The 42,925-nt window shown below is 67.0% G+C and carries 40 protein-coding genes, 4 tRNA genes and 3 pseudogenes; 33 read left to right on the top strand and 14 right to left on the bottom strand.

The window, feature by feature from the left end; genetic code table 11:
* The 7 genes and pseudogenes from JHN63_RS52540 to JHN63_RS52535 form a co-directional block, all read left to right on the top strand.
* A pseudogene (locus JHN63_RS52540) lies at positions 1-501 on the top strand (NADH-quinone oxidoreductase subunit J); the annotation flags it as partial.
* Positions 502-725: 224 nt separating this feature from the next.
* Complete coding sequence (gene nuoK, locus JHN63_RS10860; protein ID WP_200679162.1) at positions 726-1,130, top strand: NADH-quinone oxidoreductase subunit NuoK; 405 nt, start codon at positions 726-728, stop codon at positions 1,128-1,130.
* Positions 1,127-3,121 carry an NADH-quinone oxidoreductase subunit L gene (locus JHN63_RS10855; protein ID WP_200679160.1) on the top strand — a complete coding sequence of 665 codons (1,995 nt, stop codon included), beginning with the start codon at positions 1,127-1,129 and terminating at the stop codon, positions 3,119-3,121. Before nuoK ends, JHN63_RS10855 begins: the two co-directional genes overlap by 4 nt.
* 6 nt (positions 3,122-3,127) lie before the next feature.
* Positions 3,128-4,702 carry a NuoM family protein gene (locus tag JHN63_RS10850; protein ID WP_200679158.1) on the top strand — a complete coding sequence of 525 codons (1,575 nt, stop codon included), beginning with the start codon at positions 3,128-3,130 and terminating at the stop codon, positions 4,700-4,702.
* Positions 4,699-6,222, top strand: coding sequence for an NADH-quinone oxidoreductase subunit N (locus tag JHN63_RS10845; RefSeq protein ID WP_200679156.1), 1,524 nt, complete (start codon positions 4,699-4,701; stop codon positions 6,220-6,222). The genes JHN63_RS10850 and JHN63_RS10845 overlap by 4 nt, the downstream gene beginning before the upstream one ends.
* A 189-nt stretch (positions 6,223-6,411) precedes the next feature.
* Positions 6,412-7,275: a zinc metalloprotease HtpX gene (gene htpX, locus JHN63_RS10840; RefSeq protein ID WP_200679154.1), complete on the top strand. Its 864-nt coding sequence runs from the start codon at positions 6,412-6,414 to the stop codon at positions 7,273-7,275.
* A pseudogene (locus tag JHN63_RS52535) lies at positions 7,272-7,400 on the top strand (YccF domain-containing protein); the annotation flags it as partial. The gene htpX and the pseudogene JHN63_RS52535, both read left to right, overlap by 4 nt.
* Here JHN63_RS52535 and JHN63_RS10830 read toward each other — a convergent pair.
* From JHN63_RS10830 to JHN63_RS10810, 5 genes are all read right to left on the bottom strand, one after another.
* Complete coding sequence (locus JHN63_RS10830) at positions 7,366-9,333, bottom strand: recombinase family protein (protein WP_200679152.1); 1,968 nt, start codon at positions 9,331-9,333, stop codon at positions 7,366-7,368. The pseudogene JHN63_RS52535 and the gene JHN63_RS10830 sit on opposite strands and share 35 nt — an antisense overlap.
* A 215-nt stretch (positions 9,334-9,548) precedes the next feature.
* A complete protein-coding gene (locus tag JHN63_RS10825) occupies positions 9,549-10,904 on the bottom strand; it encodes a replication initiator (protein WP_200679169.1) in 1,356 nt (451 codons plus the stop codon).
* Positions 10,905-11,199: 295 nt separating this feature from the next.
* Positions 11,200-11,397 (bottom strand): hypothetical protein, encoded by a 198-nt coding sequence (locus JHN63_RS10820; protein WP_200679167.1) that lies wholly within the window; start codon positions 11,395-11,397, stop codon positions 11,200-11,202.
* An 8-nt stretch (positions 11,398-11,405) separates the two neighbouring features.
* Complete coding sequence (locus JHN63_RS10815) at positions 11,406-12,707, bottom strand: FtsK/SpoIIIE domain-containing protein (protein WP_200679165.1); 1,302 nt, start codon at positions 12,705-12,707, stop codon at positions 11,406-11,408.
* Positions 12,707-13,057, bottom strand: coding sequence for a hypothetical protein (locus tag JHN63_RS10810; protein WP_200679151.1), 351 nt, complete (start codon positions 13,055-13,057; stop codon positions 12,707-12,709). Before JHN63_RS10810 ends, JHN63_RS10815 begins: the two co-directional genes overlap by 1 nt.
* A 165-nt stretch (positions 13,058-13,222) precedes the next feature.
* On the opposite strand from JHN63_RS10810, the gene JHN63_RS10805 reads away from it, so the two are divergent.
* Positions 13,223-14,002, top strand: coding sequence for a GntR family transcriptional regulator (locus tag JHN63_RS10805; RefSeq protein ID WP_200679150.1), 780 nt, complete (start codon positions 13,223-13,225; stop codon positions 14,000-14,002).
* A 410-nt stretch (positions 14,003-14,412) separates the two neighbouring features.
* On the opposite strand, the gene JHN63_RS10800 is transcribed toward JHN63_RS10805, so the two are convergent.
* Both JHN63_RS10800 and JHN63_RS10795 read right to left on the bottom strand, forming a co-directional pair.
* Entirely contained in the window at positions 14,413-14,703 is a 291-nt protein-coding gene (locus tag JHN63_RS10800) for a hypothetical protein (protein WP_200679149.1), read from the bottom strand.
* 328 nt (positions 14,704-15,031) lie between these two features.
* On the bottom strand, positions 15,032-15,586 hold the full coding sequence (locus tag JHN63_RS10795) for an ATP-binding protein (protein ID WP_200679148.1): 555 nt from the start codon (positions 15,584-15,586) through the stop codon (positions 15,032-15,034).
* A 206-nt stretch (positions 15,587-15,792) separates the two neighbouring features.
* On the opposite strand from JHN63_RS10795, the gene JHN63_RS10790 reads away from it, so the two are divergent.
* Entirely contained in the window at positions 15,793-17,169 is a 1,377-nt protein-coding gene (locus JHN63_RS10790; protein ID WP_200679147.1) for a sporulation protein, read from the top strand.
* Between the two features lie 3 nt (positions 17,170-17,172).
* Here JHN63_RS10790 and JHN63_RS10785 read toward each other — a convergent pair whose 3' ends face one another.
* Positions 17,173-18,087 carry an aminoglycoside phosphotransferase family protein gene (locus tag JHN63_RS10785; protein WP_200679146.1) on the bottom strand — a complete coding sequence of 305 codons (915 nt, stop codon included), beginning with the start codon at positions 18,085-18,087 and terminating at the stop codon, positions 17,173-17,175.
* A gap of 549 nt (positions 18,088-18,636) precedes the next feature.
* On the opposite strand from JHN63_RS10785, the gene JHN63_RS10780 reads away from it, so the two are divergent.
* The 3 genes and pseudogenes from JHN63_RS10780 to JHN63_RS10775 all read left to right on the top strand — a co-directional run bounded on the left by JHN63_RS10780 (position 18,637) and on the right by JHN63_RS10775 (position 22,937).
* Entirely contained in the window at positions 18,637-18,963 is a 327-nt protein-coding gene (locus JHN63_RS10780) for a CU044_2847 family protein (protein ID WP_200679145.1), read from the top strand.
* Positions 18,960-19,478, top strand: a pseudogene (locus JHN63_RS54595) (trypsin-like peptidase domain-containing protein); the annotation flags it as partial. The gene JHN63_RS10780 and the pseudogene JHN63_RS54595, both read left to right, overlap by 4 nt.
* Before the next feature lie 270 nt (positions 19,479-19,748).
* A complete protein-coding gene (locus tag JHN63_RS10775; protein WP_234476422.1) occupies positions 19,749-22,937 on the top strand; it encodes a hypothetical protein in 3,189 nt (1,062 codons plus the stop codon).
* Positions 22,938-23,059: 122 nt separating this feature from the next.
* Here JHN63_RS10775 and JHN63_RS10770 read toward each other — a convergent pair whose 3' ends face one another.
* Positions 23,060-23,461 carry a YccF domain-containing protein gene (locus JHN63_RS10770; RefSeq protein ID WP_200679142.1) on the bottom strand — a complete coding sequence of 134 codons (402 nt, stop codon included), beginning with the start codon at positions 23,459-23,461 and terminating at the stop codon, positions 23,060-23,062.
* An 88-nt stretch (positions 23,462-23,549) separates the two neighbouring features.
* Here JHN63_RS10770 and JHN63_RS10765 point away from each other — a divergent pair, with 88 nt between their 5' ends.
* From JHN63_RS10765 to JHN63_RS10755, 3 genes are all read left to right on the top strand, one after another.
* Positions 23,550-23,870: a YccF domain-containing protein gene (locus JHN63_RS10765; protein ID WP_200679140.1), complete on the top strand. Its 321-nt coding sequence runs from the start codon at positions 23,550-23,552 to the stop codon at positions 23,868-23,870.
* Between the two features lie 167 nt (positions 23,871-24,037).
* Positions 24,038-24,604, top strand: coding sequence for an SMI1/KNR4 family protein (locus JHN63_RS10760; RefSeq protein WP_200679138.1), 567 nt, complete (start codon positions 24,038-24,040; stop codon positions 24,602-24,604).
* 297 nt (positions 24,605-24,901) lie between these two features.
* Positions 24,902-25,168: a GlsB/YeaQ/YmgE family stress response membrane protein gene (locus tag JHN63_RS10755; RefSeq protein ID WP_200679136.1), complete on the top strand. Its 267-nt coding sequence runs from the start codon at positions 24,902-24,904 to the stop codon at positions 25,166-25,168.
* Between the two features lie 233 nt (positions 25,169-25,401).
* On the opposite strand, the gene JHN63_RS10750 is transcribed toward JHN63_RS10755, so the two are convergent.
* Positions 25,402-25,890, bottom strand: a complete 489-nt coding sequence (locus tag JHN63_RS10750) for a YajQ family cyclic di-GMP-binding protein (RefSeq protein ID WP_033282561.1) — start codon at positions 25,888-25,890, stop codon at positions 25,402-25,404.
* 233 nt (positions 25,891-26,123) lie between these two features.
* On the opposite strand from JHN63_RS10750, the gene JHN63_RS10745 reads away from it, so the two are divergent.
* The 3 genes from JHN63_RS10745 (at position 26,124) to JHN63_RS52530 (ending at position 27,580) form a co-directional block, all read left to right on the top strand.
* Positions 26,124-26,205: transfer RNA gene (locus JHN63_RS10745), tRNA-Tyr, on the top strand.
* 302 nt (positions 26,206-26,507) lie between these two features.
* Positions 26,508-27,320, top strand: coding sequence for a polysaccharide lyase family 7 protein (locus JHN63_RS10740; protein WP_200679134.1), 813 nt, complete (start codon positions 26,508-26,510; stop codon positions 27,318-27,320).
* 47 nt (positions 27,321-27,367) lie between these two features.
* Complete coding sequence (locus JHN63_RS52530; protein WP_234476421.1) at positions 27,368-27,580, top strand: hypothetical protein; 213 nt, start codon at positions 27,368-27,370, stop codon at positions 27,578-27,580.
* 42 nt (positions 27,581-27,622) lie between these two features.
* Here the strand turns inward: JHN63_RS52530 and JHN63_RS10735 are convergent, their stop codons facing one another.
* On the bottom strand, positions 27,623-28,279 hold the full coding sequence (locus JHN63_RS10735; protein ID WP_200679131.1) for an NAD(P)H-binding protein: 657 nt from the start codon (positions 28,277-28,279) through the stop codon (positions 27,623-27,625).
* 143 nt (positions 28,280-28,422) lie between these two features.
* Positions 28,423-29,700, bottom strand: coding sequence for an amidohydrolase family protein (locus JHN63_RS10730; RefSeq protein WP_200679129.1), 1,278 nt, complete (start codon positions 29,698-29,700; stop codon positions 28,423-28,425).
* A 261-nt stretch (positions 29,701-29,961) separates the two neighbouring features.
* Between JHN63_RS10730 and JHN63_RS10725 the strand changes: the two genes are divergently transcribed.
* From JHN63_RS10725 to JHN63_RS10685, 9 genes are all read left to right on the top strand, one after another.
* Positions 29,962-30,034, top strand: a tRNA-Thr gene (locus JHN63_RS10725).
* Between the two features lie 46 nt (positions 30,035-30,080).
* A tRNA-Met gene (locus JHN63_RS10720) sits at positions 30,081-30,153 on the top strand.
* Between the two features lie 88 nt (positions 30,154-30,241).
* Entirely contained in the window at positions 30,242-30,406 is a 165-nt protein-coding gene (rpmG, locus tag JHN63_RS10715; protein ID WP_003948671.1) for a 50S ribosomal protein L33, read from the top strand.
* 118 nt (positions 30,407-30,524) lie between these two features.
* The gene (locus tag JHN63_RS10710; protein ID WP_200679127.1) at positions 30,525-30,977 is read left to right on the top strand and encodes a MaoC family dehydratase N-terminal domain-containing protein; all 453 of its coding nucleotides are present in this window, start codon (positions 30,525-30,527) and stop codon (positions 30,975-30,977) included.
* A 1-nt stretch (position 30,978) separates the two neighbouring features.
* A complete protein-coding gene (locus tag JHN63_RS10705) occupies positions 30,979-31,407 on the top strand; it encodes a MaoC family dehydratase (RefSeq protein WP_200679125.1) in 429 nt (142 codons plus the stop codon).
* 153 nt (positions 31,408-31,560) lie between these two features.
* Positions 31,561-32,133 carry a TetR/AcrR family transcriptional regulator gene (locus JHN63_RS10700; protein WP_200679123.1) on the top strand — a complete coding sequence of 191 codons (573 nt, stop codon included), beginning with the start codon at positions 31,561-31,563 and terminating at the stop codon, positions 32,131-32,133.
* 94 nt (positions 32,134-32,227) lie between these two features.
* Positions 32,228-33,694, top strand: a complete 1,467-nt coding sequence (locus JHN63_RS10695; protein ID WP_200679121.1) for a DHA2 family efflux MFS transporter permease subunit — start codon at positions 32,228-32,230, stop codon at positions 33,692-33,694.
* Between the two features lie 132 nt (positions 33,695-33,826).
* Positions 33,827-34,882 (top strand): UDP-N-acetylmuramate dehydrogenase, encoded by a 1,056-nt coding sequence (locus JHN63_RS10690; protein ID WP_200679119.1) that lies wholly within the window; start codon positions 33,827-33,829, stop codon positions 34,880-34,882.
* 99 nt (positions 34,883-34,981) lie between these two features.
* Entirely contained in the window at positions 34,982-35,647 is a 666-nt protein-coding gene (locus tag JHN63_RS10685) for a hypothetical protein (protein ID WP_200679118.1), read from the top strand.
* Here the strand turns inward: JHN63_RS10685 and JHN63_RS10680 are convergent.
* Positions 35,628-36,668 (bottom strand): adenosine deaminase, encoded by a 1,041-nt coding sequence (locus JHN63_RS10680; protein WP_200679116.1) that lies wholly within the window; start codon positions 36,666-36,668, stop codon positions 35,628-35,630. The genes JHN63_RS10685 and JHN63_RS10680 overlap by 20 nt on opposite strands.
* A 130-nt stretch (positions 36,669-36,798) precedes the next feature.
* Complete coding sequence (locus JHN63_RS10675; protein WP_200679114.1) at positions 36,799-38,025, bottom strand: pyridoxal phosphate-dependent aminotransferase; 1,227 nt, start codon at positions 38,023-38,025, stop codon at positions 36,799-36,801.
* Between the two features lie 270 nt (positions 38,026-38,295).
* On the opposite strand from JHN63_RS10675, the gene JHN63_RS10670 reads away from it, so the two are divergent.
* From JHN63_RS10670 to JHN63_RS10645, 6 genes are all read left to right on the top strand, one after another.
* Positions 38,296-38,368, top strand: a tRNA-Trp gene (locus JHN63_RS10670).
* 113 nt (positions 38,369-38,481) lie between these two features.
* Positions 38,482-38,769 carry a preprotein translocase subunit SecE gene (gene secE, locus JHN63_RS10665; protein ID WP_200679112.1) on the top strand — a complete coding sequence of 96 codons (288 nt, stop codon included), beginning with the start codon at positions 38,482-38,484 and terminating at the stop codon, positions 38,767-38,769.
* A gap of 78 nt (positions 38,770-38,847) precedes the next feature.
* On the top strand, positions 38,848-39,705 hold the full coding sequence (gene nusG, locus JHN63_RS10660) for a transcription termination/antitermination protein NusG (RefSeq protein ID WP_200679110.1): 858 nt from the start codon (positions 38,848-38,850) through the stop codon (positions 39,703-39,705).
* A gap of 182 nt (positions 39,706-39,887) precedes the next feature.
* Complete coding sequence (rplK, locus tag JHN63_RS10655; protein WP_019072313.1) at positions 39,888-40,322, top strand: 50S ribosomal protein L11; 435 nt, start codon at positions 39,888-39,890, stop codon at positions 40,320-40,322.
* Positions 40,323-40,399: 77 nt separating this feature from the next.
* Positions 40,400-41,125, top strand: a complete 726-nt coding sequence (gene rplA, locus JHN63_RS10650) for a 50S ribosomal protein L1 (RefSeq protein ID WP_200679109.1) — start codon at positions 40,400-40,402, stop codon at positions 41,123-41,125.
* A 157-nt stretch (positions 41,126-41,282) separates the two neighbouring features.
* Positions 41,283-42,224 carry a hypothetical protein gene (locus JHN63_RS10645; protein WP_200679108.1) on the top strand — a complete coding sequence of 314 codons (942 nt, stop codon included), beginning with the start codon at positions 41,283-41,285 and terminating at the stop codon, positions 42,222-42,224.
* Positions 42,225-42,925 lie beyond the last annotated feature (701 nt).

The following is a 42,925-nucleotide window of genomic DNA, read 5'->3' as shown; positions in this document are numbered from 1 at the left end:
CGAGATCGCCTTCCTCCTAGTCGGACTGGTCACCTTCGGCGCCGCTCTCGTCACCGTCACGACCAAGCAGCTGGTGCACGCCGCCCTGTGGCTGGTGGTGACCCTCGGCGGTCTCGCCGTCGAATACCTCCTCCTCACCGCTGAGTTCATCGCCTGGGTGCAGGTCCTCATCTATGTCGGTTCCGTCGTCGTGCTCCTTCTCTTCGGTCTGATGCTCACGAAGGCCCCCATCGGCCGCTCGCCGGACGCCGACTCCGGCAACCGCTGGGCCCGGCCCTGGTCTGGGTCGTCGTCGACGCCTTCCGCGCGACCTGGATGGACCTGGACGGTCCGGCCGCCGGCTCGACCGCGGTGACCGGTGCGAGCCTGTTCCAGAACTGGGTCCTCCCCTTCGAGGCCCTCTCCGTGCTTCTCCTCGCGGCCCTGGTCGGCGCGATCGTCCTGTCCCGCAAGACGAAGTCGGAGTTGAGCTCTCCCCCTCTGAACTCCCGAGGTGCGGGCGGTAGTTCCCCATCCGTCCCTGATTACCGTAATCACACCTTCGGGCGAAATGGTCGGTCTCAAGGCAACGATCCGGCCGAGCGGACCACCCCGACCGAGCGGAACGACTCGGCGAAGCGGAACGACTCGACCAAGCGGACCACCCCCACCGAACAGACCACTGCCACTGAACACACCAGCGCCACCGACCAGCCCACCCCCACCGAACAGAAGGGAGCCCGCTGATGCACCTCGTCTATCCCGCCGTGCTCGCCGCCCTCCTCTTCTGTACGGGCATCTACGGCGTCCTCGCCCGCCGCAACGCGATCCTCGTCCTGATGTCGGTCGAGCTGATGCTCAACGCCGTCAACCTGAACCTCGTCGCCTTCGACGTCTGGCTCAGCCGGACCGCCGAGGAGAAGCTGCACTCCGGCCAGGCCCTGACCCTGTTCACCATCGCCATCGCCGCCGCGGAGATCGGCATCGGCCTGGCGATCGTCCTCGCCGTCTACCGAGCCCGCGGCACCTCGGACATCGACAAGCTCCGCGACACCGCCGAGGGCCACGAACCCGACGGCCCCGACAGCGACCCCGCCGGCAGCGACCGCACCGAGCCCCCCGCGGCCGAGAAGGCTGAGGCCACCGCGTGACCACGACCACCCTCGCCGTCCTCGTCCCCCTTCTCCCGTTCCTGGGCGCCGCGGCCGGCCTGCTCCTCGGCCGTACCGCCCCCGGCTTCGTCCGCCCGCTCGCCGTCCTGCCGACGCTCGCCGCACTCGCGCTGGCCGCGATCGTCGCCGTACGGCAGGGGGGTGACGCGGCCATCGACTCCGTCACCGAACTCACGCCCACCGGCTCGGTCCCCGTCGAACTCGCCCTGCACATCGACGGGTTCGCCGCCCTCGTCGCCGTTCTGGTCACCTTCGTCGCCACCTGTGTGCAGATCTACTCGACGGGCTATCTGCGCGACGACCCGCGCTACCCCTCGTACGCCGCGCTCGTCTCCCTCTTCACCTCCGCGATGCTCCTCGTCGTCTACTCCGGCGACCTGATCGTGCTGCTGGTCGGCTGGGAAGTGATGGGCATCTGCTCCTACTTCCTCGTCGGCCACTACTGGGAGACCCCGGAGGCCCGCGCCGCCTCCATGAAGGCCTTCCTCGTCACCAAGCTCGGCGATGTCCCCTTCCTGATCGGCCTGTTCGCGCTCGCCACCGACGCCGGGTCCTTCCGCGTCACCAAGATCCTCAGCACCGTCGCGAGCGGCGGACTGCACCACCCGACGCTGATCGCGCTGCTGCTCCTGGCCGGCGTGGCGGGCAAGTCGGCGCAGTTCCCGCTGCACACCTGGCTTCCCGACGCGATGGCGGGCCCCACCCCCGTCTCCGCGCTGATCCACGCCGCGACGATGGTCGCCGCCGGTGTCTACTTCGTCGCGCGTCTCCTCCCGGTCTTCGAGGCCTCCTCGGCCGCGATGGTCGTCCTCGCCGCCATGGCCGCCGTGACGATGGCCGGCTCGGGTCTCGCCGCGCTCGCCCAGGACGACATCAAACGCGTCCTCGCCTACTCGACGATCGGTCAACTCGGCTATATGACCGGCGCCCTCGCCGTCGGCGACCGCGGTGCCGCCGTCTTCCACCTCCTGTCCCACGGCGCCTTCAAGGCGCTGCTCTTCCTCGCGGCAGGCGTGATCATCCACGCCTCCGGCACCAACTCCCTGGCCGCCATGTCCCGCATGGGCAACCTGCGCGCCCGCGTCCCCGACGCCTTCTGGACGATGACCGTGGCGCTCCTCGCGCTCGCCGCGATCCCGCCGTTCAGCGGCTTCTTCTCCAAGGAGTCCGTCCTCGGCGCCGCCGAACACGCGGCCACCGAGCACACCTCGCACATCCCCGGCGCCGCGGGCTGGATCGTCCTCGTCGCCGGTCTGCTCACGGCCCTGCTCACCGCCGCGTACGCGACCCGCCTGTGGCTGCTCGCCTTCCACGGCAAGGGAGTCGATGCCCCCGACCACGGCAGGCAGCCGGTGGCGATGAACGCCGTGCTGTGGGTGCTCGCCGTCCCGTCCCTCGCCCTCGGCGGGCTCGCGTACCGCGTGCTGCCCGACTGGTTCGACGGCCGCGACCTCACCCCGACGCTCACCACATCCGTCCTCGGTACGGGCGTCGCGCTCGTCGGCGGCATCGTCACCTACGGAGCCTGGCGGCACACCACCGCGCTCGCGGCCCGCACACCGATGGGCGCGGTCGCGGCCCACCCGGAGGGCGACGCCGGACTCGTCGAGGCCGAGGCCATCGCGAGCCACACGGCCGCCTACGGAGACGTGGCCTCGGCACCCGACCCGGCGGACCCGGGCCGTCTCCTGCTCGGCCCGCTGCACCGCCACGCGGCCACCGGCTTCCACCTGGACGCCGTGTACGCGGCCCTGTTCGTCCGCCCGGTGCTGGCGGCGGCGAGTCTCGTCCGGTTCCTCGACCGCGAGGTCGTCGACACCTACGTACGCGGCGCGGGCACCCTGCCCCGCCTCGCCGGAGCCGCCGTACGGCGCGCCCAGACCGGCAATCTCCAGACCTATGTGAGCGCGCTGCTCGCCGGCACCGTCGTCCTGACGGTCGCCGTCCTCCTCGTCGCCACGGGAGCGTGAGCAGGCGTGATCGATATCAACGAGTCCGTGATGCAGGTCCTTCTGGCGTTCGTCGTCGTCGGCCCGCTCCTCGGCGCCGTCACCGCTCTGCTGCCCGCCCCGCCCGGGCTGAAGGGGAAGTCGCCCGAGCAGGCCGTACTACGGCACGGCGTCACCGTGACCGGCGTGATCCTCGTCGCCGCGATCGTCCTCGCGCTCGGCTTCGACCACGACCATCCGTCGAAGATGCAGGCCACGACCGACATCAGCTGGATCCCCGCACTCGACGTTCGCATCCACCTCGGCATCGACGGCATCTCCCTCCCCCTCCTGGTCCTGACCGCGCTGCTGACCTTCCTCTGCGCGCTCTACTCCTACTTCAAGATGCCGTCGGGCCCGTCCCCGAAGGCATTCGTCGCCCTGATCCTCGTCCTGGAGTCCGGCACCCTCGCCACCTTCGCCGTCCTCGACCTGATCCTCTTCTTCCTCGCCTTCGAGACCGTCCTCATCCCGATGTACTTCCTCATCGCCCGCTGGGGCGGTGCCCAACGCACCCAGGCCGCCTGGAAGTTCATCCTCTTCACGCTGCTCGGCTCCGTCGTCATGCTGCTCGGCCTGCTCCTGATCGGAATCAAGGCGGGCACATTCGACATGGTGGCACTCGCCACTGACAACGGCCGGTCGCTGACCACATCCGTGCAGGTCATCGCCGTTCTCGCGGTCGGGATCGGGCTCGCGGTCAAGACGCCGATGTGGCCGCTGCACAGCTGGCTGCCCGACGCCCACACCGCCGCCCCGACCGTCGGCTCGGTCCTGCTGGCCGGCGTGATGCTGAAGATGGGCACGTACGGGTTCGTCCGCATCCTGCTGCCGATCGCACCGGACGGCATGCACACCTTCGCGCCGTACCTCGCCGCCTTCGCCGTCGTCGGGATCATCTACGGCTCCCTGGCCTGCCTAGCTCTCGCGAAACAGGGCGCGAAGGGCGACCTCAAGCGCCTCATCGCGTACTCCTCCGTCGGCCACATGGGCTTCGTCCTGCTCGGCATCTCGACGATGACCCCGACCGGCGTGAACGGCGCTCTCTTCGCCAACATCGCCCACGGCCTCATCACCGGCCTGCTGTTCTTCCTCGTCGGCGCCCTCAAGGACCGCACGGGCACGACCGACCTGGACACCCTGGCCGAGGAGACCGGAGCCGCCCTCTACGACAAGGCACCACGCCTCGGCGGCCTGCTCGCCTTCGCCGCCGTCGCCTCGCTCGGACTCCCCGGACTCGCCGGATTCTGGGGCGAGATGCTCGCCCTGTTCGGCGCGTTCAAGCCCGCCGCCGACCTCAGCCGCCCCGCGTTCCTCACCTTCATGGCGATCGCGGCCTTCGGCACCCTGCTGACCGCCGCCTACATGCTCGCCGTGGTCCGCCGTGTCTGCATGGGTGCCGTCGCGCAGGAAGCGCCGAAGCTCGCCGACGTCCAGACGTACGAGTTCGCCGCCTGGACCCCGCTCGTCGCCCTCACCGTCGCCGCAGGCCTGTGGCCGAAGGCACTCCTCGGCCTGACCGACCCGGCCGTCCAGCAGCTCCTCGCAGGAGGCACCCGATGAGCGCCCCGGCCCAGCCTCTCGCGGATTCGATGATCCAGTCCGTCGACTGGCTCGCGATCGCACCACCCACCATCACAGCGGTCGTCGGCCTGGTCGTCCTCGTCGCCGACCTGTTCCTCCAGGACGCCAAGAAGGCACTCCTGGGCTGGGTCTCGGTCGCGGGCCTGGCTGCCTCCGCGCTCATGCTGCTGCCCCTCCTGGACGGCGACCGCGCCACCTTCTGCCTCACCGGCGACGCGACCGCCTGCAGCTATACGGCGGACCGCTTCACCCTGGTCATCCAATTCCTGGTGCTCGGCGGCGCCCTCCTCGCGGCCCTCCTGTCGATCACCACCCTGAAGGACGCCGACAAGGGACTCCCCGAAGGGGAGTACTGGTTCCTGCTGCTGTCCTCCGCCGCGGGCGCCGCCCTCCTGCCCGCCTCCCGCGACCTCGCGACCCTGATCGTCGCCCTGGAGGTCGCCTCCCTGCCCGCCTTCGCCCTCGTCGGCATCCGGCACGGCGACAGGAAGTCCGCCGAAGCTGCCCTCAAGTTCTTCCTGTCCTCGGTCACCGCGACCGCGGTCAGCCTGATGGGCGTCAGCTTCGTCTACGCCACCACAGGCACCCTGTACCTGACCCGGATCGCCGACCGCATCCAGCACGTCGACGGCCAGTTCCACACCCTGGCCCAGACCGGCGTCGTCCTCACTCTCATCGGTTTCGCCTTCAAGACGGCAGCCGTCCCCTTCCACTTCTGGGTACCCGACACCTACGTAGGGGCGCCCCTCCCGATCGCCGCCTACTTGTCGGTGGTCGGCAAGGCGGTCGGCTTCTCCGGCCTGATCCTCGTCACCGTCGTCGCCTTCCCGTCGTACGCCGACGTGTGGGGCCCCGCACTCGCCGCGCTGGCCGCCCTCACCATGACGGTCGGCAACCTGGGTGCCCTGCGCCAACAGGCCACGCGCGCGTACAGCGCCGTACGACTGCTCGCCTGGTCCTCGGTCGGACAGGCCGGCTACCTCCTGGTGCCGATCGCCGCCGCCGCGTACTCCGAGGACGCCCAGAAGTCGATCGGCTCCACCGTCGCCTACGCCCTCATGTACGCGGCCGTGAACCTCGGCGCCTTCGCGGTGGCCGCCCTGGTGGGTCGTAACAGAGCTCTCAACCGGATCAGCGACTACCGCGGCCTGTACGCGTCCAACCCGCTGGCCGCCCTGCTCCTGGCCTTCTTCCTGCTGTGCCTGGCAGGGCTGCCGCCGGGTGTCATCGGGCTCTTCGCGAAGGTCACCGTGTTCTCGGCGGCCGTCGACGCGGGTCTGGGCTGGCTGGCCGTCGTCATGGCCGTCAACGTGGTGATCGCGCTCTTCTACTACCTCCAGTGGACGGCCCTGCTGTTCCGCGCCCCCGAGGGCGAGCACGGCAAGCATCGCGTCCCCGCGCCCCTCACCGCAGCGATCGCCCTCACCGGCGCCCTCGGGATCGCCCTCTCCGGAGCACCCCAACTGGTCCTGCGCTTCGTCGACACCGGACTCTTCTGAGCCACCGGCACATACCACCGTCCTCACCCGGACGGCCCACCCCCGTCGCCGCACGCACAAGGGAACTAGAGCCCCCCGCCTGGCGTTGACCAGTACGGGAGGGTCCACTGGACGTGACACCACGACACCGGTGGCATCAGAGATCAGCAAGCAAAGGGTTCCCCTGCTGCACGATTTGGAGGGCGTACCGTGCACCGCCGGCACAACGGGCTCAGGACCGCAGTTCTCCTCGGGGGACTGTCCGCACTCATCATCGTCATCGGCAGCTTCTTCGGCCGCATGGGGCTTGTCGTAGCGGTCGTGATCGCGCTGGGCACGAACGCATACGCGTACTGGAACAGCGACAAACTGGCGCTACGCGCGATGCGCGCCCGCCCGGTGAGCGAGTTCGAGGCCCCGGCCCTGTACCGGATGGTCCGCGACCTCTCCACCCAGGCCCGCCAACCCATGCCGCGCCTGTACATCTCGCCCACGGAGGCCCCCAACGCCTTCGCGACGGGCCGCAACCCGCGCAACGCCGCGGTGTGCTGCACGGAAGGCATCCTGCGCATCCTGGACGAGCGCGAGCTGCGTGGCGTCATCGGCCACGAGCTGAGCCATGTCTACAACCGTGACATCCTGATCTCGTCGGTCGCCGGTGCCCTCGCCTCGGTGATCATGTTCCTGGTCAACTTCGCCTGGCTGATCCCGATCGGCCGCTCGAACGACGACGACGGCCCCGGCATCCTGGGCATGCTGCTGATCATGATCCTGGGCCCCCTCGCCGCCACCCTCATCCAGTTGGCCATCAGCCGCTCCAGGGAGTACGAGGCGGACGCGTCCGGCGCCCAGCTCACCGGAGACCCCCTCGCCCTCGCGAGCGCGCTGCGCAAGCTCGACGCCGGCACCAAGCAGCTTCCGCTGCCCCCGGAGCCCCGCATCGAGACCGCGAGCCACATGATGATCGCGAACCCCTTCCGCCCGGGCCAGGGACTCTCCAAGATGTTCTCGACACACCCGCCGATGGCGGAGCGCATCGCCCGGCTCGAGAAGATGGCAGGTCGCCCTCAGTGAAAACCATCCTGAACGTCATTTGGCTCGTCCTGAGCGGCTTCTGGCTGTTCCTCGGGTACCTCTTCGCGGGCGCGCTGTTGTGCATCACGATCATCGGCATTCCGTTCGGGATCGTTCTTCTGCGTGCAGCATCGCGCTCGGGTCGACTCGCCCTTCGATAACCATCGTGGGCAGCAGTTCGGGCTCAGGCAGGGGTACACGCTCCACCTCCGCCAGGGCGGCATTCACGCGGGCCCAAGTGCCATCGGACTTCCAGGTGTTGAAGTGCTTCGAGGCTTGAATCGTGGCGCCGGTCTCCTTGATCACATTGGGCCACGACTTGCCGGTTCGCGCCTTGTAGAAGATGGCGTCCACGGACCGGCGAACGGTCCCCATGCGTCCTGGCGGGAGCAGGGGAGCGACCTTGGCCCAATCGTCGTCCGAGAGTGATGTAGCCGGCACACCGAGGCCTGCATCTGTGTACCAGGCCCGCACTGTGCAGGGGACGCCGCCTCGACGCCCGGCGGGGACCGGTCCCGTGATCGTGACCCTCAGCTCCAGCATGGACAGAATGGCCGCGCGCTGCTCCGGTTCCATGTCGGGAAACGAGTTCTGCGCCATGTTCGCGAGTGCCCTCAGGTCCCGTGCGCGGCGGTCCGACTCCTCCATCTCGGCCAGCCATTCGGCAGCTTCGTCGCGCAGGTTCTGGAGCTGTTGAAGTTCTTCGTTCAGAACCGTTGTCGCCGCCTCAACGGCTTCAGCAGACTTGCTCTGTTTGGCCGTTGCCACGATCACAGCCGTGATCGATGCGTTCATGCCTTCGATCTGCTGATCCAAGTCCGTGATTCGGTCGGCCAGAGCGGACTTGTCCCCCTCCGCCATGCCGATCCATTCGGCGGCCAGCTCTTGGAGTTTTTCGCTGTCGCTCGCGATCTCAGTGACGTTCTTCCAGACGTGCGCTTCAAGCGCGTCTGCATCGATATATGAGCAGCCGCAGGACTTTTGGCTGGGGTCTCGGGGTGCGTTGCCTGCGCATCGGTAGTGTCGGGCGGTTTCCCGTTCGGCGGCACGGCTGATCCCTGTGTAGGCCTTCCCGCAAAGGCTGGTTACTCGACTACTGAGAGGGTAGAACTCGCGCTGCCCGCTGCTCTGCTTCGCTGTCTCGGACACCTTCCGTCGCAGTTCCGCACTCTGTTCATCGGTCAGGATCCGAGGCAGTTCGATCCTGATGGACTCGCCCCACATGGGATTGCCGTCATCGCCGGTCTTGGCGTGCTTGCCGCGAAAGACGGTCACGCCATCGAGAACGGCCGTTGACATGATCCGATCGCGAAGGTTGTCACGGGTCCACGCCCTGCCTGAACGGGCCGTGATCCCCTCCGCGTTGAGGCGAATGGTGGTTTTGCGGAGGTTCAGCCCTTCGCCGACCACAAGCTCGTACACATACAGGATGACCTTGGCCTCAGCCTGGTCCTTCACCAGGTACGAGCCGGGCGTGCCCTTGTTGGCAATGCGGTAGCCGTAGGGAGGTCGCCCACCGATGTGTGCGGCCTCGGTCAGTTCGGCCTTCTCCTGCAACCCGCCCTGAGTACGGTCGCGGATGGTTTCCCACTCGGTCTCGGCGTAGTCGGCGTCACGGCGCATCTTCTTGCGCCCCTCGGACGTGGTGTTGTCGTAGTCATCGGCAACAACCGCGACGTAGACGCCGATGTCTTCAAGTGCCCAGACCCACCGCCAGAAGGCGCGCCCCTTGCGACCGATGACGCGTGCGTCCGGCACGACCACGATGTCGAAGGGGCGGGGAGTCTGCTGCGCGGCCTCCATCAGACGCTTCAGATCTCCACGGTCCGCCGCTTCAAGGGAGCCGGAGACCCCTTCGTCCTTGTAGTTGGCGACATGCGTCCACTGTTTGAGCGCGATGTGGCGGAGGGTCTTCTTGCTCTGCCGGGCAACGCCGTAACCCTTTTTCTGCTCTTCCGTGGATACCCGGAGGTAGTCGACGGCGCGCAGCGTGTGTGTGCTCGTAGCCCGCGCAGCCGTCTCGATGGTTGAAGACAGGGGTGTGCTTACATTGGACATGTCGACTCCCAATCAGTCGGCCAGCCCCGGGGCGGTTCCAGCCGCTGCCGGGGCGTTTGTGTCAACTTCCAGGCTATCTGAGGAATATGACGCACCGTCGGGTTTCCTAGGATTTCTGCGATGTGCCTGCGGTCCGAACAGAATCCGTAGGAGCAAAGTGCGCTCAGCCGGGGACAGGGACTTGTCGGGGGTCCAGACGACCTTGGTGTCCGGCACTACGCCCACCCCCATTCAGGCGGTGCCTCCCGCCGCAACTCTCGGCTGATGGCCAGGTCTTCTGCGATGCCTGCGGCAAGGAGCGCGGCGCCGGGGGAGTGACCGGAGCCGATGTAGCGCCAATGGGCATCCGTGATCGCCTCGGACGGGGTGTTGTGACCGACGTGTTCGGCGCGGTCGGCTCGCAGAGCCGCGTATGTCGTCGAGTAGGCACGGGACTTGGTCAGAATGTGGCCCCTGTAGCCGAGCGTGTGGGACCAGGCACGTAGATGCAGAGGCGCGTACTCGGATAGGCCTCCGAGGCGCCAGCAGGTGCGCATCAGAGTGCGAACGTGGTCGGTGACGCGGGCAGCGGCGATGTCTGACCAGGTGGTGAGTCGGTAGTCCGTGCCAGCGCCGGTTTCGCCCGCGCCTTTGGTGACGTACTTCGCTACGTACGCCGCTACGGCGTCATCGTCGGGTCCGTCACCGTTGGCGCGCAGTGCGCGTGCGTCGACCTGGGCACCCCAGTGGAGGGCGAGTTCACCAACACTGGGGCTGTAAGGGGTGTGCACTACGACGCGTCGGGCGGAGGCCTGTACGGCGGTGGCGATGAGTTCGGCTGTGCCCCAGGCCGGGGGCTTATCGTCCGGTCCGTTCGGGCCGTCGAGGCGGATGACGGCATGGACGTGGACGGCAGCCCGTTTCTGGTACTCGGCGACTCGGGCGAAGGACAGTCGGGCGTGATCGGCGAAGTGGGACTGTACGAGGCCGGCCGAGGAGGCCAGACGCCGCCGGACGTCGATGGCGAACCGGTCCCACAGCTTGGAGGCATGTGCGTGCCACATGACATGGGCGGTGTAGTCGTAGCAGTCGGGGCACAGCGGTTGGCCGACGACCGGCGAGTCCGAGGTGTGGACGTCGCCGCAGCCGAGGAGGCGCCCGTGTTCGCAGGTTCCGCCGTCGCGGCGGGGGCGGCATCGGTCCCCGGCGCGGTGGACGGGCCCGAAGGACGGGGCGGTCAGGGTGATGAAGAGGCGGGGCCGGTTGCGGATCGTGGCGGGGATGTTCTTGCCGCCGAGGAGGCCTGCGCGGATCAGGTGGTAGGTGTCGCCGGCGTGGAGGCGGGAGCAGGGGGCGCAGATGGTTGCGCGTCGGTTGCGGCAGCGGACGAGGAGGCGTTCGCCGGGTTCGGTGCGGGTGTCGTAGTGGTGGAGGATCTCGCCGGTGGTGCTGTCCAGGGTGGTGGTGGAGCCGGAGAGGTGGACGGGGTGGGAGCAGCCGCCGGTTGCGGTGATCTGCTCCAACCAGCGAGGGAAATTCGGGTCTTGGGCGATGCGGAGTGCGTCGCGGTCTGCTTCGGGTATCTGGCGCAGGCGCGCCGCGCGGTCGAGGACGGCGCGCCTGTCAGCCGGGGTGAACTCCGGGGTGATGGTGGTGACCTTCCGGGGTGGGCCGCCGTAGCGGCACTGTGGGTGGTTGGTGGCGTGGTGTCGGTCATGGGGATCACGTCCTTCTGGGTTGGTCGTGCGGGTGGGTCAGCGGATGGTTCCGGTGCCCCGGCAGACGCGGCAGCGGCGCAGTCGTCCGGTCCAGGTCCTGCGGGCTCCGTCGCCCTTGCAGAACGGGCATCTCACGCGAGACATGGGCATGGTGGTGGGTCCCTTCTGCTCAGGTGTGGGAGAAGCCGCTGATCAGCCAGATCACGAGGCCGTGGATGGTGAACACCACGGGCGTCTGGCCGAGGTAGACCCCGAAGAGGCCGACGCACACCGCCTCCCAGGCCCGCACGTCGCGGGAGCGGACGAGGAGGACGGTGATGATCCCGAAGATCACCGCGAACGTGAACGCCGTACCCTCACTGATCACATCTCCGGTCACTTCACGTCTCCTTCCAGCGCCGCAAGGGCACGGTCGAGGGCGGGCAGTTCGGGGGTCATGCCGGAGTACTTGCGGGCCGTCGACACGGCCTCTTGCGTCGAGGTCAGGTGGGAGCGGGCGCGGCTCCAGCCGCCGTCTGGGCCCGTGCACACGGCCACGCCCCGTTCGTCCGCCGTGATCGTCTGGGCTACGGCCACGGCGTCCTTGTTGAGATCCCCGAGGGTCATTTCGGCGGTGCCGGGGTCGTTGACGCGGTGGCAGATCCGGCCGCCGAGCTGGGCGCGTAGGGCGGTGACGCCGGGGCCGAGGTCGGAGCCGACACGTTGGCCGGCGACGACCAGGTGCAGGCCGAGCGCGGCCCCGAGCTGACCCAGCCGCAACAGGAGCGTCGAGCACTGCTCAGCCTCCGCCTTGCTCTCACGAGTCCCGTCCGAGAGGTACAGCTCTGCGATCTCGTCGACGATCACGACCACGGGTATCGGACGGAGCTTGTCGGGCAGTTCCCAGATCGAGCGCACGCCAGCCACCCGGCAGGCACTCATGCGGTCTTGCATGTCGACGACGAGCGCGGACAGGATGGCGACCGCTTCCCGTCGGCACGTTGCCAGCGCGGTCAACCGGGCGGTGAACAGGCCGAGTTCCATGCCGCCCTTGCAGTCGATGCCGACCAGGGCGACGGGTTGGGTGGCGAGTTGGGTGATGAGCCGGGCCAGCAGGGTGGACTTGCCGGAGCGGGTGGCCCCGGTGATCAGCCAGTGCGGCACGAGGCGCAGGTTCATCACCCACGCGCCGCCGGACTCCAATGCGCCGATGAGCGCGGACAGCAACTCGGCCGGGGCGGTGGCTAAACCGGGGCGGTGAAGCGGATCGCTGGCCATGGCGGTCAGCAGGACGAGTCCGCGTTCGGGGGAGGTGACCCGTACGGCGTGGACTCTCCACGCGTGTACGAGTGCTTCCGCCGCCTTGATGTACGTCATCGGGGTCTGGCCCGCGTGCAGCCGCACCGTCACGCTCAGCCCCATGCGGGTAGCCCGCGGGAACGAGCACCTCGGAGCCACCGGACGTAGCGGATCACCCTTGACGATCAGGTGCCCCACCAACGTCCGGGCCGGAAGCTTCGACACGGACAGGTCGTTGAGCAGGGCGACCCGCCGCCAGGTGAACAGCACTCGCCACGCGGTGACCGGGTACCCGACGAGGTACCAGTGCCAGGCCGGCCGGTGCCGGCGCACCAGGTCGCCGACGACCAGCAGCCAGGCCAGCACGGCCAGGGCGAAGACGAGCAGGATCGGTCCCATCACGCGTCACCGCCCTTCACGTGCGCCGCCGGAGTGCCGTGCACGGGCGTGATGGCATCCGCTCGGAAGCTGACGCCGTGCCGGTCGCCCATCGACCACATGAACGCGGTCAGCCCGGTCACGCGGACGACCTGTCCTTCCTGGATGCCTTTCGGTTCGCCGCTGACGGCGATCTCGATGACGGAGATGCGGCGTCCGTCCTGCCGGACGGTGACGGCGACGGTGTAAACCGCGTTGCCGTCCCGGTCCTTCTTCACCTCCTGCGTCTCGAAGTTGCTGATCTTCGTTTCCGGGGCGATGGCGCACCGCAGTACGCCCAGTCGCGCCGTGTCCACGGGAATGGACTGCATGATCTTTGGCCTCCTTGGCCAGTCGGGACGCCCGACATATTCAGACGTCACTTGTCCTTACGAGTTATGACTATGAGGATCTGTACGGCGAGTGCGCAAGTACTTATGCTGACGAGTGATGTCGCGCGTGCGACGTGACTATGACCTCGACCCGGAGGAGCCGCCATGTCGGAGATCCAGCGCCCCGGAGCCCTCTACCAGCAGGTCGCCGCCGCGATCCGCGAAGCGATCCTGTCCGGCGAGTTCGCCCCGGATGCGATGCTGCCGTCCGAGGCCCAGCTCATGACCCGCTACGGGGTGTCCCGCCCCACCGTCCGCAACGCCATTGCAACGCTGCGCGCGGAAGGACTGATCGATGTCCGGCACGGCAAGGGCAGCTTCGTGCGGACGGACGGACAGCCCGCACTCACCCTCGAACGCCGCATCAGCCACAGCAGCGAGGGCAAGTTCGTGATGCCCAACGGCGACATCTGGCAGGAGGCCGAGGAGCCGAGCACCTACCGGACTCACACGACGAAGGACACCGGCCGCCTCCTGCAACTCGGAGAGGAGGAAGCCCTGTTCGGCTGTGACCGGCTGCTTACCGACCCTGCCACCGGAACGCGTGCCATGCACCGCACGCTGATCCCGTTCGAGGTCGCCGAGGCCGTCCCGCTGCTCGGCAAGGAGCCGTGCAAGCCTCCGGCAGCGATCTACTGGGTTCTCACCCAGGCCGGCCACAAGCTGTCGTGGACCGAGACGGTGCGCGCCCACATGCCGCTGCCCGACGAGCGCACCACGCTCCAGCTCCCGGATGCGACCCCGATCCTGCACGTGACCCGCACCGCGCACGGCGTCGACGAGCGCCCGCTGTTGCTCGAAGAGCTGCGCGTGGGTGCGGACCGTGCCGAACTCGCCTACCGGATCACCGCCGACAAACAGCCCACCCGACGCACCCGCACCTGACCTCAACCGGCGATCGGTCGAAACAGTCTTCACTTCCTCAAGGGCGCGCCTGCGGCGCGCCGGGGCGCCCGGCCGCCCCGGCCGGGCGTGCGGCGTGGCCGCCGGTCCCGTCCGGTCGGCCCACGCCCCGCACGGCAGCACGCCGCAGGAAGCAACGATTCCAACGGCCTTCATGGGCTGGGGCGTCGGGGGCTGGGGGTCGCCGGGTGTCGAGACTTTAGGCAGCTCCCATGGGGCGAGCCTCGAAGAACAGGGGGCCGATCGGGCTGAACGCGGGCAGGCTCCAAGAGACTGCCCGATCCGCTGGCGAGCGTAAGGCCCCCTGTTCACTCGCCCCATGGCAGCTACCGCCCAAAGTCTCAACACCCGGCGACGTGCCCACGTACCGCGCTCACCAGCAAGACGGCGCGTCACCGCACACCGCCGTCGCCGTCCGCCTCCAGGAGAGCGGCGAGCCGGTTCACCGCACCCGACCAGCCCGCCACCCGCACCACACCGCGCCCCTCCTCATTGGTCGAGGCGACGGCCCGCAGTTCGGACAGCTCGAACCCGGCGCCGAGCAACGCCCGGTTCAACCGATCAGCAACTTCCCGGACCTCACGCCACCCCTGCACATAGTCGACGTCTGTCACCCACAGACCGGAGTCCATGCCGTCGACACCCAGCCCATCTCTCAGCCAGTCCTCACCCGCGCCAGTCACCGCGTCCACCTCAGCCCCTCTTGGTTGACGGTTCGTCAACTCTCTTGTTTTCAGGGCCAGAAGCGACGCAGCGCAGCGGCCCCGGTACCATCAGGCACCGGGGACCGCTGCGTCCCCTGCCGGGCCACCCTTCGCTTTCCACGGCTGACGGGGTGGCCCGGTTTCGGTCTTAAGTTGTGAAGCGCGGCCCCTCATTCGGGAGGGGAGCTCCCGGGGGTTCCGAGGAGCCGCGCTCCGTGGCCGAAGGGGTCAGACTTCGGCCGGGTCCGGGCCGCTGCCCACTCCCGATCGCGAGGGAGTGAATCAAGAGGCGGTGGCCCGGCATCTTTCAGGCCGAGTTCTCAGCCCACAGCCGGTCGAGGTCCAGGCGGCACCACACGGTCTTGCCGCCTCTGTCTTGCGGGGACCACCACACTGCGTCGGCCAGGCGCTGAACGATCAGCAGCCCGCGTCCCCGGTCCGGCAGCAGCGCTTCGGAGAAGTCGCCGGCGAGATCCGGCGAGACGAACTCACCCGCCGCAAGCTCAGGCGGAGTCGAGTCCTCATCCGCGACACCGATCACGAGCACCTCGGGCCACGTCATCAGCGACACGTCGATTCGCCGGGCGGCACCAGGAATCGCCCTGGAGTTATCTGGCACCGCGTGGTGTACGACGTTGCCGACCAGCTCCGACACGATGAGCTGCGAGTCCTCGACCGCGTGCCCCAACTTCCAGGTCCGGAGGTAGGACCCCACCATGTCGCGGGCCGCTTTGCCGCAATCCGGCGATTCGGCGAAGAGCGTCATCGCTCGGAAATGTCCGGTGGTCGGGTCGTACGGCGAGCGACGTGGAGCACCTGTCGTCGAGGCGTTCGCCGAGTGTTTGCTGTGCTGCACGTCCACCGCGTTCCCTCCCGAGCACTGCGGGGCCTTTTGGCCTCCGATCTGTGCCGACCAGTGAACGACCCAGGCCGCGCCGCCGGGAGCGTCCACCAGGGGGTTCACGTGAACACCGGCAAATGCAAAGGGGGTTCGCTATTGAACCCCCCAGGGCGTTACTCCTGTGACACGATGAATACTCGCCGTCATTCTCGGGTTGGCAGGGGAGCATGAGCCGAGAGCCAAACGCGCAGTTGATCGCGGTCATGGACGAAGCGAAGGTCTCGAACAAGGGCCTTGCGAAGCGCATGACAGACGAGGGCGCCCAACGTGGCATGGCGCTGGGAACGACGCATGTTGCCGTGAAGCGCTGGCGAGAAGGCGCAGGCATCAGGCCGCAGACAGCCGCCCTCATGGCAGACGTTCTCTCGAACAAGCTCCGCCGCCGCATCACCCCGGGCGATCTCGGCTTCTTCGACCACACCAAGTCGACGGCCCCCGAGCCTGTCGGCTACCCGAGCACGGTGCCCGACGTCCTGTCTGTGCTCGACGGACTCACCCACGAGCACGCCGACGCCCCCGCTTCGGACTCACTGGCCGTCGCGGACGCCGACCTCAACTCCGCAGTCCTGTCATGGATGATCGCGCGCCCCGACGGCATCGAGGCCGACAGACCCGATCACCGACGCATCGGAATGCGCGACGTCCGCGCGATCAGAGAAGCCGCCGGCCTGTTCATGCAACTCGACTTCAAGTACGGCGGAGGCCACGGCCACAAGGCACTCCGCCACTACTTCCGCGAAGACGTGTTGCCGCTGCTGAACGCGAGCTACAGCGAGAAAGTCGGCACCTCGTTATTCGGAGCAGCCGCCGAGATCTCCCAGCTGCTCGCATGGACCGCCTACGACGTCGGCAACCACCGACTCGCCCACCGCTACCTGACCTCAACACTGCGCCTGTCCCAGGTCATCGACGACCGCATGTTCGGCGCCCGCATCCTCGGCAACCTCAGCCACCAGGCCAACTACCTGGGCAACCACGCCCAAGCCATCCAGCTTTCCCGCGCCGCAGTCGAGAGCGCCAAAGGCCGGGCAACTCCCCGCGTCATGGCTCTCAGTTCCGCGATGGAGGCCCGCGCCCTGTCCAACGCGGGTCACCCCAGTGCGGCCGGGCGCGCCATGAACGAGGCCGAGCGCTACTTCGAGCGTGCCGACACCGCCGAAGACCCGGCCTGGATCAGCTACTTCGACCCCGCAGAACTGATGGGCGAACTCTGCCACTGCTTCCGCGACCTCAAAATGCGCCGAGACGCGGTCACCCAGGCCCAGCGCGCCGTGGACAGCACCGACCCCAAGTACGCCCGAACCCTGGGCTTCTGCCGCATGGTGCTCGCCCAAAGCCAGCTACTCAACGGCGAGTTGGAAGCCGCCGTTACTACTGCGAGCCTCGCAGTCGACGGCGGCGACTCCCTCCAGTCCAACCGCTTCCAGCGCTACGTAACCGACTTCCAGAACGAAGTCAGCGTGCACGCGGCGAACCCCACGGTGGCAGCCTTCAACGAGAAGGTGCTTGACGCGCTCAACCGCCTGGACGAGGACGACGACTAGCCGCTACCAGGGCCGCCAGTCCCGAGGCCCATCGTCATCACGCAGACCAGCGATACGCCGGCGGTACTCGGCCGCCGTCCCCTCGTCCTCCTGCACGTTCTGCATCAGCCATGTCGTCATGCCGAACTCTTGGATGCCCCGCAGCGTCTTGTACCCGCCCCAGTCGTACAGATCACGCCCGTACGCGCCCACGAAGTCGGCGTACTGCTCATCGGTCTGCCACCCAAGGCTGTAGTGCTCCACAGACGTGACCATCAGATCCCACTCAGGATGGTCGTAACAGAAGGCCTCGAAGTCGATCAGGATCACGCGCCCCTGATCGTCGACCATGAGGTTCTGCACATGAGCGTCCCCATGCACCGGCCCCTTAGGAGTGTCGAACTTCAACTCGGCGTACTTGTAATGGAGTTCTCGCCACTGTTTCCGCAAAAAGACTTTGTCATCGTCCGGGATCACCGCCCGGTCGAGCCGCAGCGCCTGCTTGTCAAAAGGATCGAACGACGGGAGCACAAGCCCCTCCGGCACGGTCAGCGAGTGCAGATCCCGCAGGACCCCGCCCAACTCGCCATACGTCGCCTTGCGATCACCTTGAAGGATCAGATGCCAGAAGGTCACGGGGTGGCCATCGATCAAGAACGGTTGCTCCAGATCCTCGATGATCCGAGCGGACGGGAACCCTTCCCCTGCCAGCCACTGCGACACGGACACCTCGGTGCGAGCCGTAGGCAGCCACTCCTCCCCCCGAGCCACGCGCACGATCACCGGTACGGACGCCAACCGAAACAGCGCATTCTCCCCGAGACGGATCAACTCCGCCCCTCTGCCATCGAGCCCCGCAGCCCGGCACGCGGCAACCATCACCCGCGTAGCCCTCGCCGACGTGAACCCCTCTTCCGTGCGAGCAGCGTCAACCGCCATGCCCGTACCAGCTCCCCTAGTCGCGCGCGATCAACCAGCGCCCGCCCATGGGTGACCAACCCGGCGAACGCTAGACACGTCTGAGACGGTACCCATCAGAGCAGGTACGAGACGAGGCCTGGCTGCGTGTGTAGAGCAGATCCGGCATATAGAAGGTGGTGAGGGTGCACAGCGTAACGAAGTCGATAGCCCTAGCGACCTGATGGCGCTGCAGGTGCCTGGCGTCCATGGCACATCCTGGAGCTTCGCTTGACGCTGAAGTGGGCATCTAGAAGACAGATCCTTACCCGTCGTGTCGGCGCTCCGGCCTGGATTAACCGCGTAACTCGTTAGTTGATCAGTGCAGCCGTTATCGAAGGGAGCCTGGAACATTGAAAGAAGAGGTTTTGGATGGTCCGAATCTCTGCGCGATGCAACAGAGCTCGGCTACGTTGTACCAAATATGGCTACTGGCGCCATAGCTAGCAGCCAAGCGACTGAACGCTTAAAACGTCAGCGCAGAAAACGTGGCGAATTATTGACGCAAGCTTGATCTTTAGGAGACCGGAATTGCAGTCATATGTAGTGACTTATGAATTGGATGACGAAACTTTGGTGCAATTCGAGATTGAGCCCTCGGATGAATTTCAGCCGGTGAGCTCTAATCAGATTGTTTCCCGAGTGAAAGATGCGGTTCGTCCTGCCGTGGACGCAGCTAATGCAGTACTAGGCTGTCTCGCGGAAGCGAAGCCGGACGAAGTTGAAGTGAAGTTTGGGATTAAAGTTAGCGGTACTGCAAATTGGCTGGTCGCAAGAGCTGCAACAGAGGCAAATTTTGAAATTACACTGACCTGGCACAGCAGTGAATCTGCTGATAGTGGAGCGAGCTCCTCGTGATTAACGTCCCGCCCGATAAAACGGCGCCGGATTCGCTGTGGTGTGCAGCAATTCACGATAGTGCGAATGATAGAAGCCCCAAAGGGTCTGGAGTCGCCGTAGACTCAACCCGTGTGCTTACTTGCAGACATGTTGTCGAAAGCAATTATGCCGCAGGTCATGAAATCTGGGTTGCCTTCCCACATGCGTGGGAGGTAATGGGAGATCGTATACTTGTAAGAGAGGTTGTATTCCCGCCCGAGGATAAAAACGAAGACGTAGCTATGTTGCATCTAGAGCAAGCCATTCCTGACGAAGTCGTGGCCCAGTTGCGTTGCCCGCTACGAGGCCACCTCCGCGAAACATCATGGTGGTCCTATGGATTTCCGCGAAGGCTGCCATGGGAAGGGAATTCGTCGTCAGGAACGATAGGAGAGGAACTCGGTTACGGTTCGTTGCGGTTGGATACGGAATCTCCGTTTCCAGTAGAGCCCGGCTATAGCGGCGCGGGACTTTGGTCGCCAGCCTATGGTGCGGTTGTTGGCATAATCGGAAAGGCCAGCTCCGGCACAGGAACAGCCACAGCGCTTTCTCTCTCTTGGATCGACCATTGTTTTGGTGAAAGAGAGAAGATACGCGCGCTAGCCGACCGTTGGAGAGTGCAGGATGCTGGCGCTGAGGCGCTTTCCGCCTGGGGATGGTCTCTGGAAAGCGATCCTGAAGCGGGCAGGCACTGGCGTCCCAGGGCGCGTGGTGTCAGCATCGACAGTGAGCGCGGATTCCGCTTCAGAGGTCGTTCTGCAGCCTTGACCGAAATTGTAAATTGGATTTCCCGCTCGGACGAACGGCGGACGCTGGTTGTAACAGGATCTCCCGGCGTTGGAAAGTCTGCAGTTTTGGGAAGAATCGTAACAACTGCAGATCGGATCATCTCGGCCTCCCTTCCCCCCGAGGACGACGCCATTCGCGCGCCCGTTGGGTCAATTGCTTGCGCTGTTCACGCTAAGGGGAAAACGGCGCTAGAAGTAGCCAGCGAAATCGCAAAGGCTGCATCGGCTGCCCTACCTCAGTATCCCGAAGATCTTGCGCCAAATCTTCGAGAAGAATTGTCGAAACGCGGCGGACGTCAGTTCAATATTGTAATTGACGCCTTGGATGAGGCCACAAGTCCCGAAGAAGCGCGGACCATAGTTACTCGGATCCTGCAACCGCTGACAGAAACGTGTGCAGACATTGGTGTTAGAGCAGTGGCGGGGAGTCGATTGCGTGACGCCTCGGGAGAAATTGTTGCCATTTTCGGTTCTGCGGCACATGTTATCGATCTAGATGATTCCACCTATTTCGAATTGGGCGACTTGAGTGCTTATTCTCAAGCCACGCTGCAGCTCTATGGGGACGAACGTGTTGACAATCCTTATAACAACGACGATGTAGCTGCACCTGTGGCCTACCGCATTGCCGAATTGGCAGAGGGGAACTTTCTCGTTGCAGGATTGGTCGCACGAACTCACGGCCTACATGATCGGCGTCCAATTTCAGCAGGTCAAGTTTCCTTTACCCCGACAGTCGAGGCCGCGCTACGATCGTACCTCCAACGTCTTCCTGCCTTGAGGGGAGTTTCCTCGAATGAGATCATGACGGCGCTCGCCTATTCTGATGCCCCCGGTTTCACGGCTTCCTTGTGGAGCAGCGCCATTTTTGCATTGACAGGAGTAGAGCTAGCAGAACAACAGTTGCGTATATTCGCTCGTGGCTCTGCGGCAAATTTCCTGATCGAAACAACGGATCTTGCCCAGGTGGGCTCTTACCGACTCTTTCACCAGGCCCTTAACGATGCATTGGTGGAGGATCGCTCCCGCGCGGCTGATGAGCGGTCGCTAGCCCAGGCTTTCATTACTATTGGGCGCCGGCTGGGATGGGGAAACTGCCCTGAGTACTTGCTGCGCTCTGTATCCGGTCATGCTTCACGCGGTGGTCTATTGGACGATCTCCTAACGGATGACACGTATCTGTTGCATGCAGATTTGCACCGTCTTATCCCACTGGCTGACTTTCACTCAACGGTAAGAACTCGTCCACGGGCTCGCATGCTACGGAAGACTCCCCATGCCTTGCCCGCGTCTCCTGATCTCCGAGTAGCTCTTTTTAGCGTCAGCGAGGCTGAGGAGAAATTGGGGACCAGCTACCGAGACTTGCCTCACGATGCTCCTTATCGCGCCCTGTGGTCGACAGTGCTACCTACGCCTGAGCGTGCCGTCTTCGAGGGCCACACCGACGTGATTAACGCATTGTTCACCGTGGAAATTGATGGACGTGAATTTCTCGCTAGCGCAAGTGCAGACAGCACTATCCGCCTTTGGGATCCGGATACTGGTCATCCTCATCGAGTCCTGGAAGGCCACAGCGGAGCTGTCAGTGCGGCATGCGTAATCCATGTCGGTAACCGGAACTACATTGTGACTTCAGACGGGGGGAATGCTTACACCTACCGGTTTGGAGATGATGCAGAACTGAATGTCGGTTCGGTACGCATGTGGGACCCCGTGAGCGGGGCGCTATACGAGAATGTGGAAAGTGAAGCCTCGGAGGTGTCCGTACTCTGCAGTTTACCCGTGCGAGGTCGCGAATTCTTGGTGTACTCCGGTGGCGGCGGCCTGTTGAAGTTGTGGGATCCGGTGGCCCATTCTATCTATTCAGTATTGGATCAGCAGAGTGAGTGGGTGACGCAGGTTTGCGCTGTGAACGTGGGAGGTCGATGGAACCTTGTCAGTTCGGGTAATGATGGCCTGGTTAAAATCTGGGATCCGGAGAATGGTGAACTCGTTAGGACCGTGGAGATTGAGTCGGCTGGTGGATTGCTACCAGTTGAAGCAAACCGTAAGCCTCTTCTGGCTAGCTTGGGGCAAGTGGTAGCAATTTGGGATCCCCTCACCGGTGAGACGCTGCATGAGTTGGGTGAATTGGATGTGGAAGGGATTTTTGCGGTTCGCCTCGGTGATCGGGATTTTCTGGCAACTATCCACGGGAATCCTGATATTAATGGTGTTGTTCAATTGTGGGATCCCGTGGATGGTACGTCGCGATTGAAACTTGCTGGGCATTCCAGCCGAATCACTGCCGTATGCGCGGTACGCGCGAACGAGGAAGACCTTCTAGCTGTTGCCGACAGCGGGGAAGATTTCTACGCAACCTATGGCACCGTAAGGTTGTGGAATCCCATTACAGGTATTCCTGAGGGTGCGTCGGAAGTCCAGGAAGAGCACATTAACGCACTCTGCTCGGTTAGAGTGGACGGGGAAGAGTGTGTTGCGGCAGCTGCGGAAGAGGGGTGGATTGCTCTCCGGAACGCATCAACTGGGCGGATCGAGCGACTGTTTAACGACGTGGCTCGTGCACCGGTTGCACTATGCGGAGTGCAAATCGAAGAGCGTAACCTCCTTGCTGTGGCAGATGATTACATGTGCCTTCTAGATCCGGAGGATGGCCGTACCGTATTTCGGTGGAAGAACCATCGAGCGATTCGTGCCATGTGTAGCGTCAATGTGAAGGGTCAGGATCTTCTCGCTATTGCTGACGGGGAAGTAACCCTTAGAGGCCCTAGGACTGGGAGGTTGAAGTATGTAATGCCGACTGGTGCTGCCTTGGTTACGTCGATCTGTCGCATTCGAGTAGGAAACTCGGATGTCCTTGTCACCTCCGCAGATAACGATTCCATGAGACTGTGGACTCCGGGTGTCGATGCCGTTGGCCCTCCTAAGTCTCCAGCTTCTCGCGTGACAACAATATGCGCGCTCCAGACCGGTCAGAATGCACTTATAGCCACGGCTGGCGATGATCGTATTGTGCGTATTTGGGATCCGCGAACAGCTCACGCGTTTTTTGAAATCCCCGTATATCGGCCAGCAGTCGCGCTATCGCAAGTAGGGGAGAATCTTCTGGTGGGGCTCGATACGGGACTGCTTGCTCTACGACTTAATGTTGCAAATCTGGATTAATGCCTTCGCGGGCTGAAAGCGTTAGCGGTCGACACCTGGACCACGATAGGGGTTGTGCCGTGAGGCCTGGAGAGCCTGTGCTGAGCCCTTCGGCTTAGACTTAGCCTTCTTGAGATTTATGTTTAATTCCTGCCGAACCTCTGATCGGTTGGAACCACCTCGCGCCCCAACGGCATAAGCGAAATCGGGATGAGCTTCAGGTTGGCCCATCCGAACGGGATGCCGATGATCGACAGGAACAGCGGGATGCTCGTGATCAGATGCGCGAGAGCCAGCCACCACCCCGCGAAGATCACCCAGATCACGTTGCCGATGAACGACGGCGCACCGGCATCCGGTCGCTCTACAGTGGTCCGGCCGAACGGCCACAGCACGTAGCCCGCGATACGCAGCGACGCAATGCCGAACGGGATGGTGACGATCAAGATGAAGCACACCAGCGCGGCGACGGTGTACGCCAGCGCCATCCAGATGCCGCAGAAGATCAGCCACAGGATGTTCAGCAGCAGGTTGAACAGCTTCATGATCGGTACCTCTCCAGGTCTCTCTGCCGGCACTGCCTGCCAAGACAAGTATCAGCCGGTCACGCCTTCAGGCGGAACCGCAACGGCCTTGTCGCGTGATCGGGAACGTTCGGAGACGATCCCGTTCGGCATCGCCGCGTTCCGTATCGGCGTCTACGCCCTGTGGCCCTTCGGGTACACGACGGTCGAGCGCCGGGACGCGGGCGCCCCCTCGTGCGTCGGCAACGTCCTGTGGTTGGTCCTCGCGGGCTGGTGGCTGGCACTCGCGCACATCGTTACCGGTATCGCCATGTGCATCACGATCATCGGCATTCCGTTCGGCATCGCCAACTTCAAGCTGATCCCCGTCTCGCTGTTCCCCCTGGGCCGCGAAATCGTGCCCACGGACCAGCCGTTCGCGACCCGCTGACGAAGCGCGGGGGCCCTGCGCGGGAGATGTAGGAACCGTACGGCTGCCCGCCGGCAGGGCGAGCTGCGAACAGGCCGACGCTCGGCTCACGACCAGCAGGTTTTCCACAACCGCCGGGTTGTCCACAGGCCGGCCCGACTGTCAGTGGCGGGCGGCACTATGAACCCATGACCGAGAACGAGCAGCAACTGCTGACACGGGTGGCCGCCGAGGCCCGCAACACCCGCCCGTGGGGCTGGACTTCACTCCCCGCCCCGGTGGACGAGGCCACGGTGACCCGCGCCGAGGCCGCCCTGGGCTTCCGTCTGCCCCCGCTGCTCGCGGCGCTCTACTCGCGCATAGGAGACGGCGGATTCGGCCCGGAGTACGGCCTGTTGCCCCTCCTCGACAACCCACCGGCCGGCGAGCCCGCCGCCGTCACGCAGTACCTCGCCAACCGCGCGAGCGGACAACAGGACCCCGACTGGCCCTGGCCCGAGGGCGTCCTGCCGATATCCCACTGGGGCTGCGCGATGTACGCGTGCGTGGACTGCCGAACCCCGCAGGCCACGGTCCTCCTCTACGAGCCGAACGCCGACGAGGCCGACCACGCGTGGTACGTCGACGCGCCCAGCCTCGCCGACTGGCTGCGCTCCTGGCTCGACGGCACGGGCTGGTACGAGGACCACGAAGGCGACGCCGAGCCGACGCCGTGGACGGACTTCCGCATACGCACGACGGCACAGGCATCCTGAGCGGCTCGGCTCGGCTCGGGTTTCGACTCCGGCACCGGCACCGACTCCGGATCCGGCACCGGCACTGGCTCCCGCACCGATCACCACCAGGGCACCCGCCCACCACCCACCGCTCACCACCACCGCGCCCGCCACCGATGCCTGCAACCACCACACGCATCCGTGACGTCCTGTTCATCGACACGGCAGAACATGCAGCGAGAGGCCGTGCGCAAGGGCCAACGAACACAGCCTGTCCGGGCGGAATTCACAGCTCCGGGTCAGTGCAAGCACAGCGTGAGAGGGCAGGTTCACGGCATGGGCATCATCAGCTGGATCATCCTGGGACTGTTGGCCGGAGCCATCGCCAAATTCCTGCTGCCGGGCCGCGACCCGGGCGGCTTCATCGGTACGACCGTCATCGGCATCGCGGGCGCGTTCATCGGCGGCTGGATCTCGGCCCGCTGGCTGGACCACCCGGTCGCCAAGAACTTCTACGACGGTGCCACCTGGGCCTCGGCGATAGGCGGCGCGCTGGTTCTCCTGATCGCCTACCGCATCTTCTTCGGCAACTCGCGCAACTAGGGCCCTGTCCGGCGGATCATGCCGCCGCGTCGCGCCCGGCGGCAGCCGCTGGTGTCAACGTCTCCGCCGCCTCGCAGCCGTACGCACCGGACCCAGAGCCAGACCCCGGGCAAGACCCAGACCCCGCTCACCGGCACGGATCAAGCGCCGCTGCTTTCCCGCGACCTGATCCGCCGGCAGACGAGAAGGGTGGGCACCGACGGGTGCCCACCCTTCCTGGAACTCGCACGGTTCTACCGGTAGTTCACGAACTGCAGCGCGAAGTCGAAGTCCTTGCCCTTGAGCAGGGCCTGCACGGCCTGAAGGTCGTCACGGCTCTTCGAGCTGACCCGCAGTTCGTCGCCCTGCACCTGGGCCTTCACGCCCTTGGGGCCCTCGTCGCGAATGATCTTCGCCACCTTCTTCGCGTTGTCCTGGGAGATGCCCTCCTCGATCGACGCGAAGATCTTGTACTCCTTGCCGGAGAGCTGAGGCTCACCGGCGTCCAGCGCCTTCAGCGAGATGCCGCGCTTGATCAGCTTGGACTGGAAGACGTCGAGGATCGCCTTGACCCGCTCCTCGGAGTTCGCCTCCATGAGGATCTTCTCGGCGGACCATGCGATCGAGGCACCCACGCCCTTGAAGTCGTAGCGCTGCGAGATCTCCTTGGCGGCCTGGTTGAGGGCGTTGTCGACCTCCTGCCGCTCGACCTTCGAGACGATGTCGAAACTGGAGTCGGCCATGTCCTGTGGCTCCTTGTATCAGGGTGCGTATCGATGCGTGTCACTGCGTATCGGCGGCGTGGGGGCAGCCGCCGAGCCCGGTGTAGGCCCCGGGCCGCATCCGCATAAGCGTAGCCACCCCCTCCCCTCCGAGCGCCGATCTATCGGGTGGCGAAGCACCCCTGGGCATCGGGTATCGTTTACGTCGTTGCCACGGAGCACCGCCGAAAAGCGGTTCGAGAGGCAGCATCCCCGGCGGTGTGCCCGAGTGGCCAAAGGGAGCAGACTGTAAATCTGCCGGCTTAGCCTACCCAGGTTCGAACCCTGGCGCCGCCACATGATCGAAGGGTCTGTGATCAGCAGCAATGCTGATCACAGACCCTTTTGTCGTTCCCGGAGAAGGTCCCGGAGTCGACCCGGAGCTTTTCCGGAGCGTCCCCGGAACCTCCTGCCGCAGCATCCGCGGAACTTTCTGCCGCGGCGCCCCCACCTCGCCCTCAGTCTTGACGTGCCCGTGCCACGGTCCTACTGTCGCGACACCGCGTTCATGTTGAAACACGAAGTTCATCCATGTGAACAACGTGAACACATGGGCGTGCGCCAACCGAGTCCATAGAGCAGACAGGAAGGCACCCCCCATGCGCATGCGAACGCTGCTCACCTCCCTGGCCACCGTCGTCGCCGTCACCGGCGGCCTCGCCCTCACGGCTCCTGTCGCGTCCGGCAGTACCGGCGCCGCACACGTCGTCGCCTCCCCCCTCGCGGACCCCTCCGTCGCCCCCGGCGGGAACTTCGAGCTGGGGGTGTGGCAGCTCCAGGAGCCGATCGGTTCCCCGGGCTCGCCCACGACGATCTCGTCGTCGCGGCTCCAAGGGGCCAACGGGTTCCAGGACGCGTACTTCTACACGGACACCCGCGACGGCGCGATGACCTTCTGGGCGCCCGAGAAGGGCGTCACCACCCCCAACTCGAACTACGCCCGCTCCGAACTGCGCGAGATGAACCGCAGCGGCAGCGCCGCCGACTGGTCGCTCAGCGGCACCCACACGATGAAGGCGACGCTGCGGGTCGTGTCCGTCACGTCGAACGTCTGCGTCGGCCAGATTCACCTCGGTAGCGGCGGCACCTCCACCAAGCCGCTCCTGGAGCTGTACTACCGCTCCAGCGGCGACATCGTCCTCGGCACCGAGAACTCGCCCTCAGGAGGCCAGACCCTGCACACCGTCGGCAACGTGGCGGTCGGCAAGACGTGGAGCTACACGATCGGCGTCTCGGGCGGAAACACCATCAACCTCACGGTCAACGGGAGCACCACGCACTACGCGATCCCGTCGTCGTTCAACGCCTACAAGCAGTACTTCAAGGCCGGTTCGTACAACCAGTCGTCCTCCGACAGCACCACCAAGGGCGCCCGGGTCGCCTTCTACGGCCTCACCGTCGCCCACAGCTGAGCGAGCCCCGACCGCCGACTCGGCCTGCGGCGGGGCAGACTGACTCCATGTCGTCACGCCGCAGAAGCTGCCCCGAGTGCCGTCGTGAAATCGCCGTCGTGGCCGGCCGATACGCGCGGCACGACCCGCCAGGAGCGCGGGAGACCGGCGACCTCGTGTCCTGCCCCGGGTCCCGCCGACAGGCGGGACCCGGGGCGGCACAGCCCGCGTTGGACGGGTACGTGGTACCGGACTTCCCCGGCCAGATGCCCCTGTTCTGAGCGACGGCCCACCACCCGGCGGGCACCACCCTGCGGAGAACCTCAGTTCCCCGCCACCGACTTCACCGCCACCGACACCGGCGCGGACCCTCCGATCAGCTCCAGCGTCAGACCGGCCGTCGCCGGGGTCTCCACCAACTCCAGGAGTACGGCGGCCACATCGTCCCGCGGGATCGAACCGAGACCGGTGTGGGCCTCCAACCGGACCAGCCCGGTGCCGGCGCCGTTCGTCAGCGAACCGGGGCGCAGAATCGTCCAGTCCAGCGCGTCCAGGCCGCGCACATACGCGTCGGCCTCGCCCTTGGCCCGCAGATACACGTCGAAGACGCCGTCACCGGAGTGCGTCGGATCCGCGCCCATCGAGGACACGACGACATGACGTCGTACGCCCGCCAGAACCGCCGCGTCGGCGAACAGCACCGCCGAACCCCGGTCCACCGTGTCCTTGCGGGCCGTGCCGCTGCCGGGGCCCGCGCCCGCCGCGAAGACCGCCGCGTCCGCGCCCCGCAGCACCGCCGCGACCTCCTCGACCGAGGCCGACTCCAGGTCGAGCACGAGCGGTTCGGCGCTGGCCGCCCGTAGATCGTCGCTCTGTTCGGCGTTGCGGATGATGCCCGCGACCTCTTCACCGCGTGCGGCGAGCAGGCGCTCCAGCCGCAGCGCGATCTGACCATGACCTCCAGCGATGACAATGCGCATGCCTTCGACCGTACGCCCGGACGACCGCAGGCGCCGCATGACTTCGGCCGCGTCCCAGCAGCGCACACCGGCGATGGACGCGCCGGGCGCGCGGACCCGAGCCATGGCGCCTCAGGCGTGCGCCCCGGCGCAGTTCAGGCGGCTCACGACAGTTCGCCCCGTCCCTGCCGGGGCAGCCCCAACTCCGAGCCTGCCGCCGTGTTGCAGTACTCCCGCACCGCGCTCGTCCGTGCCACCACGCGCCCCCGGTGCACCACGATCCGGCTGTACGCCAGCGAGAGCGCGCCCGCGAGCCGGTCGCCGCGCACGGCGAGCAGTTCGGCCGGAAATCCCGCCTCGACCCGTACCTCGGGCAGACCGAGCGCCGCGCGTGCCGACGAACTCACCGTGTCGTAGGCGTCCTCGGGCCGCATCCCGTGCCGCGAGGCCAGCAGGTAGGCCGCCTCCAACGGGTCCCCGCGGCCCACCGGGTTGGACACGTCGCGCAGGGCGCCGCTGCCCGCGGCCACTTGGACGCCGGCCGTGCGCAGCAGTCGTACGGGAGCCGTGCCCCGGCGGTCGACGCCGCCGCAGCCGCCCTGCGGCAGGCAGACCACCGTCACGCCGGCCGCGGCCAGTTGGTCCGCGATCCGCGTGACCGTGTCCGCAGGCAGCCGTCCCAGACCGCCGCACGGGCCGAGCGTCACCCCGGGGCGCATCCCGCCCGCGACGGCCGCCAGCCGGGCCAGGCGGGTCGGGTCGGCGGCGTCCGTGTGCAGGTCGACCGGGCAGCCGTGCTCGGACGCGACCTCCAGGACGGCCTCCACGTACCCCGTCGGATCGGGGTCCAGATCTGGACAACCGCCCACTACGGAGGCACCCATTTTCAACGCGTCCCGCAGCATCGCGAGCCCGTCCGCCCCCGCCACCCCGGTCAGCAGCCGGGGCATCGCCACCGCGCTCAACTCCGCCAGCCCGCGCAGCGCCCGCCGTGCCCGCAGTACGGCGGCCAGCGCGCCCAGCCCCTGGACGTCCCCCACGCGCACGTGCGCCCGCTGCGCCGTGGCCCCGTGCCCGAGTTGCAGCAGCGCGGCCTCCGTCGCGCGGCGCTGGACGTCCTCGGGGTCGTAGGAGACCGGTCCGCCGTTCTCGGCCGACAGGGCGGTGTCACTGTGCGTGTGCGGCTCGGCTGGGGCCGGGAGGAGGAGATAGCCGCTGAGGTCCACGCGTGACCCGCACGCGCGCGTGGCGTCCGTCGCCAGGCTGCCGGCCGTGCCGACCGCCTCGATGCGCCCGCCGCCCAGCCGTACGTCCACGGTCCGGCCGTCGGTCAGCCGGGCGCCGCACAGCAGGAGCGCGGCCGGGTCGGCCGGTCCCGACGAGCCTGAGGAACCCGACGGGCCGGACGAGGAGTGGGACGGCTGGGGCTGACTGTCGGGCATCGCGCTCCAGGGGCTCAGGGCTTCGCGGGCTCGGGGCTCAGGACCGGTGGCTGCGCAGAGGGGCGCAAGATCACGCAGAGTGAGTCGAGCCTAGGGCGGTGATCCGCTCGTGGCCGGGAGGAGCGCAATAGTCGTACCGGTGTGGTCCCCCGTACGGGAGAGGGTCCCGAGGCCTCTGGGAGGGCCGTGGAAGCGGCTGGAACGGTGCCGCGAAACGGATTTGGGTGAACGGCGACGGAGCGTGTAATGTCTTCATCGCTCGCCCCAATAGCTCAGTCGGTAGAGCGTCTCCATGGTAAGGAGAAGGTCTACGGTTCGATTCCGTATTGGGGCTCTGGTGTGAAAGGTTCCCGTCGCAAGATGGGAACTGATCGCATCACAGCGGTGTAGCTCAGTCGGTAGAGCAAGCGGCTCATAATCGCTGTGTCACCGGTTCAAGTCCGGTCACCGCTACTGACAGTAGCCGATTGCGGGGTCGGTCCTTCGATCGGCTACTCTGTTATGCGTTCATAGTCCCATCCGTTCGTCAAGGAGCACTCCTGTGGCTGCCACCGACGTCCGCCCGAAGATCACGCTGGCCTGCGTGGAGTGCAAGGAGCGGAACTACATCACCAAGAAGAACCGGCGTAACAACCCGGACCGACTGGAGATGAAGAAGCACTGCCCGCGTTGCAATGCGCACACCGCGCACCGCGAAACGCGATAAGTATCAGGCTCGTACGCGAGGCCGTCCCCGAAGTCTGGGGGCGGCCTCGCGTCGTTCTCCACACAGCAGGCCGCACACCAGGCCATACGGCAGCAGGAGCATCAGGAGGTACCGGGCCATGGCGCTCGACCAGTCCTTCGTGGGGCGGACCTACCCGCCCACCGACCCCTACGAGGTGGGCCGGGAGAAGATCCGTGAGTTCGCGGAGGCGGTGGGGGACACCAACCCGGCGTACACGGACCCGGAGGCCGCCAAGGCGTTCGGCCACCCCGATGTGATCGCCCCGCCGACCTTCGTCTTCTCCATCACGTTCAAGGCCGCGGGACAGGTCGTCCAGGACCCGCAGCTCGGCCTCGACTACAGCCGGGTCGTGCACGGCGACCAGAAGTTCGTCTACGTCCGCCCCGTGCGCGCGGGCGACCGTCTCACGGTCACCTCCACGATCGAGGCGATCAAGTCGATGGCGGGCAACGACATCCTGGACATCCGCGGCGAGGTCCACGACGAGGCGGGCGAGCACGTCGTGACCGCCTGGACCAAGCTCGTGGCCCGCGCGGCGGAGGAGAGCTGACATGACGGCGAAGATCGCGTACGACGACGTCGAGGTCGGCACCGAGCTGCCCACCCAGACCTTCCCCGTGAGCCGCGCCGCCCTCGTCCAGTACGCGGGCGCCTCCGGGGACTTCAACCCGATCCACTGGAACGAGAAGTTCGCCAAGGAGGTCGGACTCCCGGACGTCATCGCGCACGGCATGTTCACCATGGCCGAGGCGATCCGGGTGGTCACCGACTGGGCCGGCGACCCGGGCGCGGTCGTCGAGTACGGCGTCCGCTTCACCAAGCCGGTCGTCGTCCCGAACGACGACCAGGGCGCGACCGTGGAGGTCAGCGCCAAGGTCGCGGTCAAGCTCGACGACAACACGGTCCGCGTGGACCTGGTGGCGACGAGCGCCGGCCAGAAGGTGCTCGGGATGTCACGAGCGGTCGTACGACTGGCGTGAGCCGGGGTAAGGGGCGTCGGCCATTGCGGACGCCCCTTACGTGTCGGACCCTCCGGTGACTGGCAGTGACATCGGCGGCCCGGGGGTGTCCCGCTCGTGTGCCGTGCCCCACACCCCTTGACTAAGTTAGTGATTGAGTACTAACTTTCTCGCATGGTCAGGATGAGCGCAGAGGAGAGGCGCGAGAGCGTCGTCCGCGCGGCGATCGCCGAGTTCGCGCAGCGGGGGTACTACGGCACCTCCACCGAGGCGATCGCCAAGCGGGTCGGTGTCTCGCAGCCGTATCTCTTCCGGCTCTTCCCGGGCAAGAAGGCGATGTTCGCGGCGGCCGCGCTCCGGTGTGTCGAGGACGTGTGCCGGGTCATGGAGGAGTCGTCCAAGGGGCTGGAGGGCGAAGAGGCCCTGCATGCCATGGCCAACGGCTATGTGCAGCTCATCACGGAGCATCCCGAGAAGCTCCAGATGCAGATGCAGACGTACATCACGGTGGCCGCCGCCGAGGCGGAGGGTGATCACGAGTTCGGTGAGGCCGTGCGGAAGGGCTGGATGAAGCTCTGGGACGTCGTGCATCTGCCCCTGGGGGCGGATGTGGACCAGACCACGACCTTCCTGGCGTACGGAATGCTGATCAACACCCTTGCGGCCATGGGTTTTCCGCCGGAGCACCGGGTCTGGGAGGGGTTGTATCCGGAGGCCCGTGTCACCGGCCGGCTGGAGAAGTCGTAGCGGCGGCGAAGAGGCGGATTCTGCGCCTTTTTCATGAGCGGCGAAGTTAGTCATCAATAACTAATCATCGGTACGAGCACCCTCTGGGGGAGCGATGTCACAGCCAACCGAACGCCGTGGGGGCATGGTCTGGGCCCTCGTCATCACCAGCGTCGCAGGATTCATGGCGGCCCTGGACAACCTGGTCGTCACCACCGCCCTGCCGTCCATCCGCAAGGACCTCGGGGGCGCGCTGGGCGACCTGGAATGGACCGTGAGCGCCTACACGCTCACCTTCGCCGTCCTGCTGATGTTCGGCGCGGCGCTCGGCGACCGGTTCGGCCGCCGTCGGCTCTTCCTCGTCGGCATCACCATCTTCACCGGTGCCTCCGCCGCCGCGGCCATGGCGCCCGGCATCGAGTCCCTCATCGCGGCCCGCGCGGTCCAGGGCGTCGGCGCGGCGATCATGATGCCGCTGACGCTGACCCTGCTGACGGCGGCCGTACCCGCCGCCAAGCGCGGGATGGCGTACGGCATATGGGGCGCGGTCAACGGACTCGCCGTCGCCTCCGGACCGCTGATCGGCGGCAGCCTCACCGAGCACATCTCCTGGCACTGGATCTTCTGGCTGAACGTCCCGCTCGGCCTGGCCCTGCTGCCGCTCGCCCGTCTGCGCCTCTCCGAGTCCTACGGCACCGGCGCCCCGCTCGACTTCTCCGGCACCCTGCTCGCCAGCGGCGGCCTCTTCGGCATCGTCTACGGCCTGGTCCGCGGGCCCGCCGACGGCTGGACCAGCTCGCTCGTCCTCACCGGGCTGTTCGCGGGAAGCGCGCTGTTCGCCGGGTTCATCGTCTACAGCGTCAACGCCAAGAACCCGATGCTCCCGATGCGGCTGTTCCGCTCCCGCGCCTTCTCCGGGATCAACGCGGCGAGCCTGCTGATGTTCCTCGGGATGTTCGGTTCGATCTTCCTGCTCAGCCAGTACATGCAGGGCGTCCTCGGCTACTCGCCCACCGAGGCGGGCCTGCGGATGCTCCCCTGGACCGGTATGCCGATGCTCGTCGCCCCCATCGCCGGCATCCTCTCCGACCGCATCGGCGGCCGCCCGGTCGTCGCCGCCGGCCTCTTCCTCCAGGCGGCCGGTCTCGGCTACATGTCCTACGTGGTCACCACAGACGTCTCCTACGGCGCCCAGCTGCCCGGCCTGATCCTCAGCGGCATCGGCATGGCCCTGTTCTTCGCACCGGCCTCCAACCTGGTCATGTCCAGCGTCCGCCCCCAGGAGCAGGGCATCGCCTCCGGCGCCAACAACGCGCTCCGCGAGGTGGGCGGCGCGCTCGGCATCGCCGTCATGGCGTCGATCTTCTCGGCCCAGGGCGGCTACCAGACCGCACAGACCTTCGTCGACGGCCTGAAGCCCGCGCTGGTCACCGGCGCGGCGGTGGTCGCCCTCGCGGGGGTCGCGACGCTGCTGATCCCGACGCGGCGGCGGGCGGCGCAGCTCGTGGCGGAGTCCTCCGAGTCGGCGGAGCGTGCCGAGCCGGCCGGGTCCGACCCGGTACTGGAGAACGCCGGTCGCTGACCGGAACACCTCGCACGCACGCGTGGAGCCCTGCCGATGCCGGTGGGGCTCCACGCGTGCGTGCCGTGCGCCGAACGGCCGGTCGCCCCCGCCGCCCCGGACCTGTCAGTCCCGTCTCGTACGCTTGGCCCCGTGCAGGAACTCCACGACGCTCCCCTCGCCCCCCTCACCACCTTCCGGCTGGGCGGTCCCGCGACCCGGTTGGTCACCGCAGGCACCGACGCCGAGGTGATCGACGTCGTGCGCGAGGCCGATGACACCGGGACGCCGTTGCTGGTCATCGGGGGCGGCTCGAACCTCGTCATCGGGGACAAGGGCTTCGAGGGCACCGCCCTGCGCATCGCCACCCGCGGCTTCGAACTCGACGGCACGCGGCTGGAGTTGGCGGCCGGCGAGGTGTGGACCGACGCGGTCGCCCGCACCGTGGAGGCCGGTCTCGCCGGGATCGAGTGCCTCGCCGGGATTCCCGGGTCGGCCGGTGCGACCCCGATCCAGAACGTGGGGGCGTACGGCCAGGAGGTCTCCGCCACCATCACCGAGGTCGTCGCCTACGACCGCACCACCCGCGAGACGGTCACCCTGACGAACGAGGAGTGCGCCTTCTCGTACCGCCACAGCCGGTTCAAGGCCGAGCCCGAGCGCTATGTGGTGCTCCGGGTCCGCTTCGAGCTGGAGGACGCGGACGGGCTGTCGGCGCCCGTGAAGTACGCCGAGACGGCTCGGGTGCTCGGTGTCGAGCCCGGTGACCGGGTGCCGCTCGCGCAGGCCCGGGAGACCGTTCTCGCGCTGCGCGCCGGCAAGGGCATGGTCCTGGACCCCGAGGACCACGACACCTGGTCGGCCGGTTCCTTCTTCACCAACCCGATCCTCACCGAGGAGGAGTTCACCGCGTTCCACGCGCGCGTGGGGGAGCGACTCGGGGAGGGCGTGGAGCCGCCCGCGTACCCGGCGGGGGAGGGCCACACCAAGACCTCCGCCGCCTGGCTGATCGACAAGGCGGGCTTCACCAAGGGGTACGGCAGCGGTCCCGCCCGCATCTCCACCAAGCACACCCTTGCGCTCACCAACCGCGGCGCGGCGACCACCGAGGACCTCCTCACCCTGGCCCGCGAAGTCGTCGCCGGGGTCCACGACGCCTTCGGGGTCACTCTGGTCAACGAACCGGTCACGGTCGGCGTCAGCCTCTGACAGCGCACTACGGAGTGCCTCAACAGGCCCTCCCCGTACGGAATCTCCGTTGCCGAGGCCCCCGTCCGACCGCGACGATTGCCTCATGAGGCACCCCATATGGAGCTGAGACTCCGCGAGTTCAGACCCCGGATCGGTCCGCACGAACACCGTGTCGTCCAGCCCGGGCGACCCCTGCGCCACACCTCACTGCGCGACCCGGCGCCGTACGGCATGCTCCTGGGGGACCACGACGGGCTGAACCGGCTCGCGGGGCTGTTCTCGTTCGCGGCCCACTCGCGGCACACCGTCGTGCACGTCCCGCTGCGCGGGAGCGTGCCGCCCGACGAGGGGTGCGGGGAGCTGGTGGATCTGGTGGTGGCCCACTCGGAGGCGGGGCTGCGGCCCTCCAAGTGGCCCGAACTGCGGCGGGCGCTCGGGCGCGGCAACCCGCTCACCGTGCGCACGGACGAGGCCCGAACCGAGCGGCACGCGCGTGCGTGGCTCGAGCGGCCGTACGCCCGTGGGCAGTTGCGGCACACCACGCACGCGCGTACGTACTTCCTCATCGGCGACCGTGACGTCCTCGCCACCGCCGCCACCCACTTCGCCTACGCGGCCGGCTGGGGGCCGCGGGAGAAGCGGGTCGTCAAAGGGCACTCGGCGTTCGTGACCTCCTTGAGCAGCGAACTGCTTCCCTACCCGGAGGGCTCGCGCTGCCCCGAGGTCGCGATCGGTTTCAAGCCGTATCCGCCCTACGCGCACTTCAGGCGACCGGGGCGCTGAGCCAGTCGTCGATGCCCGACAGGAGCTTCGTCCTCATGTCCTCCGGGGCCGCCGATCCCCGTACCGACTGCCGGGCCAGTTCGGCCAGTTCGCGGTCCGAGAAGGCGTGGTAACGGCGGGCGATCTCGTACTGGGCGGCCAGCCGGGAGCCGAACAGGAGCGGGTCGTCGGCGCCGAGCGCCAGGGGGACGCCCGCTTCGAAGAGGGTCCGCAGGGGCACGTCCTCGTGCTTCTCGTAGACGCCCAGCGCCACGTTCGAGGCGGGGCACACCTCGCAGGTGATGCCCCGGTCGGCGAGCCGTTTCAGCAGCCTCGGGTCCTCCGCCGCGCGCACCCCGTGGCCGATCCGGGTCGCGTGCAGGTCGTCCAGGCAGTCCCGCACCGAGGCCGGGCCCGCCAGCTCGCCGCCGTGCGGGGCCGACAGCAGACCGCCCTCCTGGGCGATCGCGAAGGCCCGGTCGAAGTCCCGTGCCATACCCCGGCGTTCGTCGTTCGAGAGGCCGAAACCGACCACACCGTGGTCCGCGTACCGCACCGCCAGCCGGGCCAGCGTGCGGGCGTCCAGGGGGTGCTTCATGCGGTTCGCGGCGACCAGCACCCGCATCCCGAGCCCGGTCTCGCGGGAGGTCGTCTCCACCGCGTCCAGGATGACCTCCAGCGCCGGGATCAGCCCGCCCAGGCGGGGTGCGTACGACGTCGGGTCCACCTGGATCTCCAGCCAGCCCGAGCCGTCCCTGACGTCCTCCTCGGCGGCCTCGCGCACCAGCCGCTGGATGTCCTCGGGTTCCCGCAGGCACGACCGCGCCGCGTCGTACAGCCGCTGGAATCGGAACCAGCCCCGCTCGTCCGTCGCCCGCAGCTTCGGCGGCTCTCCGCTGGTCAGCGCCTCGGTCAGGGCGTCCGGCAGGCGTACGCCGTACTTGTCGGCCAGCTCCAGCACGGTGGTCGGCCGCATCGACCCGGTGAAGTGCAGGTGCAGATGGGCTTTCGGCAGTTCAGAGACATCACGTACACGCTCCATCTGGGAATCCTGCCGTACGTTCCCGCCGTGCCGGTACCACTTTCCCCGATAGTGGTCTTGCTCGCACAAAGCAGCGGGCCGCCTCCCCGGAGGGAAACGGCCCGCACGCACGCGTGGAGCACGGAAAACGTCAGTCCTGGGCCTCCGCCAGCAGCTTCTGGATGCGGCTGACGCCCTCGACGAGGTCCTCGTCACCCAGGGCGTACGACAGCCGCAGGTAACCGGGGGTCCCGAAGGCCTCGCCGGGGACGACCGCGACCTCGGCCTCCTCCAGGATCAGCGCGGCCAGCTCGACCGAGTCCTGCGGGCGCTTGCCGCGGATCTCCTTGCCGAGCAGCGCCTTGACCGACGGGTAGACGTAGAACGCGCCCTCGGGCTCCGGGCACAGCACGCCGTCGATCTCGTTCAGCATGTGCACGATCGTCTTACGGCGGCGGTCGAAGGCCTCGCCCATCTTCGCCACGGCGTCCAGGTTGCCCGAGACGGCGGCCAGCGCGGCGACCTGGGCGACGTTCGAGACGTTCGAGGTGGCGTGCGACTGGAGGTTGGTCGCGGCCTTGACGACGTCCTTCGGGCCGATGATCCAGCCCACCCGCCAGCCGGTCATGGCGTACGTCTTGGCGACGCCGTTGACCACGATGCACTTGTCGCGCAGCTCGGGGAGGATCGCGGGCAGCGAGGTGAACTTGGCGTCTCCGTAGACGAGGTGTTCGTAGATCTCGTCCGTCATGACCCACAGGCCGTGCTCGACGGCCCAGCGGCCGATCGCCTCGGCCTCGGCCTCGCTGTAGACGGCGCCGGTCGGGTTGGACGGCGAGACGAACAGGACGACCTTGGTGTTCTCTGTGCGGGCCGCCTCCAACTGCTCGACGCTGACGCGGTATCCGGTCGTCTCGTCGGCGACGACGTCCACGGGGACACCGCCCGCGAGCCGGATCGACTCCGGGTACGTCGTCCAGTACGGCGCCGGGACGATGACCTCGTCGCCCGGGTCGAGGATCGCGGCGAAGGCCTCGTAGATGGCCTGCTTGCCGCCGTTGGTGACCAGGATCTGGGAGGCGTCCACCTCGTAGCCCGAGTCGCGCAGCGTCTTCGCGGCGATCGCGGCCTTCAGCTCCGGCAGACCGCCGGCCGGGGTGTAGCGGTGGTACTTCGGGTTCGAGCAGGCCTCGATCGCGGCCTGGACGACGTAGTCCGGAGTCGGGAAGTCCGGTTCACCCGCGCCGAAGCCGATCACCGGACGCCCGGCGGCCTTGAGGGCCTTGGCCTTGGCGTCCACGGCGAGGGTGGCGGACTCGGAGATCGCGCCGACTCGGGCGGAGACCCGGCGCTCGGTGGGAGGGGTTGAGGCGCTCATGGACCCATCGTTTCAGACCGGAAACCCGCCCGGCACACCGGTTTCACAGACTGAACCGGATCGGGAGGACATCGGGCGGACAGTGAACAACCGTCCGGATTCCGGCCCCGGCCTGGGCGATCTTCCTCCGGCAATCCCCGTACAGGCACTTTCTGTTCGACGACCGGCCCCGGAGCACGTACACTCCTAGCTCGTTGGCCTTCAACAGCCGCGCCCTACTTGGTGCACACCGAGCACCCGGGTGGATGCGGTACGTTGGGGACGTCACAAAGGGTCGTAGCTCAATTGGTAGAGCACCGGTCTCCAAAACCGGCGGTTGGGGGTTCAAGTCCCTCCGGCCCTGCTACACACTCCTTCGCCAGGATGTGTGCGCAGCGCATGTTTACACAGCAATGCACCGCCGTGCAGCTCAGACCGGGCGCGGCACGGCCACGACCCGGGAACAGGTGAGGACGAATGGCGGACGCCGTGGGCTCCATCGACATGCCTGATGCCCAGGACGAGGTGTCGGAGTCCAAGAAGAAGGCCCGTAAGGGTGGCAAGCGCGCCAAGAAGGGCCCGCTGAAGCGGCTCGGCATCTTCTACCGCCAGATCATCGCGGAGCTCCGCAAGGTCGTCTGGCCCACGCGCAACCAGCTGACGACGTACACGACGGTTGTCATCGTCTTCGTCGTCATCATGATCGGTCTGGTGACCGTGATTGACTATGGACTCAATCACGCCGCGAAGTACGTCTTCGGCTGAGGCCGGAAGCGAAGGGCGCCCTGACCGGCGCCCCTTTCGCGTGTTCCACCCCCATGTATCCAGGAAGAAGCAGCCACCGTGTCTGACCCGAAGCTGAACGAGGCCGTCGAGCCGGACGAGTCCGTGGAAGACGAACTCGACATCGTCGAGGGCGCGGACGAGGACCTGGACGAGGTCGAGGCTGCAGACGCCGACGCGGGCGAGCCCGCCGAGGAAGCCGCCGTGCACGTCGAGGACGAGGACGCGGAAGCGACCGAGGACCTCGACGACGAGGCCACCGCCGAGGACGACGAGGAAGAGGCCGAGCCGGCCGAGCCCGTCGACCCCGTGGTGGCCCTGCGCGAGGAACTGCGGCTCCTTCCCGGCGAGTGGTACGTCATCCACACGTACGCCGGCTACGAGAACCGCGTGAAGACCAACCTGGAGCAGCGCGCCGTCTCGCTGAACGTCGAGGACTACATCTTCCAGGCCGAGGTGCCGCAGGAAGAGGTCGTCCAGATCAAGAACGGCGACCGCAAGACCATCAAGCAGAACAAGCTCCCGGGCTACGTCCTGGTCCGCATGGACCTGACGAACGAGTCCTGGGGCGTCGTCCGCAACACCCCCGGCGTCACCGGCTTCGTGGGCAACGCCTACGACCCGTACCCGCTGACCCTGGACGAGATCGTCAAGATGCTCGCCCCGGAGGCCGAGGAGAAGGCCGCGCGTGAGGCCGCCGAGGCCGAGGGCAAGCCGGTTCCGCAGCGCAAGGTCGAGGTCCAGGTGCTGGACTTCGAGGTCGGCGACTCGGTCACCGTCACCGACGGCCCGTTCGCGACGCTGCAGGCGACCATCAACGAGATCAACGCCGACTCGAAGAAGGTCAAGGGCCTCGTCGAGATCTTCGGCCGCGAGACGCCGGTGGAGCTCTCCTTCGACCAGATCCAGAAGAACTAGTCCCTCGGGACCGGCACCTTCCGGACGTACGTCTTCCGAGCAGGTCAGACGGGCTGTCAAAAGCCTCTCTGACCTGCTCGGTTTTTGGCCGCGCACAGATACCCGTTATCGTTGTGCGGTATGCCTCCATCCGGATTAACCGGACGGCGGCCGAACACTCTCACTAGGACCCGGAGAGAGCAATGCCTCCCAAGAAGAAGAAGGTCACGGGGCTTATCAAGCTCCAGATCAACGCCGGTGCGGCGAACCCGGCCCCGCCGGTCGGCCCCGCGCTCGGTCAGCACGGCGTCAACATCATGGAGTTCTGCAAGGCCTACAACGCGGCCACCGAGTCGCAGCGTGGCTGGGTGATCCCGGTGGAGATCACGGTCTACGAGGACCGCTCCTTCACCTTCGTCACCAAGACCCCGCCGGCCGCGAAGATGATCCTCAAGGCCGCCGGTGTCGAGAAGGGCTCGGGCGAGCCGCACAAGACCAAGGTCGCCAAGATCACCCAGGCGCAGGTCCGCGAGATCGCCACGACCAAGCTTCCCGACCTGAACGCCAACGACCTGGACGCCGCGTCGAAGATCATCGCCGGCACCGCCCGCTCCATGGGCATCACGGTCGAGGGCTGACCTTCACCTCGTAGGAAAGACCGTGGCAGGGCCTGCTCGGCCCACACCACGACTCCTCAGAACACACAGGAGCAGTAGTGAGCAAGCGCAGCAAATCTCTCCGCGCTGCGGACGCCAAGATCGACCGGGACAAGCTCTACGCCCCGCTCGAGGCCGTGCGTCTCGCCAAGGAGACCTCCACCTCCAAGTTCGACGGCACCGTCGAGGTCGCCTTCCGTCTGGGTGTCGACCCGCGCAAGGCCGACCAGATGGTCCGTGGCACCGTGAACCTCCCGCACGGCACCGGTAAGACCGCCCGGGTCCTGGTCTTCGCGACCGGTGACCGTGCCGAGGCCGCGACCGCCGCAGGCGCCGACATCGTCGGTTCCGACGAACTCATCGACGAGGTGGCGAAGGGCCGGCTGGACTTCGACGCCGTCGTCGCCACCCCGGACCTCATGGGCAAGGTCGGCCGTCTCGGCCGCGTGCTCGGTCCCCGTGGTCTCATGCCGAACCCCAAGACCGGCACCGTGACGCCGGACGTGGCCAAGGCCGTCAACGAGATCAAGGGCGGCAAGATCGAGTTCCGCGTCGACAAGCACTCGAACCTGCACTTCATCATCGGCAAGTCGTCCTTCGACGACACCCAGCTGGTGGAGAACTACGGCGCGGCCCTGGACGAGATCCTCCGTCTGAAGCCGTCTGCCGCCAAGGGTCGCTACATCAAGAAGGCCGCGATCAGCACCACGATCGGCCCCGGCATTCCGCTCGACCCGAACCGCACCCGCAACCTCCTCGTCGAGGAGGACCCGGCCGCCGTCTGAGCCCCGCGCTCACCTCGGTAGCCGCGTCGCGTACGCGTAAGAATCGGACGAGCCCCGCAACCTTCGAGGTGCGGGGCTCGTCCCTTTTCGTACCGGGTGTCAGTGCGCTGCGCTAGCGTTTTGGGCAGGCACAGCAATCGCATAGGGGTGGGGACGAATGAAGAGCACGACCGTGCGCCGGATGGGCCTCTCGATCGCGGTGGCGACCGCGTTGGCCTCGGTGGCCGCCTGTGGTTCCTCGGCCTCCTCCGGGGGGTCCGGCAAGGACGACAAGGCCGCGGGGAAGGGCTCGACCCGGGTGAGCCCGATAGCGGCCCTGCGCAGCGCCGAGCGGTCCACCGACAAGGCGGACTCCGCGAAGGTCGAGTCCTCCACCGTGATGGGCTCCCTGATGTCCATGGACGCCAAGGGCAGCCTCGGCTGGGGCGACGGCATCACCGGCACGCTCACGATGACGTACACCGGGGGCACGATGGCGCAGACGATGCGCGCGGCCGGCAGTACGTCGATGGAGGCCCGCTATCTGCCGGACGCCTACTACGCGAAGATGGGCGAGAAGTTCGCCGCGCAGGCGGGCGGCAAGCACTGGCTGAAGTACGCGTACGACGACCTGGCCAAGCTCGGCGGCAGCTCCGGCGCGTACCTCAAGGACCAGATGCAGAACTCGACGCCGAACCAGTCGGTGAAGCTCCTGCTCGCCTCCGGGGACGTCAAGAAGGTCGGTACTGAGACGGTGCGCGGCCAGCGGACCACGCACTACTCGGGCACGGTGGACGTCGCCGACCTCGCCGCCAAGAACTCCAGCCTCACCGCGAGCCAGCTCGCCGGCCTCAAGAAGCAGCTCACCCAGGCCGGTGTCTCGACCGAGCGGGTCGACATCTGGGTCAACGCCCAGGACCTGCTGGTGAAGAAGGTCGAGAAGGGCGAGATGACCTCCGGCCAGTACACCCAGACCGCCTACTACAGCGACTACGGCGTGAAGGTCGACGCGACGGTGCCTCCGGCGAGTGACACCGAGGACTTCACGGCCCTGCTGAAGCAGCAGGGTCTGACACCGGGGAGCGGTGACACGGCGACGGGGTCGGAGACCAGTTCCTGAGGGCCTGTCAGGCTCCAACTCGGTTGAGGGGCACGGGGATTCGGGGGCTTCTGTACGGAGTTCCGGGTTCCGCGTGCCTTCGGGCGAGCGAGGGACGGCGGGGGAGGGATTCCGGGCTTGGCGCCCGGCTCCTCGCCGGTGGAGCCGTCGGCTGATCGGGGCTCGCGGCGGACCGGTCGCCGGGCAGGGCGCCCGCGGCGGCCGTCGTCGGGGCGGCGAAGGCGACTGAGCACACTTTCTCGCTCCGGTACCGGACGGCCGGCGGGGTGGCCGGGCAAGGTGGCCACCAGGGGGCCGAGGTGGAGAAGGTGCCGGCGGGCACGAGCCGGTTGAAGCGGCGAGTCCGTTCCGGGCGGGGTGGCTGGCGACCTGAGCGCCAAGTCGATGAGCGCGGTCGAGGCGGGGGAGAGCCCGGCCGCCGGGGCAGCCCGCATGTTCATGGCCAGCGCGCCGCTGCCCAAGACGCCGATGCCCAAGACGCCGCTCCCCAAGAGGCCGACGCCTGCCAGCCGATGCCCAAGACGTCGACGCCCAAGAGACCGCCGCCCATAAGCCGCCGCCAAGAAGCGGACGCCCAAGAAAGCGACGCCCAAGAAACCGACGCCCGCAATGCGTGTACCGCTCGGCAAGACGATCACCCTCCCGACCTGAACCAGCCGGCGAAGGCCACCACCCCCTACCCGCGAAGGCCATCCCCACCC

The sequence above is a fragment of the Streptomyces sp. MBT65 genome, from assembly GCF_016612545.1.
Classification (GTDB): Bacteria; Actinomycetota; Actinomycetes; order Streptomycetales; family Streptomycetaceae; genus Streptomyces.
This window is presented reverse-complemented; position numbering and strand designations above follow the sequence as displayed.

Excerpts from the sequence above, each read along its gene's own strand:
- nuoK (WP_200679162.1), top strand. The coding sequence starts at position 726 with ATGCACCTCGTCTATCCCGCCGTGCTCGCCGCCCTCCTCTTCTGTACG.
- JHN63_RS10845 (WP_200679156.1), top strand. The coding sequence starts at position 4,699 with ATGAGCGCCCCGGCCCAGCCTCTCGCGGATTCGATGATCCAGTCCGTC.
- JHN63_RS10830 (WP_200679152.1), bottom strand. The coding sequence starts at position 9,333 with ATGTCCAATGTAAGCACACCCCTGTCTTCAACCATCGAGACGGCTGCG.
- JHN63_RS10815 (WP_200679165.1), bottom strand. The coding sequence starts at position 12,707 with ATGGGACCGATCCTGCTCGTCTTCGCCCTGGCCGTGCTGGCCTGGCTG.
- JHN63_RS10810 (WP_200679151.1), bottom strand. The coding sequence starts at position 13,057 with ATGCAGTCCATTCCCGTGGACACGGCGCGACTGGGCGTACTGCGGTGC.
- JHN63_RS10805 (WP_200679150.1), top strand. The coding sequence starts at position 13,223 with ATGTCGGAGATCCAGCGCCCCGGAGCCCTCTACCAGCAGGTCGCCGCC.
- JHN63_RS10790 (WP_200679147.1), top strand. The coding sequence starts at position 15,793 with ATGAGCCGAGAGCCAAACGCGCAGTTGATCGCGGTCATGGACGAAGCG.
- JHN63_RS10785 (WP_200679146.1), bottom strand. The coding sequence starts at position 18,087 with ATGGCGGTTGACGCTGCTCGCACGGAAGAGGGGTTCACGTCGGCGAGG.
- JHN63_RS10770 (WP_200679142.1), bottom strand. The coding sequence starts at position 23,461 with ATGAAGCTGTTCAACCTGCTGCTGAACATCCTGTGGCTGATCTTCTGC.
- JHN63_RS10760 (WP_200679138.1), top strand. The coding sequence starts at position 24,038 with ATGACCGAGAACGAGCAGCAACTGCTGACACGGGTGGCCGCCGAGGCC.
- JHN63_RS10755 (WP_200679136.1), top strand. The coding sequence starts at position 24,902 with ATGGGCATCATCAGCTGGATCATCCTGGGACTGTTGGCCGGAGCCATC.
- JHN63_RS10750 (WP_033282561.1), bottom strand. The coding sequence starts at position 25,890 with ATGGCCGACTCCAGTTTCGACATCGTCTCGAAGGTCGAGCGGCAGGAG.
- JHN63_RS10740 (WP_200679134.1), top strand. The coding sequence starts at position 26,508 with ATGCGCATGCGAACGCTGCTCACCTCCCTGGCCACCGTCGTCGCCGTC.
- JHN63_RS52530 (WP_234476421.1), top strand. The coding sequence starts at position 27,368 with ATGTCGTCACGCCGCAGAAGCTGCCCCGAGTGCCGTCGTGAAATCGCC.
- JHN63_RS10735 (WP_200679131.1), bottom strand. The coding sequence starts at position 28,279 with ATGCGCATTGTCATCGCTGGAGGTCATGGTCAGATCGCGCTGCGGCTG.
- JHN63_RS10730 (WP_200679129.1), bottom strand. The coding sequence starts at position 29,700 with ATGCCCGACAGTCAGCCCCAGCCGTCCCACTCCTCGTCCGGCCCGTCG.
- JHN63_RS10710 (WP_200679127.1), top strand. The coding sequence starts at position 30,525 with ATGGCGCTCGACCAGTCCTTCGTGGGGCGGACCTACCCGCCCACCGAC.
- JHN63_RS10705 (WP_200679125.1), top strand. The coding sequence starts at position 30,979 with ATGACGGCGAAGATCGCGTACGACGACGTCGAGGTCGGCACCGAGCTG.
- JHN63_RS10700 (WP_200679123.1), top strand. The coding sequence starts at position 31,561 with ATGGTCAGGATGAGCGCAGAGGAGAGGCGCGAGAGCGTCGTCCGCGCG.
- JHN63_RS10695 (WP_200679121.1), top strand. The coding sequence starts at position 32,228 with ATGTCACAGCCAACCGAACGCCGTGGGGGCATGGTCTGGGCCCTCGTC.
- JHN63_RS10685 (WP_200679118.1), top strand. The coding sequence starts at position 34,982 with ATGGAGCTGAGACTCCGCGAGTTCAGACCCCGGATCGGTCCGCACGAA.
- JHN63_RS10680 (WP_200679116.1), bottom strand. The coding sequence starts at position 36,668 with ATGGAGCGTGTACGTGATGTCTCTGAACTGCCGAAAGCCCATCTGCAC.
- JHN63_RS10675 (WP_200679114.1), bottom strand. The coding sequence starts at position 38,025 with ATGAGCGCCTCAACCCCTCCCACCGAGCGCCGGGTCTCCGCCCGAGTC.
- secE (WP_200679112.1), top strand. The coding sequence starts at position 38,482 with ATGGCGGACGCCGTGGGCTCCATCGACATGCCTGATGCCCAGGACGAG.
- rplK (WP_019072313.1), top strand. The coding sequence starts at position 39,888 with ATGCCTCCCAAGAAGAAGAAGGTCACGGGGCTTATCAAGCTCCAGATC.
- JHN63_RS10645 (WP_200679108.1), top strand. The coding sequence starts at position 41,283 with ATGAAGAGCACGACCGTGCGCCGGATGGGCCTCTCGATCGCGGTGGCG.